Source organism: Pseudonocardia sp. Ae150A_Ps1 (assembly GCF_001932315.1).
Taxonomy (GTDB): Bacteria; Actinomycetota; Actinomycetes; order Mycobacteriales; family Pseudonocardiaceae; genus Pseudonocardia.
Genome location: NZ_MCIJ01000001.1, coordinates 4,085,670 through 4,142,932, shown reverse-complemented (window position 1 = coordinate 4,142,932; position 57,263 = coordinate 4,085,670). Strand labels below are relative to the sequence as shown.

Genomic DNA, 57,263 nt, shown 5'->3' with positions numbered 1-57,263 from the left:
CCGGGGTCGACGACGGCACGATCTGCAGCAGCAGCTCCGCGCACCAGCCGAGCAGCTCGACGTCGCGCACCGGCGATCCACCGATCCGCCCGCCCTGCACCGGCTTCGGCACGGTGACGATCTGCGCGGCCGCCTTGTACTGCGCCTTCGGGTACAGCCGCCGGAGCCTGAGCTGCGCGGAGTCCGGCAGCTGCAGCGGGCCGATCCGCAGCTGGGTGCCGGCCGAGGCGACCTCGCGGACGCCCAGGCGACGGCAGAGCTGCCGGAACCGGGCCACCTCCAGCAGGTTCCGCACCGGGGTGGGCGGCTCGCCGTAGCGGTCGGTCAGCTCCTCGACGATCGCGGACAGCGCCGCGTCGTCGGGCGCCTCGGCGATCTTGCGGTAGACCTCCAGGCGCAGGCGCTCGCCGTCGACGTAGTCGTGCGGGACGTGCGCGTCGACCGGCAGGTCCACCCGCACCTCGACGAGCTGCTCGTCCTCGACCGACGCCCCGGTCTCCCCGCCCGCCTGCTTGCGGAACGCCGCGACGGCCTCCCCGACCAGCCGGATGTAGAGGTCGAACCCGACGCCCGCGATGTGCCCGGACTGCTCGGCACCCAGGATGTTGCCCGCGCCGCGGATCTCCAGGTCCTTCATGGCGACGGCGGCACCGGAGCCCAGCTCGGAGTGCTGGGCGATGGTGGCGAGCCGGTCGTGCGCGGTCTCGGTGAGCGGGTGCTCGGGCGGGAACAGGAAGTAGGCGTAGCCCCGCTCCCGGCCCCGGCCGACCCGGCCGCGCAGCTGGTGCAGCTGGGAGAGCCCGAGCGTGTCGGAGCGCTCGACGATCAGCGTGTTGGCGTTGGAGATGTCCAGGCCGTTCTCGACGATCGTCGTGCACACCAGCACGTCGAACTCGCGGTGCCAGAACGCGTTGACCGTGCGCTCCAGCAGCTCCTCGTTCATCTGGCCGTGCGCGACCGCGACCCGGGCCTCCGGGACGAGGTCCTGGATGTTCTTGGCCGCCTTGTCGATCGAGCTGACCCGGTTGTGCACGTAGAACACCTGGCCGTCGCGCAGCAACTCGCGGCGGACGGCGGCGGCGACCTGCTTGTCGTCGTAGGCGCCGACGTAGGTCAGGGTCGGGTGCCGGTCCTCGGGCGGGGTCGTGATCGCCGACATCTCCCGGATGCCGGCGAGGCTCATCTCCAGGGTCCGCGGGATCGGCGTCGCGGACAGCGTGAGGACGTCCACGTGCGCCCGCAGCGCGGTGATGTGCTCCTTGTGCTCGACGCCGAACCGCTGCTCCTCGTCGACGACCACGAGGCCGAGGTCCTTCCAGCGGACCGCGCCCTGCAGCAGCCGGTGGGTCCCGACGACGACGTCGACGGTGCCCTCGGCCAGCTTGTCGATCGTCTCCTTCGCCTCGGCGGCGTCGGTGAAGCGGGACAGCCCGCGGACCGTCACCGGGAACTGGCGCATCCGCTCGGCGAAGGTGTTGAGGTGCTGGGTCGCCAGCAGCGTCGTGGGCACCAGGACGGCGACCTGCTTGCCGTCCTGGACCGCCTTGAACGCGGCCCGGACGGCGATCTCGGTCTTGCCGAAACCGACGTCGCCGGAGATCACCCGGTCCATCGGGACTGGCCGCTCCATGTCCTTCTTGACCTCGTCGATCGCCGAGAGCTGGTCGGGGGTCTCGGTGTAGGGGAAGGCGTCCTCGAGCTCGCGCTGCCACGGGGTGTCGGCGCCGAAGGCGTGCCCCGGGGACGCCTGCCGCGCCGCGTAGAGCTGGACCAGCCCGGCCGCGATGTCCTTGACCGCCTTGCGGGCGCGACCCTTGGTCTTCGCCCAGTCCGCGCCGCCGAGCTTGTTGACCGAGGGCTGCTCGCCGCCGACGTAGCGGCTGATCTCGTCGAGCGCGTCGGTCGGGACGAACAGCCGGTCGGCGGGCTGCCCGCGCTTGGAGCTGGCGTACTCCAGCACCAGGTACTCGCGGGTGGCGCCCTGGACGGTGCGCTCCTTCATCTCGACGAAGCGCCCGATGCCGTGCTGGTTGTGGACGACGTAGTCGCCGGGCTGCAGCACCGCCAGGTCGACGGCGTTGCGGCGGCGCGGGGTGGTCTTGCGCGGGGCGGCATCGAGCCCGGCCCTGCTGCCGGTGAGGTCGGCCTCGGAGATCAGGACGAGCCCGACCTCGGTGGCGGTGAAGCCGTTGAGCACCCGGCCGCAGGTGACGGTGACGACGCCCTTCTCCGGGGCGTCCGGCAGGGTGTCCACCTTGGACGCCGGGACCTCGGCGTCGCGCAGCTGCTCCAGGGAGCGGTCCGCGGTGCCCTGCCCGGCCAGCACCAGCACGGCCGCGCCACCGGTGGCGACGTGCGCGCGCAGGTCGGTGATCGCGCGGTCGGTGTCGCCGCGGTAGGGCTCGATCTCGTGCACGGCCGGGACGACGACGTCGTCGGCACCGGACAGCAGCGGGGACAGCGAGACCACCGGGCGTCCGGTCGCGGTGGACTGCGCGAGGGTCGTGGTGGGGTCGCGGTAGGCCGATCCGGAGACGTCGATCGGGGCCTCGCCGCCCGACCCGGTCGCCAGCCAGGACGCCTCCAGGAACTCCTGCCCGGTCCGGACCAGGTCCGCGCAGCGGGTGCGGATCCGCTCCGGGTCGGCGAGCAGCACGCGGGACCCGGCGGGCAGCAGGTCGGACAGCAGCTGCATCTCGCCGCCCACGAGGGCCGGGATCAGCGACTCCATGCCCTCGCCGGGGATGCCCTCGGACAGCTTCTCCAGCAGCTCGCGCAGCGGGTTGCGGTTCAGGCCCGCGGTCTCGGGCTGCTCGGCGGCCAGCTCGGCGGCGCGCTGCCGGACCGGCCCGGTCAGCAGCAGCTCCCGGCACGGCGGCACCTCGACCCGCCCGACCTCGCCGACCGAACGCTGGTCGGCGACCGAGAACGCGCGCATCTCCGACACCTCGTCGCCCCAGAACTCGACGCGCACCGGGTGCTCGGCGGTCGGCGGGAAGACGTCGAGGATGCCGCCGCGCACCGCGAACTCACCGCGGGTCGTCACCATCTCGGCGCGGATGTAGGCGAGCTCGACCAGGCGCTCCAGCAGCTGCTCGAACTCGTGCTCCTCGCCGACCGCGAGGGAGACCGGCGCCAGCGCGCCCAGCCCGGGCGCGACCGGCTGGATCAGGCTCCGGGCCGCCGTGACGACGACCCGCGGTGCGGTCGCCGGCGAGGCGAGCCGGTGGAAGATCGTCAGCCGGCGGGCGACGGTGTCCGGGCGGGGCGACAGCTTCTCGTGCGGCAGCGTCTCCCAGGACGGCAGCACGACGACGGGCGCGCCGGCGCTGTCGTGCACGGTGTCGGCGGCCGCGTCCAGCGCCTCGCCGTGCCCGAGCAGGTCGGACACGGCGGCCGCCAGGTCCTCGGCCTCCCGGTCGGTGGCGGTCACGGCCAGGACGCAGCCGTCCTCGGCGAGGCCGGAGACGAGCAGCGGGCGGAGCGCGGCCGGACCCTCGACGCTCACCGCCGGGGTCTCGGCGGTACGGGTGTCCGCGGCACGGGCGGCGTCGACCGCGGCCCGCAGGCCGGTGTCGGACAGTGCTGAGGTGAGCAGACCGGACAGGATGGCCACGGCGGCGCTGGCTCCTCGGGGTGGGGCTGGTGGTGCGCGGGACGCGGGACAGACCCCTGCCCGGGACGCGGGCCTCACGGTGGGCCCGGGCCTGGGTGCCGGAGGACGACGATACGCCTGGCCCCGTGACCGCGGGCCGGGCCGGGTGGTGACGGCTGCCGCACCGCGAACAGGACGATTCCGACACCCCGTCGCAGAAACCGACTACTACGCTCCTTCGTAGAAGACCACCCGATCGTGTGCGCTAACGTCCGCCCTCGTCAGCCGGGGTGTACCCGGACTCCCGCACGGAGGAGCATGCGTTGATCACGGTCTACCTGAACCGCCGGATCGGCGACGACGAGCGCCGCGAGTCCCTGTTCCAGGGCAACTTCTTCCTCTACTCCGGCATCGGCGGTGCGAACGCCCTGGCCGACCACGCCAAGGACCTGATCGCCCGTGCCTTCGGCGAGCTGGACCCCGAGCGTGCGCAGTACGAGATGGACGTCGACGAGTTCATCCGCCGGGTCGAGCCGCTCAAGGGCGAGTTCACCAACGGGCAGCGCACCAAGGAGCTGTGCCAGCAGTTCGCGATCGACCTCGGTGTCGACCCGGAACGCACCTACTTCGACATCCCCCGGCTGCGCGTGATCCCCGCCGACCAGTTCCTGACCGCGGGCGTCTCCTACAACTACAAGGCCCACCGCGACATGTGGTACGGCCACCCCCAGCAGCTCGTGAACTACTGGACGCCGGTCTTCGACGTCGTCGGCGAGAACGTCATGAGCATGTACACCGACTACTTCGACAAGCCGGTGAAGAACGGCTCGAACCAGTACGACTACGACGAGTGGGTCGCGAAGCACCGCACCGCCGCCGCGGACAACAAGACCGCCGACACCCGCCCGCACCCGCTCCCGCTGGAGGACTTCGACTCCCGCGGCGAGATCCGGATCGCGGGCCAGTCCGGCGACGTCTTCATGTTCTCGTCGAACCACCTGCACGCGTCGGCACCGAACACCTCCGACGTCACGCGGTTCTCCTACGACCTGCGCACCATCAACCTGGACGACGTCCGGGCCGGCCGCGGGCCGAAGAACGTCGACTCGGGTGCGACCGGCACGACCCTCGGCGACTTCCTGCGGGTCTCCGACCTCGCCCCGCTCAAGGCGGACGAGTTCGAGTCCGCGCTCGCGGACGCCTGACGTCCTGCCTCCCGCACGCACGGCCCGGCACCGCCTCCGCGGGTGCCGGGCCGTCGTCGTCCGGCGGCCGACACGCCGGTGACTCGCGGGGGACACGCGGGCGACGGCCCGGTGACCTGCACACGACCCTCGACGGACGGCACCGGGATGATTAGCGTCAGGGTGATGTCGGGAGAGCTGCGGCCGGTCGACGCCCGGGTACGGGCGCTCGAGTCGATCCTCGTCAAGAAGGGGTACGTCGACCCGGACGCGCTCGACGAGATCATCGAGACCTACCAGCACCGGGTCGGGCCGCGGAACGGCGCACACGTCGTCGCCCGGGCGTGGACCGACCCCGGCTACGCCGGGAGGCTCGCGGAGGACGCGACGTCGGCCGTCGCCGAGCTCGGCTACGGCGGCCGCGGCGGCGAGCACCTCGCGGCGGTCTTCAACTCCCACGACGAGCACCACCTCGTCGTCTGCACGCTGTGCTCCTGCTATCCCTGGCCGGTCCTGGGACTGCCCCCGGTCTGGTACAAGTCCCCGGCCTACCGGTCGCGGGCGGTGCTCGACCCGCGCGGGGTGCTCGCCGACTTCGGCACCGTCCTCGGCGACGACGTCGCGATCCGGGTGCACGACTCCACCTCGGAGCTGCGCTACCTCGTCGTCCCGCAGCGCCCGCCCGGCACCGACGGCTGGTCCGCCGACGACCTCGCCGCGATCGTCTCCCGCGACTCCATGATCGGCACCCGCGTGGCGACGGCGTGAACGGCGCGCATGACCTCGGCGGGGCGATGGGGTTCGGCCCGGTCGAGCCCGAGCCCGAGGACGTCCGGTTCCACGCGGACTGGGAGCCGCTCGTGCTGGCGCTGACCCTGGCCGCGGCCCGGCCCGGCGGCTGGTCGATCGACGAGTCCCGGCACGCCCGCGAGTCGCTCCCGCCGCCGCTCTACCTGAACCTGACCTACTACGAGATCTGGCTGGCGGCGACCGAGAAGCTCCTCGTCGCGCACGGCCTCGTCGGCGACGACGAGCTCGCCTCGGGCCGGTCGCTGCGCCCGGGCGTCGCCACCCCGGCCCCGCTCGGCGCGGCCGAGACCGCCGAGGTGCTGGCCACCGGCGCACCGACCCTGCGCGACGAGCCCGCCGGCCCGCGGTTCGCCCCCGGCGACCGGGTCCGGGCCCGGGTGGTGCACCCGCGCGGGCACACCCGGCTCCCCCGCTACGTCCGCGGCCGCTGCGGGGTCGTCGAGACACGGCGCGGGGCGCACGTGCTGCCCGACTCACGCGCACACGGCCACGGCGAGGCCCCCGAGCAGCTCTACACCGTCGTCTTCACCGGACCGGAGCTGTGGGGGCCCGACGCCGACCCGACGTCGTCGGTCTCGGTCGACGCCTGGGAGAGCTACCTTGAGCCCGCCTGACGGCCCGGTGTTCGACGAGCCCTGGCAGGCCCAGGTGTTCGCGCTGGCGGTGTCGCTGCAGGACCGCGGCGTCCTCGACCGGCAGGACTTCGCCGAGACCCTCGGCGCCGAGCTCGAGGACGGCCGGGACTACTGGGACGCCTGGCTCGCCGCGCTGGAGGAGCTGCTCACCGAGCACGGCCTCACCGATCCCGGCTCGGTCGACGAGCGCACCGATGCCTGGCTGCGCGCCGCTGCCGCGACCCCGCACGGGGCCCCGATCAGCCTCGACGCCGACCCGCGGCACTGACGGCTCACACGACCAGCCACACCAGACCGGCGGCGGCGAACCCGACGACGGACAGGATCGTCTCGAGCACCGTCCACGTCAGCAGGGTCTGCTTCACCGACATGTTGAAGTACTTCGCGACGATCCAGAACCCGCCGTCGTTGACGTGGCTGGCGACGATCGACCCGGCCGACACCGCGACGACGATCAGCGCGATCTGCGGCTGCGAGTAGCCACCGGCGGCGACGGTCGGGCCGATGATCCCCGCCGTCGTCACGATGGCGACGGTGGCCGAGCCCTGCGCGATCCGCAGCGCCGCGCTGATCAGGTAGGCAGACACGATCAGCGGGAGCCCGATCGCCGTCATCGACCCGGCGAGCGCGTCGCCGACCCCGGTCTCCTGCAGCACCTTGCCGAAGAACGCGCCGGCGCCGACGACGAGCAGGATCATCCCGACCGGGCGCAGCGACTCGCCGGAGATCCGGCTCAGCTCGGCCATCGACGTCCCGCGGCGCACGCCGAGCAGGTACATCGCGAGGAGCACGCTGATCGTCAGCGCGATCGCCGGGGTGCCCAGGAAGACGAGGACGTCGTGCAGGACGGTGCCCTCCGGCAGCGCGACCGATCCGACCGTGGCCCCGAGGATCAGCAGCATCGGCACCGCGATGATCAGTGCGATGAGGGCGACCGACGGCGGCCGCGGCGTCGTCGCCACCTCCGCCCGCTCGGCGGTGCGGGTGGCACCGCCGGCACCGTCCGGGGAGGACTCCGTGCCCCCGGCCGTGCCCGCGGCCGGACCGGCGGCGCCCGGGGCGTCCTCGGGGACGTCGACGAGCACCCGCTTCCCGATGAACGCACCCCACCAGACGCCGCTGACCAGCCAGGCCGGGATCCCGCAGAGCAGGCCCATCGCGATGATCCAGCCCATCCCGACGCCGAGCAGGCCGCCCGCCGTGACGGGGCCGGGGTGCGGCGGCAGGAACGCGTGCGTCATCGACAGCCCGGCGAGCATCGGCATCGCGTAGAGCACCAGCGAGCGGCCGCCGCGCCGGGCGGCGACGTAGACCAGCGGGGCGAGCACGAAGATCCCGATGTCGAAGAAGACCGGGATCCCGAGCACGACGCCGGTGACGCCCATCGCCAGCGGCGCGCCCCGCGGCCCGAACAGCCGCAGCAGCCGCTCGGTGAGCGCGTCCGCTCCCCCGGACCGCTCCATGATCGCCCCGAGCACGGTGCCCAGGCCGATGATCGGCGCGATGTGACCGAGGATCCCGGCGAAGCCGGTCTCCAGCAGCGAGTCCGACGCCGAGATCGGTGTCCCGACGAGGTCGGTGATCGGCACGCCGGCGACCAGCGCCACCAGCACACCGGTCACGATCAGCGCGACGAACGGCTCCAGCCGCCACCGCATGATCATCAGCAGGAGCAGCACGACGCTCGCCGCGGCCAGGGTGAGCAGGCCGGACGTGTCGTTCTGCAGCCAGTCGAGGAAGGCCGTCATCGGGGTTCTCCTGCCGGGGCGGCGGTGCTCGGGCGGGGGGGGTGGTGCGTGGCGGTGTGCAGAGCAAGGGGGCGCAGGTCACGACGTGCTCCCGTCCGCACGGCGGCGCAGGGCGCGCCCCGCGAGCGCGGGTGTCCGCTCGCCCTCCTCGATCGCGAAGGTCCCGTTCACCAGCACGTACGGGATCCCGGCGGCCTGCTGCGCCGGGTCGGCGAAGGTCGCGGTGTCGGCGACCGCGTCCGGGTCGAACACGACGAGATCGGCCGCGAGGCCCGCGCGGACGTACCCGCGGTCGGCCAGCCGCAGCCGGTCCGCGGCCCGGCCGGTCAGGTGCGCGACGCACTCCTCGAGGGGGAACAGTCCGAGCTCGCGGCAGTAGTGCCCGAGGTAGCGCGGGAAGGTCCCCCAGGCCCGCGGGTGCGGCTTCGCCCCGGCGAGCAGCCCGTCGCTGCCGCCGGTGTGCCGGGGATGGCGCATGATCGCGCGGACGTTCTCCTCGTGCCCGACGTGCTGCAGGATCCCGGTGCCGAGATCGTCGCGCAGCAGGAGATCGACGCAGACGTCGAACGGGTCGTCCGGCCCGGCGATCTCCGCGACGGTGCGTCCTACGTACCCGGCCAGCCCCGGGTCCGTGACGCCGCTGATCTCGATGGTGTCCCACTCGGCGACGACGCCGTGGCAGCCGTCCGAGCCGTGCACCTCCAGGTCCTCCCGGATCCGGGCGAGCGCGGCCGGGTCGCGCAGCCGCCCGAGGGTCGCCTCGTGCCCGCCGGACTGGGCCCAGCTCGGCAGGATCGCCGACAGCGTCGTCGCGCCGGGCAGGTAAGGGTAGGTGTCCAGGGTGACGTCGGTGCCGCCGGCGATCGCCGCGTCCAGCATCGCGATCAGCTCACCGGCCCGGCCGCGGTTCGGCCCGAAGTTGAGCGTCGCGTGCGACAGATGCAGCGCGCAGCCGGACCGGTCGGCGACGTCGATCATCTCGGCGTACGCCTCCAGGGCGCCGGCCCCGTAGCTGCGGTGGTGCGGGGCGAAGAACCCGCCCAGCTCGCCGACCGCGCGGCACAGCTCGACGAGCTCGCCGCCGTCGGCGTACATCCCGGGGGTGTAGGTCAGTCCCGCCGAGAGCCCGACCGCGCCCTCGGTCATGCCGGTGCGGACGACGTCGGCCATCCGCGCGACCTCGTCCGGGCGGGCGGGCCGGTCGTCCCAGCCGCAGACCAGGGCACGCACCGTGCCGTGCGGGACGAGGTAGGCGGCGTTCCCGGCGACGCCCTCGTCGAGCCGGTCGAGGTACCCGGCGACGCTGCGCCAGGTGAAGGCGTCCGGGCCGGGGTCGCCGTTCCAGCCGGCGATCTTGCGGCGGAGCGTGGCGAGGACGTCGTCGTCGACCGGGGCGTAGGACAGCCCGTCCTGGCCGAGCAGCTCGGTCGTCACGCCCTGGGAGATCTTCGCGAGGTGCGCGGGCTCGGTGAGGAGCCGCAGGTCGGAGTGGGCGTGCATGTCGACGAACCCGGGTGCGACGACCATGCCGGTCACGTCGACGACCCGGTCCGGCCGGGCGCCCGCGCCGTCACCGACCGCGGCGATCCGGTCGCCGTCGACGAGGACGTCGGCGGTGTGGCGCGGCCCCCCGGTCCCGTCGACGACGGTCCCGCCGCGCAGCAACGTGCGCATCAGAAGAACGTCCGGACCAGGCCGGCGACCCGGGGGGGGGGGGGCGGGGTCGTCGGCGCCGGTCAGGAGCGGGATCCAGCGCCACTTGTCGAAGGCGGTGCACGGGTGGGACAGCCCGAGCCGCACCACCTGCCCGACCGTCACCGGCTCGTCGGTCCGCAGGAACGCGTGCTGGTCGTTGACCGCGGTGACCGTCCCGGCGAGCGGGCGGGCCGGGCGCCCGAGGTCGTCGGCGAGCCGCTGCGGCTCGGGCAGTCCCTCGTCGAACGGCACGTCCCGCTTGCCGGCGTCGAGCAGCGCGAGACCCGGCTCCGGTGTGGACACCACCCGGGCCCAGACGTGCATCGCCGAGCGGAACGGCCGGTCGCCCTCCCGGGCCAGAGGGGAGATGCCGCGGTAGAAGCCGTCGTCGTGCACCAGGTAGGCACCCGAGCGCAGGACGACGCGGGTGCGGTCGTCCGCGAGCCCGGCCAGGGCCTCGACGACCTGGTCGAAGTACGCGCTGCCGCCCGCGGTCACGACGATCTCGCCGGTCTCGTAGGAGGGCAGCAGCCGTCGGTGCAGCTCGGCCAGGTCGTCGAGGTAGAGGCGGACGGTGCCGAGCGACTCGGGTGACGGGTCGTGGGCGAGCGCGCCCTCGTAGCCGCCGACCCCGCCGAGCCGCAGCACCGGGCTGGCGACGACGGCCGCGGCGACCCGCTCGGCCTCGGCGACCGCCCGCGCCCCGGTCCGGCCGCCCGGCGCCCCGAGCTCGACGACGACGGTGAGCGGCCGCTCCGGGCTCCCGGCCCCGGCCTCCATCGCGACGACCGTGTCGACCGAGTCGACCCAGCTGACGGCCTCGAGCGACGGGGCGGCGTCGCGGGCGGCGGCCACCGCGCGGAGCCCGCGGGGGTCGACCAGCGAGTTCGCCAGCATGACCCACCGGACCCCGAACTCGATCGCCACCAGCGCCTGCCACGGGGTCGCCAGGGTGATGCCGCGCGACCCGGTGCGGAGCTGCAGGTCCCACAGGGCGGGCGCCATCGTCGTCTTGCCGTGCGGGGCGAGCTCGACGCCGTGCCCGGTGCACCACTCCGCCATCCGGCGGGCGTTCGCGTGCAGCGCGGCGTCGTCGAGCGTCAGCACCGGGGTGGCGAGCGCGGACAGCGGGGGCGCCCCGGACAGCCAGTCGGCGACCGTGCCGTCGAGCGGCGGGAGCGACTTGGCGAACGGTCCGGGCCGCTCGGCCCCGAGCGATCCGAGCCGGAGTCCGGTCTCCGTCGACGTCGTCATCCGCTGATCCCCCGCCTGAACTGGTGCGTTGCGTATTTTGCAGCGCTGGTTGCGTATTTCGGTTCGGCCGTTCTAGCATCGCCCCGACGGCCGGGTCAACGGCGACGAAGGAGTTCGAGCAGTGGAGAGCGCAGGTCGGCGGCCCGCGACGGGCGGTGTGGTGTGCTTCGGCGAGGCACTGGCGCTGGTGTCCCGGCCCGGCGGGATCGACGATCCGGCCGCCCCCGCGAGCGCCGCGGGCGCCGAGGTGAACGTGGCGTTCGATCTCGCCGCGGCCGGGGTGCCCGTCGCCTGGGTCGGCCGTCTCGGCGACGACCCGCACGGCGCCCTCGTCTCCCGCGCGCTCGCCGCCGCGGGCGTGGACACGGGTGGGATCGAGACCGACCCCGCACGGCCGACCGGCCGCTACGCGAAGTCCACCGAGCCCGGCCCCGACGGCCCGCGGACCCGGATGTACTACCGGCGGGCGGGGTCCGCGGCCTCCGCAGCCGGCCCGGACCTGCGGGAACGGCCGGGCATCCGGGACCGGCTGGCGTCGGCGTCCTGGCTGCACGTCGGCGGGATCACCTCGGCAGTCTCCCCCGTCGCGCTGGCGGCGCTGCTGGAACGACCCCGGGCGTACCGGGTCTCGTTCGACGTGAACTGGCGCGAGCAGATGTGGCCCGGCGGCGACCCGGCGACGGTCGTCGCGCACGCAGGCCGGGCGGACATCGTCCTGACCGGCGGCGACGAGGCGCTCCGGGTGTTCGGCACGGCCGACCCGGCCGGGCTGCGGGCGCTGCTGCCGGGTCCGGAGCTGCTGGTGCTGAAGGACGGCGCCGACCGTGCCGTCGCCGTGCACCGCGACGGCACGGTGACCGCGCGCGCGGCGCTGCAGGTCGACGTCGTCGAGCCGGTCGGTGCGGGCGACGCGTTCGCCGCAGGCCTGCTCACCGGGCTCGTCCGCGGCGAGGACGTCGGGCGCTGCCTGCGCCGCGGGCACCTCGGTGCCGCGGCCGTGCTCGTCGTCGCCGGCGACTCGGCCGCCCCGCTGCCCGACCGCCTGCTCGACCTCCGGGACGACGCGTGGGCGGGCCTGCGCGTCGGCCCGGACGGCGTCGTCGAGGGGGTCCGCACGTGAGCACCAGCCTGGGCAAGGCGCTGCGGATCCTGGTCGTCCTCGGCGAGGGACCGGCGTCGCTGGACGAGCTGGCGACCCGGCTGGACGTGCACAAGACGACCGTCCTGCGGCTGCTGCGCACGCTCGGCGACGAGCACTTCGTGCACCGCGACGGGCAGCACCGCTACCACCTGGGGTCCCGGCTCTTCGAGCTGTCCTCCCGCGGGCTGGACCAGCGCGAGGTCCGCTCGATCGCCGCCCCGCACCTGCTCGCGTTCAACCGCGCGCACGGCCACACCACGCACCTGTCCGAGCTGGTCGGCAGCGAGATCGTCTACATCGACAAGCTGGAGTCGCACGACCACGTGCGCATGGCGTCCCGGGTCGGGCTCCGCGGCCCGGTGCACTCGACGGCGGCCGGGAAGGTCCTGCTGGCCGACCTCACCCCGGCCGCGGTGGACCGGGTGCTCGACGGCGCGGACCTCACCGCCCGCACCCCCGCCACGATCACCGACCGCGGCGCCTACCGGGCCGAGCTCGCCCGTGTCCGCGAGCAGGGCTGGGCACAGGACCGCGAGGAGAACGAGCCCTCGATCAACTGCATCGGGGCGCCGGTCCGCGGACCGGCCGGAACCGTGGTGGCGGCCGTCTCGGTGTCCGTGCCGAGCATCGTCGCCACCTACGACCAGCTGATCGAGCTGGTCCCGTCACTGCTAGCCGTGACCGGGACGATCTCCCGGGAGCACGGCTGGCGCCCGACCCGAGAGGAACCCTCCCCATGAGCACGACCGTCGTCTCCACCCCGGACGCGCCGGCCCCGGCGCACACCTTCAGCCAGGCGATCCGCAAGGGCGGTCTGCTGCAGGTCTCCGGCCAGGGACCGATGGACCCGGCCACCGCCACCTACATCGCCCCGGGTGACGTCCAGGCGCAGACGCTGCGGACGCTGGAGAACGTCCGGGCGATCCTGGAGGCCGGCGGGTCCTCGGTGGCCGACGTCCTGATGTTCCGGGTCTACCTGACCGACCGAGCGCACTTCGCGGACATGAACACCGCCTACGGCGAGTTCGTGTCCCGGCACGTGCCGGACGGGAACCTGCCCGCCCGCACGACGGTGATCGCCGGCCTGCCCCGCGAGGAGATGCTCGTCGAGATCGACGCCCTGGCGGTCCCCGCGGAGTAGGGCCCACGGTTCGGCGGACCCGCCCACCCGGCGTGACGTTCCGGTGGCCGGGACCACCCGGACGTCACGCCCGGCGGGCGCGGGGGCCGGTCAGCGGGCGTAGCGGACCTCGGCGCGGGCCCGGGCCTTGGCCGCCTCCACCTCGCGGTCCTTCGGCGGGGCGGTCGTGGTCAGGCCGTCCAGGAGTTCGCGGGTCGCCGCCGCGACCACCGACACCGCCTTCTCGAACGCCTCGGCGTTGGCCTGCGACGGCTTCGCCGAACCGGAGATCTTGCGGACGTACTGGAGCGCGGCCGCGTCCACCTCGTCGACGGTCGCCGGTGGCTCGAAGTTGTGCAACGTCCGGATGTTGCGGCACATGGCGCCTCCGGCGCTCGTGAGTGGTTATCGCGGTCAGGGCCACGATAACCACTCACGGGCGGCGTCAGCCGCCAATAACGTGCATCCCCCCGTCGAGCTCCCCCGCAGCCTGCCGCGCGTTGAGCACCGCGAGCCGGGTGAAGGAGTTGTCGAAGGCGTCCTGGGTGAGGCCCCGGGCCTTGTACTCGGTCGCGAGCTGCTCGGCACCGGCCGGGATGGTCCAGCCGGCCTCGAAACCGAGCTCCTTGCGGGCGCGGGCGAAGTCGACCCGGTACGACCGCGGGTCGTTGCCCGCCTCGCCGGTGATGTTCAGCGTCGAGCCGGGGACGGCGTCGATGACCGCCTGGGCGATCTCGGCGACGGTCCGGTTGTTCTTCTCGGTGCCCACGTTGTAGGCCCGGGCGCGGACGACGTCGGCGGGGGCGTCCAGCGCGGCGACGACCGCACCGGCGATGTCCTCGGCGTGCGCGAGCGGGCGCCACGGGGTGCCGTCGGACAGGACGGTGACCTCGTTCGTGAGGATCGCCCGGCCGACCAGGTTGTTCAGCACGATGTCGGCGCGCAGCCGCGGCGAGAAGCCGAACGCGGTCGCGTTGCGCATCGAGACCGGCACGAAGTCGGCGTCGGCCAGCTCGGCCAGGTCGTCCTCGACGCGGACCTTGGAGATCGCGTACGGGGTGACCGGCTTCAGCGGGGCGTCCTCGTCGACGAGGTCGTCGCCGGACTGGGCGCCGTAGACCGAGCAGGTGGAGGCGTAGACGAACCGCCCGACACCGGCCTCCTTCGACAGCCGCGCCAGCCGGGTGGAGGCGTGGTGGTTGATGTCGTAGGTGATCTCCGGGGCCAGCGAGCCGAGCGGGTCGTTCGACAGCGCCGCCATGTGGACGACGGCGTCGAAGCCCCGGAGCTGCTCGACGGTGACGTCGCGGAGGTCGGTCGGGAAGCCCTCGACGTCGGGGGTGTCCAGGCTGCCCAGGACGCACGAGGCGAACAGCCCGGAGTCGAGCCCGGTGACGTCGTGGCCGGCCGAGGCGAGGAGCGGCGCCATCACCGTCCCCAGGTAGCCCTGATGTCCGGTGAGCAGTACCCGCATGGTGGTCCCTTCAGTAGGTCGGTGGGGTGTCACGGCCCGGTGCCGAAGCCGGGCGCCGGCTCCGATCCGGCGATCGGGGCGACGGACAGCGTCAGCTTCTGGACGTGGAACGCCTCGGCGTACCGGGCGTGGCACTGCACGCCGCGGACCCGGGCGATCCCGCGGAACGTCTCGTCGTCGAACCAGGTGCGGTCCCGCTGGGAACCGTAGTGCTCGTTCAGCTTCGCGATCTTCTCGCCGAGCACCGGCTCGGACAGCGGGAGGTAGACCGACGGCTGGGCGAGGTCGCCCTCCCACTTGAGGATCTCGTAGCCGAGCGTCAGGTGGTCCCGGTAGGCCGTCGGGATCATCTGCGCGAGCGTCCGGTGGTCCTGGTGCGCGTCGTGCGGCGACGGCCCGATGACGAGGTCGGGCTCGCCCCGGGTGCGCAGGTCCTCCAGCGCCATCTTGGCCCGCTCCCAGTGCTGCGGTACGCGGCCGTCGGGCAGGTCCATGACGACGACCTCGAGGTTCGCGCCGGGGGTGAAGGCGGCGAGCGCGGCCCGCTCCTCCTCCTCGCGCAGCGACCCGGCCCCGGTGAGGACGAGTGCGGTCACGTTCACCCCCGGGTAGGCGCGGCACAGCTCCAGGAGCGTGCCGCCCGCCCCGATCGGGATGTCGTCGCAGTGCGCGCCGAGCAGCAGGATGCGGTCCAGCCGCTCGGGCAGCAGGTTCAGCACGGTTTCTCGTCCCCCCGGACTCGCGCGTGGGTGTCCATGGTCGCTGCGCGGGCGTCGCTCAGTCGCGCTGGTGGCTGCTGCGGTGCATCTCGGCGATCGCGGCCTGCAGCGGGTCGCGGTCGGTGCCGTGTGCCTCCCACAGCATCCACGGCCGGGTGCCGCCCTGGTAGGCGGCCTCGAGCGCGTTGCGCTCCTTGACCGTGTCGGCCGGCTGCCAGAACCCGCGGTGCCGGTACGCTGACATGCGGCCCTTGCGGGCCAGCGGGGCGCAGACGTCGCCGATCAGGTCGCAGTCCTTCTCGAGGAAGTCGAACACCTCGGGCCGGAACATGAGGTAGCCGCCGTTCTCCCAGAGCGGCATCTCCTGGAGCGTGGTGATCGAGTCGAGCGTGCCGTCGTCGGACACGTCGACGCAGTGGAAGGCCGACTGCGGCGGCACGGCCATCAGCTGGCCGACGGCGTCGGAGCGGGTGAACTGCTCGACCATCGTGTCCAGCGGGGCGTCGGTGAGGACGTCGGCGTAGTTCGCGTGGAACATCTCGTCGTCCTGGACGAGGGCCTTGACCCGGCGCAGCCGCTCACCGATCGGCGAGTCCAGGCCGGTGTGGACGAACGTGATGTTCCAGTCCTGGATGTCGCTGCCCATGAGCTCGACCTCGCCCTGGTGCAGGACGAAGTCGTTGGACTCGGTCTCGTCGTAGTTGAGGAAGTAGTTCTTGATGTGGTGCGCGCCGTAGCCCAGGCACAGGACGAAGTCCGTGTGCCCGAAGTGGGCGTAGTAGCGCATCACGTGCCAGATCAGCGGGCGCGGGCCCACCGGGTGCATCGGCTTCGGGAGATCGGACGCGCCGTCGCGCATCCGCATGCCGTAACCACCACAGAACAGGACGACCTTCACGGCGTCACACCACCTCGAGCGACGGGATCGGGAAGACCAGCGTGCCGCCCCACTCGTGCACGTAGGACAGCTGCTCGGTCAGCTCGGTGCGCAGGTTCCAGGGCAGGACGAGCACGTGGTCGGGGCGGTCCTGCGCGATCCGCTCCGGGGCGTGGATCGGGATCCGGGTGCCCGGCGTCAGCCGGCCGTGCTTGTACGGGTTCCGGTCCACCGTGTACTCGAGCAGGTCCGGCCGGATCCCGCAGTAGTTCAGCAGGGTGTTCCCCTTGCCCGGCGCGCCGTAGGCGACGACCCGCTTGCCCCGGCGGCGGGCGTCGACGAGGAAGGACACCAGGTCGTCGCGGATGGTGGAGACGGCCTCCGAGAACCCGTCGTGGCCCTCCGGGGTGTGCAGGCCGGCGGCCTCCTCGGCCGCGAGCACCTCGCGCACTCGCTCCGACGGCTCGCCCGCGACGTCGGCGGGACGCGCCCACATGCGGATCGAGCCGCCGTGGGTGTCGAGCAGCTCGACGTCGACCAGGGTCAGACCGCCCGCGGCGAGCGCCCGCTGCCCGGTGAGCAGCGTGTAGTACTGGAAGTGCTCGTGGTAGATCGTGTCGAACTGCTTGCGCTCGACCAGCGTGAGCAGGTGCTGGACCTCGATCGAGACCCAGCCGTCGTCGGCGACCATGGCGCGGAGGCCCTGCGCGAAGCCGACGACGTCGGGGATGTGGGCGAACACGTTGTTCCCGCACACCAGGTCCGCCGGGCCGTGCTCGGCGCGGACCCGGGCGCCGGTCTCCGGGGTGAGGAACGCGGTGAGCGTCGGGACACCCTTGTCGCAGGCCGCCTCGCCGACGTTGACGCTCGGCTCCACACCGAGGCAGCGGATGTCGCGGGCGACGACGTGCTGCAGCAGGTAGCCGTCGTTCGAGGCGACCTCGACGACGAACGAGCCGGTGCCGAGTCCCGCGCGGACGACGGCGGAGTCCACGAAACGACGGGCGTGCTCCACCCAGGACGAGCTGAACGACGAGAAGTACGCGTACTCCTCGAACGTCTCCTCCGGAGAGATCTCCGGCGGCAGCTGGGCCAGCAGGCAGGAGTTGCAGACCCGCACGTGCAGCGGGTACGTCGTCTCCGGACGCTCGGCCGTCTCGGCGGTCAGGAACAGCTCGCACGGCGGTGTCGCGCCGAGGTCGCAGAAGCTGCGCAGGTCCGTCGAACCGCACAGACGGCACGTGACGGTGGTGCCGGACAGTTGCGACGTCACCGGCTCGCCCACCTCACTGGAAGCATCCGTGTTCAGCACGGACGGAAGTCTGTCAACTCGACGCGCGGGCACCGCGCCCGGGGTCACATCGCCCGATAGTGGGTGTTTGTCCGTGAGATGGAGCATCGCAAAGCAACCGTCGGGCGAGGTGCGCCGCGGGGGCCCGGAAGCGGCCGTGCCACGATGAACCGCACGATCCACCGTGGTGTAACGGCAGCACCTCGGATTTTGGTTCCGATGGTCCAGGTTCGAATCCTGGCGGTGGAGCACGCACGACGACGCGGGCGCGGGAGCCCGGCGTGGCCGTCCGGGTGGTGCGGCTCCGGCGTCCGGCCGAGCCGCGGTCGCCCTCCCGGGTACGGCGCCCCGACCTGCGGGATCTCCGGGTCCCCCCGAGCGCCCGCCGCCGCACGGACGTTGCCCGACAGCGCCGATCGCGACACCATGGCTGCGGAGCCGTCAGGTGGGACGTCGCCGGCAGGAGGCCGGTCCGGACGGTTCGGCCCTGGCAGGCCCGCGGGCTGCCACCTTCATGACCGGACCGGAGCCCGGCCGGATCGCCACGGACGTCGTCGCCCGCCGGCTGCGGCTGTCGCGGACGGATCGCGGTAGCCCGATCTCACCGAGATCGACCCGACCGAGCACGGCATCGAGGGGAACATGTGATGACTCCGTCACCGCCCGTGCCGGCGCCGCCGGAACGGGAACGGCCGCTGATCGAGGCGTTCGTCCGGCTCGCCGACACCCTGGTCGACGACTACGACGTGATCGAGCTCTTCGAACGGTTGTGCTCGGACTGCGTCACCCTGCTCCGGGCCGACGCCGCGGGCCTGGTCCTGACGGACCAGCGGGGTGCGCTGCAGGCCGTCTCCGCGTCCACCGAGGTCGCCGCGCTGCTCGAGCGGTTCCAGATCGACACCGACCAGGGCCCGTGCCTGGAGTCCTTCCGCAGCAGCGCCCTGGTGCGCGCCCCGGACCTCGGCGGCGACCCCCGGTGGCCGGCCTTCGGCGGTCGCGCGGTGGCCTCCGGGTTCCGGGCCGTCCACGCGCTCCCGATGCGCTGGCGCGGCAGCACGATCGGCGCCCTCAACCTGTTCCACCACGCCCCGACGGCCATGCCCGCGGGCGACCTGGCCGTCGGGCAGGCGCTGGCCGACGTCGCCACGATCGGCATCCTGTCCGACCGGGCGTCCCGGGAGCGGGACCTGCTGACCGAGCAGCTGCAGGCCGCCCTGACCAGCCGGGTGGTCATCGAGCAGGCCAAGGGTGTGCTGGCCGAGCGCGGCGGTATCGGCATGGACGAGGCGTTCGGCCGGTTGCGGGCGTACGCCCGTTCCACCAGCACCCGGCTCTCGGACGTGGCGCGCGGCGTCGTCGAGGGCACCCTCGACACCGCGACGATGACGCCGTCCGAGGGGACCGCCTGACGCTCTGCCGCAGGGCCGCCGCCCCCGCCGTTCAGGGCGTGAACCCACGAAAGGGGGTACCGGGCGCCGCCTCCGCGGAGCAGTATTTTCCGACCCGCCCCGGACCCCGGCGGCTGTAGGACACAGTCGACGAGCGCGCCCGGAACCGGACCGGTACCCCGTGCGCGGACACGGAGGGACCCGTGCGGCGGACACCCGTGCAGATCCTCGCGGCGGAGCCACACCCCGCGCCGGTACCCCCTGCCGGGAAGGACCGGACACCGCTCCCCGCCGGCACCGGACCGCCCCGCCTCCCGAGCCGCTCGTAGCGGACCGGCGACGACGACCGCCCAGGAGCGGCGTCGCCGCCACCGCGGTCACCGGAGACGACCAGGGAGAACGCATGCACGGGTCGCACCCACCACTCGACCCCGCCACGGACCACCTCCAGCGCCGCAGGCTCCGCAGGCTCCCCCGGCCGCGGGACGCGGCGGCGCACGTCCTGCGCCGCATCCCCGTACCGGGGCGCAGACCCCCCGGACACGACGACGATCCCGGCCCGGAGCCGGACGCCCGGCGGTCCGCGGAGCCCGGCCCGGCGACCTACCTGCTGGTCCACGACCGGATGGCGGACTCCGGTCACGTGCACGAACGCGGCTGGGAGCTGCAGGCGTGGAACGGCCGGGTGCGGAGCTGGTCGATCACGCTGGCCGCGCGCGGCGCCGGGCACGGGGCACCGGCCCGGGTCGCGCAGGCCGTGGCCGTCCGGGTGCTGGGCGAGCGCGACGTCGTCGTGCGGGCCTGGCACCCCTGCGGCGCCGACCACGTGCCGGTCTTCCTCGCCGGGGTCGGGCCCGCAGGGCGGCGGGCGGTCCCCGGCCCGGGGGCCCGGCGGTGACCGGCACGGCGTCCCGGCCCTCGCCGACGGGCGACACCCTCGCCCGGCCCGTCCTCGTGGTCGACACCCACGAGCTCGTGGGCACCGCGCTCGCGATGGAGCTGCAGTCGGCGGGCGAGCGGGCCGCGTTCTACCCGCCCCGGTCCCTCGAGACCGTGCGGCGGCTGACCCGGCACGGCGAGGGGATCGTCGTGCTCGAGCTCGACCTGGGGCACGCCGAGTTCGGGAACCGGATCGACGTCGCGACGCTGATCCCCGACCTGACGGCGGCGGGCTGGCGGGTCATCGTGCTGACCGGCAGCTCGGACGCCGTGCGGATCGGGGCGGCGCTCGACGCGGGCGGCTACCTCTGGGTGTCCAAGCGCGAGCCGCTGAAGGCGCTGCTGGAGGCCGTCCAGCAGGCCCGGAACGGCCGGAGCCCGCTGTCGTCGGCCCGCCGGGAGGACCTCGTCCGGCACTTCCTGACCCACCGGAACCGGGCCCTCCAGGACGACGCCCGCCTCGCCACGCTGACCCCCCGCGAGCACCAGGTCCTCGCCATGCTCGCGGCGGGCCACCGGGCCCGGACGATCGCGGACACCCTGGTCGTCTCGCTCGCCACGGTCCGCACGCAGATCGGCTCGATCCGGACGAAGCTGCAGGTCACCTCGCAGCTCGAGGCGGTGGCGGTGTACTCCCGCGCCCGCAAACGCAGCCGCGAGTGGTCCGGCACGTGACCGGACCCGCCGAGATGCGGCTCAGCGTCGTCCGGTGATCGACGAATCGCGCTGAGCCGCATCTCGGCGAGGGTGTGCTCCGGGCTCAGCCCTCGAGTGCGGCGTCCAGGTCGATCCGGACGCCGGTCAGCGCCTTCGAGACCGGGCAGCCGTCCTTGGCGGCGCGGGCCGCCTGCTGGAACCCGTCGTCGTCGAGGCCGGTGACCTCGCCGCGGACCTTCAGCGTGATGCCGGTGAGCATGAAGCCACCGTTGTCCTTGTCCGGCCCGAGCGAGACGTCCGCGGACACCTCGAGCGACTCGGGCGTCCCGCCGGCCTCGGCCACGTTCGCCGACAGCTGCATCGCGAAGCAGGCCGAGTGCGCCGCGGCGATCAGCTCCTCGGGCGAGGTGTTGCCGTTCGCCTCCTCGGCGGAGCGCTTCGGGAAGCTGACCTCGTAGGTGCCGATCTTCGAGCTGCTCAGCTCGACCTGACCGGAACCCTCCTCGAGCGTGCCGTTCCAGGCGGTGCGAGCGCTGCGGGTGGGCATCGTGCCTCCAGGCGGATCGGAATCAGTTGTGCACAACCGGATGGCCCGGCCGCGCTTCCGTCCACTCCGTTCCCGGTGGCCGTCGCGCCGAAACGCGCCGGGCCACCGGGCGGCAGGTCACTCCCGGATCTCGACCCGGTCGCCCACCTGGAGCGCCCCGAACCAGCGCTCGGCGTTCGCCCGGTCCAGGCGCACGCAGCCCGCCGACGGCGAGTCCACGTTGCCCTCGTGGAAGGCGATCCCGCCCGGTGCGAAAAACACCGCGAACGGCATCGGCGCGTTGTCGAACTCCGCGCTGCGGTGGTCCCGGTTCTTCCACTCGACCTGGAAGGTGCCGAGCGGGGTCGACTGCCCCTGCCCGCCCGGCGCCGCGGGCACCGGGCCGACCTCGATCCGCCCGTCCTTGATCAGCCAGGCCTTCCGGCCGGCGCGGTCGACGCACGCGCGCGCCTCGGTGCTGCACGGGGTGCCCTCGGTGCGACCCTCGGCCCGGGCGTCCGAGCCGCCGTCACCGCCACCCTCGCCGCCGCCGTCCTGCGACGACCCGCGCCCGCGGTCACCGTGATCGTCCGGGCCCTCCGGCGGCGCGGCCGACGCCGTCCCGACCAGCCCGGCGAGCAGCACGCCGAGCGCCAGGGCCACCACTGTGGCCAGGACCGTCACCACGCGGGAACGCCGGCGACGTCCCCCGACCTCGCGCGTCATCGCACTCCTGTCGTCACTCCGGTCACGGCCCGGACTCCGGCCGCGTGCCCGGTTGAACGACACCTCGCGGCGGCGGTTACCACCCGAAGGTTTGATCTTCGACGAGGCCACCCGAACGGGGTGTGCCGGTCACCGTGGGTAGGACGCGGCGCCCCTCCCGTGAGGGGCCGGGGACGTCCCGGCCGGGCCCCGTACGATTCCCTTCCGTCACGGCGGGCCGGTCCACGCCGACCCCCTGTCGTGTGGCTGAGCGCACGGGCCGCCCGGACGGGCGGCGGTGGACCCCAGCAGGAGGAACCGAACATGCCCGACCCCCATCAGGGCGACGACGGGGGACCGACCGACCCCGCCCGCGCCGCGGTCGCCGCGGGGGTGGTCCTCGCCGCAGGCGCCGGCTCCCGGATGCGCTCGGCGACCCCCAAGGTCCTGCACCCCCTCGGCGGCAGGCCCATGCTCGGGCACGCGCTGCACGCCGTGGCGGGTGTCCGGCCGGAGCACCTGGTGGTCGTCGTGGGGCACCAGCGCGAGCGGGTCGCCGGTGCCGTCACCGGGTTCTCCGGGGAACTCGGCCGCGAGGTCGCGACCGCCGTGCAGGAGCGGATGCTCGGCACCGGCGACGCGGTGCGCTGCAGCCTGACCGCGCTGCCGGCGGACCTGACCGGCACCGTGCTGGTGACCTACGGCGACGTCCCGCTGCTCGACTCCGCGACGCTGTCGTCGCTGGTGACCGAGCACGAGCGGCACGCGGCGGCCGTGACCCTGCTGACCGCCGAGCCCGCCGATCCCACCGGGTACGGGCGGATCGTGCGCGACGGCCCGGCCGGTGCGGTGACGGCGATCGTCGAGCACTCGGACGCCGGGCCGGAGCAGCGGGCCATCGGCGAGGTCAACTCCGGGGTCTACGCCTTCGACGCGCAGTTCCTGCGCGCGGGCGTCACGGGGCTCGCCGCGCACAACGAGCAGCAGGAGCTGTACCTGACCGACCTGGTCGAGAGCGCCGTCGCCGGCGGGCGGACGGTGCACGCCGTCCGCTGCGACGACGAGTGGCTGCTGCGCGGCGTCAACGACCGGGTGCAGCTGGCAGAGCTGCGGGCCGAGCTGAACCGCCGGGTGCTGCGCGGCTGGATGCTCGCCGGCGTCACCGTCGTCGACCCGGCCACGACGTGGGTGGACGTCCAGGTAGAGCTGGGGACCGACGTCGTCCTGCACCCGGGGACGCAGCTGCACGGCGCGTGCACCGTCGGCGAGGGAGCCGAGATCGGCCCGGACACCACGCTGACCGCCTGCGCGGTCGGGGCCGGCGCGACGGTCGTCCGGACCCACGGCTCGGACTCCGAGATCGGCGAGGGCGCCTCGGTCGGCCCGTTCGCGTACCTGCGCCCGCACGCCCGGCTCGGCGCGCGGGGCAAGATCGGCACCTTCGTCGAGGTCAAGAACGCCGACATCGGCGCGGGCAGCAAGGTGCCGCACCTGACCTACGTCGGGGACGCGTCGATCGGCGAGATGAGCAACATCGGCGCCTCGTCGGTGTTCGTGAACTACGACGGCGTCCGCAAGCAGCGGACGACGATCGGTTCGCACGTCCGGACCGGCTCCGACACCATGTTCATCGCCCCGGTCACGGTCGGGGACGGCGCCTACACCGGAGCCGGGACGGTGCTCCGGTCGAACGTCCCGCCGGGGGCGCTCGCGGTGTCGGGTGGGACACAGCGCACCATCGAGGGGTGGGTGACCCGCAAGCGCCCGGGCACCCCGGCCGCCGAGGCGGCCGAACGGGCGGGCTCCGGCCCGGCCGGCGACGGCACATCCGGCGGCGTCGACCACGACGCCGGGAACAACAGCGACAACAGAGACCTCAGCCGAGGAGGCACCGCACGGTGAGCGCGATCGCAGGCACGCCGAAGAAGAACATGATGCTCTTCTCGGGGAGGGCGCACCCGGAGCTGGCCGACCACGTGGCCAAGGAGCTCGACGTCACGGTCACTCCGCAGTCGGCGTACTCCTTCGCCAACGGAGAGATCTTCTGCCGCTTCGAGGAGTCGGTCCGCGGCAGCGACGCGTTCGTGATCCAGGCGCACTCCGCCCCGATCAACGACGCGATCATGGAGCAGCTGATCATGGTCGACGCGCTCAAGCGCGGTTCGGCCAAGCGGATCACCGCCGTCATGCCGTTCTGGGGCTACGCCCGCCAGGACAAGAAGCACCGCGGCCGCGAGCCCATCTCGGCCCGGCTCGTCGCGGACATGTTCAAGACCGCCGGTGCCGACCGGATCCTGACCGTGGACCTGCACACCTCGCAGATCCAGGGCTTCTTCGACGGCCCGGTGGACCACCTGTTCGCGCTGCCCGTGCTGGCGCAGCACATCAAGGACACCCGGCCCGACGAGAACTTCGCGGTCGTCTCGCCCGACTCGGGTCGCGTGCGGCTCGCCGAGCGCTGGGCCGACACCCTCGGCGGGACCCCGCTGGCGTTCATCCACAAGACCCGCGACCCGCTGAAGCCGAACGAGGCGGTCGCGAACCGGGTCGTCGGCGAGATCGAGGGCCGCTGCTGCGTGGTCATCGACGACATGATCGACACCGGTGGCACGGTGGCGAAGGCGGTCGAGGTGCTGCTGAAGGAGGGCGCGACCAAGGTCGTCGTCGCGGCGACGCACGGCGTGCTCTCCGGCCCGGCCACCGAGCGCCTCGCCAACTGCGGCGCCGACGAGGTGATCTTCACCGACTCGCTGCCGATCCCGGCCGAGAAGCGCTTCGACAAGATGACCGTCCTGCCGATCGCGCCGCTGCTGGCCGAGGCGATCCACCAGGTCTTCGAGGACGGCTCGGTGACCAGCCTGTTCGACGGCAACGCCTGACCGACGCCTGATCCCGGCGGTCCCCGGACGGCGCTCCACCTTCGTGGTGGGGCGCCGTTCGCCGTTGCGGGCGGGGGCCCGGACGTGTAGTGGAGGGCGTCGCGTAGACTTCCGCCATCTCCGCGGCGAGGGCGGGTGCACCTTGACCCGCCGTGATCGACGTGAACCGATCCCGGTCGGCTCCTCGCCGCGCGCCTCCATCCGCAGCAGATCTACGAGGAGCACGGACCCGTGGCCCAGACCCGCATCCCCGCCGAGAACCGCACCGAGTTCGGCAAGGGCGCAGCCCGCCGCACCCGCCGTGCCGGCAAGATCCCCGCCGTCCTCTACGGGCACGGCACCGACCCGGTGCACCTGTCGCTGCCGTCGCTGGAGTTCGCGGCCGTCGTCCGTGACCAGGGCCGCAACGCCGTGCTCGAGCTGGACGTCGACGGCAGCAAGCCGCAGCTCGCGCTGACCAAGACCGTGGTCGTGCACCCGCTGCGCCCCTACATCGAGCACGTCGACCTCCTCGTCATCAAGCGGGGCGAGAAGGTCGAGGTCGAGCTGGACGTCGTCGTCACCGGCGACGCCGCCCCGGGCTCGCTGGTCACCCAGGACCTGAACACCGTCCTGGTCGAGGCCGACGCGCTGAACATCCCGGAGAACATCGAGGTCTCCGTGGAGGAGGCCGAGATCGGCACCCAGTACTACGCGAAGGACCTGCGCCTGCCGAACGGCGTCGAGCTGCGCACCGACGAGGAGTACCTCGTCGTGCAGGTCGTCCCGGCCCCGACCGAGGAGGACCTGGAGGCCGAGATCGACACCGAGGGTGCCGGTGTCGTCGAGGACCCGTCCGACGACGAGGAGGCCGCCGGCGAGTCGGCCGAGGCGTCCGAGTCCTCCGAGGGCTCGGACGAGTCCTCCGAGGGCGACTCCGACAAGTGAGTGCGGTGCCGGGTCCCGCGCTCGTCGTCGGGCTCGGGAACCCGGGCCCGGAGTACGAGGGGACCCGGCACAACGTCGGTACCCGCGTCGCCGCCCTGCTGGCGGCGCGGGCCGGCGCCGGCCGGTTCTCGGTCCACAAGCGGTCGAACTCCGACGTGGCCCAGGGCCGGCTGGCCGGCCGTCCGGTGACCGTGGCCGTCCCCCGGACGTACATGAACCTCTCGGGCGGTCCGGTCACCGGGCTCGTGAAGTACTTCTCGGTCCCGCCGACCGAGGTGATCGTGATCCACGACGAGCTGGACCTCGACTTCGGCGTCGTCCGGCTCAAGCGGGGCGACGGCGAGGGCGGGCACAACGGCCTGCGCTCGATCAGCCGCTCGCTGGGGACGAAGGACTACCTGCGGGTCCGGTTCGGCATCGGCAGGCCGCCGGGTCGTCAGGACCCGGCGGACTACGTGCTCAAGCGGTTCTCGGGCGCCGAGAACAAGGAGCTCGACCTGGGGCTGGACCTGGCCGCCGACGCCGCCGAGGCGCTGCTGTCCGACGGCCTGGAGCGGGCCCAGAACCGCTTCCACCCGCTCTCGGGCTGACCCCCTGACCCCGCGGGGTCAGCGCGGGGCGGTCAGCAGGTCGGCGGTGGCGGCGCGGCGGAGCTTGCCCGACGGCGTCTTCGGCAGGCTCCCCGGCGCCAGCACCGCGACCTCGGCGGGCCGGACCCCGACCGCGGACACCACCCGGCGGACGACGTCCGCGCGGATCGCCTTCACGGCGTCGTCGGTGTCGGCGCCCTTCGCCTCCACCGCGACGGCGAACGACTCGCGGTGCCGGCCCTCGGCCGCCGCGATCCGCACCGCGACGACGTTGCCCGCGCGGACCCCGTCGGCCTCCCCCGCCGCACGCTCGATGTCGGTCGGGTAGATGTTGCGGCCGCCCATGATGATCACGTCCTTGGTGCGGCCGCAGACCACGACGGCGCCGCCGTCGGTCAGGTAGCCCTCGTCGCCGGTGTCGAACCACCCGTCGGCGTCCTGTGTGGACAGCGGGCCGTCGACGGTGAGGTAGCCGGGCGTCACGGCGGCACCGCGCAGGTGCAGCACGCCGACCTCGCGCGGCCCCAGGTCCGCTCCCCCGGAGCCGACGACCTTCACCTCGATGCCGGGCAGCGGCGGTCCGAGCTCCGGGAACCCCCGGGCCGGGGCGGTACCGGCCGGCGTCGCGCGGCGGTGCGCCTCGAGCTCCTCCGCGTCGACCCGGTCCACCGCGAGACCGGTGTGGACCGGTGCGAACGCCACCCCGAGGGCGGTCTCCGCCATCCCGTAGGCGCACAGCACCGACTCGGGACGCAGCCCGAACCGGGCACCGGCCGCGGTGAACGCCTCGACCGCCGCGGGATCGACGGGCTCGGCACCGTTGAGCGCGATCCGCAGCGAGGACAGATCGAGCTCGCCGTCGTCGACCCGGGCGAGCTGGCGGGCCAGCACCGCGTAGGCGAAGTTCGGGGCGGCGGTGACCGTGCCGCCGTAGCGCGAGATCAGCTCGGCCCACAGCCGTGGCCTGCCGAGGAAGTCGGCCGGGGTCACGGTGACGAGATCCAGGCCGACCGTCATCGGGACGGTCAGGAACCCGACCATCCCCATGTCGTGGAACAGCGGCAGCCACGACACCATCCGGTCGGTCGCCACGTCGAGCTGCGACGCGGTCACCATCGAGCCGATGTTCGCGTGCAGGTTCCCGTGGGTGATCCGCACGGCCTTCGGCGCGGCCGTCGACCCGCTGGTCAGCTGCAGCAGCGCGGTGTCGCCCTCGTCGGCGACGTCCGCGGCGGCGGTGAAGGCGTCCGGGTCGCCGTCGAGCGAGTCGAGTGTCCGGAACGCGACCCCCTGCTCGGTCAGCACCGGCGCCAGCGCGTCGAACGGCGGCCCCAGCAGGACCATGGCCGCGTCGACCATCTTGAGCGTGGTGACGGTGTCCTCGGCCCAGACCGCCAGGTCGGTGCGGGGGGTCGGCTGGTGCAGCATCGTCACGCTGCCCCCGCACAGCCAGACCGCCTGCGCCGCGGGGGCGATCTCCGCGGGCTCGCCCGCCAGCACCCCGACCGCACCGCCGAACGGCAGTGCGGGCTCGCCCGACGCGCCGGGCCGCCGCAGCGCGTCCGCGGACGCCAGGGCCGCCCGGTGCACCTCGGCCCAGCTCCGGCGGACCGGCTCGCGCGGCTCACCCGTCGTCATCCCGCGGGCGTCCCGATCGGGACCGGTCGCGGACTCCAGCATCATCGCCAGGAAGCGGGACATGGGCCCGACACTAGCGACGAATCACCCGTCCCCGCCGCGAAGATCGGTGACCGGCGGACCCGGACGGCCGCGGGCGTAGCATCCGGCGCCATGGGCGAGCAGCAGATCGGCACCCCTCCCACGGAGCTCTCCTCGGCGGTCGACGCGGTCCTGCCGGGAGCGCGCACCGACCTGGAGGCGCTGGTCCGCATCCCGAGCATCTGGGCCGACCCGGCGCACGCCGAGGACACCCGGCGCTCCGCCGACGCGGTCGCCGCACTCGCCCGCGACGCCGGCGCCTCGGAGGTGCGGGTCCTCGCCGCCGACGGCGGGGCACCGGCCGTCGTCGCGCACTGGCCCGCGCCCGAGGGCATGCCGACGGTGATGCTCTACGCCCACCACGACGTCCAGCCGACCGGCGGCGACGACAACTGGACCAGCCCGCCGTTCGAGCCGACCGAGCGGGACGGCCGGCTCTACGGCCGCGGCGCCGCCGACGACAAGGCCGGCGTCATGACCCACCTGGCGGTGCTTCGCGCCTACGACGGCCGGCCACCGGTCGGCGTGACGCTGTTCGTCGAGGGCGAGGAGGAGTCCGGCTCGCCGACGCTGTCCGCGCTGCTGGCCGAGCACCACGCCGCGCTCGCCGCCGACGTCATCGTGATCGCCGACGCCGCGAACCCGGCCGTCGACGTCCCGGCGCTGACCACCAGCCTGCGCGGTCTCGTCGACGTCGTCGTCGAGGTGTCGGTGCTGGAGCGGCCGGTCCACTCCGGCGTCTACGGCGGTCCGATCGGGGACGCGCTCACCGTGCTCTGCCGGACGCTCGCCACGCTGCACGACGACAAGGGCGAGGTCGCCGTCCCCGGCCTGGTGCGCAGCAGCTCGGACGCCCCCGACCCGGACGAGGCCACCTACCGCGCCGACGCCGGCCTGCTCGACGGCGTCGAGCTGCTGGGGACCGGCAGCATCCCGGACCGGGTCAACCTCTCCCCCGCCGTCGCGGTGCTCGGCATCGACGCGCCGAAGGTCGCCGAGGCGTCCAACGTGCTCCTCCCCCGTGCCCGGGCGATGGTCAGCATGCGGCTCGCACCCGGGCAGGACGCGGCCGAGGCCCAGCGGGCGCTCGCGGAGCACCTGGAGCAGAACGTGCCGTGGGGCGCGCAGGTGGCCGTGACGCCCGGGGCCGGGGTCGCCGAGCCGTTCAGCCTGTCCTCCACCGGTGCCGTGTACGACCACGCCCGGGCGGCGTTCTCCGCGGCGTTCGGGAACGCCGCGGTCGAGGCCGGCATCGGCGGCTCGATCCCCTTCATCGCCGAGTTCGCGCGGACCTTCCCCGGAGCGGCCGTGCTGGTCACCGGCGTCGGCGACCCGGCGAGCCGCTGGCACGGGATCGACGAGAGCCTGCACCTGGGCATGTTCGGCCGCGGGGTGCTGGCCGAGGCGTTGCTGCTGCGGCGGCTCTCCGGGACGGGCTGACCGCAGCCGGCGGAATGCGGCGGGCCCGGACCGGGTACCACTGCACCATGAAGTTCGGCATCGCGACGTTCGTGACCGACGAGGGCATCCGCCCCGGCCCCCTGGGCGCGGCCCTCGAGGAGCGCGGGTTCGACTCGGTGTGGCTCGCCGAGCACTCGCACATCCCGACCAGCCGGGAGTCCCCGTACCCGGGCGGCGGGGACCTGCCCCGGGTCTACTACCGCACGCTCGACCCGTTCGTCACGCTCGCCGCGATGGCGGAGACCACGACGGACCTGTTGCTGGGCACCGGCATCGCGCTCATGCCGCAGCGCGACGTGATCCACACGGCGAAGCAGTCGGCGAGCGTGGACCTGGTCTCCGGCGGGCGGCTGCTGTTCGGCGTCGGGGCCGGATGGAACCGCGAGGAGATGCGCAACCACGGCGTCGACCCGACGAGGCGCGGCAAGCTGATGACCGAGCAGCTGCACGCCCTGAAGGCGCTGTGGACCGAGGACGAGGCCGAGTTCCACGGCGACCACGTCGACATCGAGCGGTCGTACTGCTGGCCGAAGCCGGTCCGTTCCCCGCACCCGCCGATCTACCTGGGTGGGGAGAGCGATGCGGCGCTGACCCGGCTCGCCGAGGTCGGCGACGGCTGGCTGCCGCGGGGCCACGCGTCCTTCGACGAGATCAAGCAGGTGCGGGCGGATCTCGCCGGACGCGGCAAGCCGGACATCCCGACCACGGTGTTCGGGGCGCCCGCCGACCCGGACGTGGTCGCGGGCTACGCCGACGCGGGGGTCGAGCGGGTGACGTTCATGCTCCCGACGCGGCCCGAGAAGGAGACCCTGACGACGCTCGACGAGCTCGCGGAGGTGGCGGCGAAGGCCCGCTGATCCCCGTCCGGCGGACGGGGCCGGTCACCGTCGGCGGAGACGAGAAAACCGGCCCCGCCGTCGTCCCCCGACGGACGGCGGCGGGACCGGCTCGTCCCCCTCGTCACGACGACGCTCCCCAGCCCGTCGTGGCGTGGTCACGACGCTAGCCGGTCACCGGGGGCCCCCGGATCAGCCGAACTACGGATTTCCAACCGGATTCCCTCCTACTTCGGTAGGAGAGGTCCGGTAGGAGAGCGGCCTCAGCCCTCGGCCCGCTCGGCGGCCTCGAGCCACTCGATCTCGACGGACTCCCGCTCGGCGACGACGTCCCGGAGCTCCCGGTCGAGCTCCTGCAGACGCGCCGGATCGGTCGCCGCCTCGGCCAGCTGGGCGTGCAGCTTCTCCTCGCGCTTCGTGAGCTGGTCCATGCGGCGTTCGAGGCGCTGGGCGTCCTTGCGGGCGGTGCGCTGGGCCGCCGCGTCGACCTTCGGCGCCGCGGGCCGGGCCGCCGTCGCACCCGGGGTCGCCGCGGTGGCCGCCGGACCCGCCGTGATCCGGTCCGCCGACGCGCGCCGGGCGAGGTACTCGCCGATGCCGCCGGGCAGGTGGGTCAGCGTGCCGTCGCCGAACAGCGCGACCACCTGGTCGCAGACCCGCTCGGTCAGGTACCGGTCGTGGCTGACGACGACGAGCGTCCCCGGCCAGCCGTCGAGCAGGTCCTCCAGCCCGGCGAGCGTGTCGACGTCCAGGTCGTTCGTGGGCTCGTCGAGCAGCAGCACGTTCGGCTCGTCCATCAGCAGCCTCGTGAGCTGCAGCCGTCGGCGCTCGCCGCCGGACAGGCGTCCGACGGGGGTCCACTGCCGCGATGCGGGGAACCCGAGCCGCTCCAGGACCTGCGACGCCGTCATCTCCTGCTTCCCGAGCCGCACGTACTTGGCGACGGCCTCGGTCGCCTCCAGCACGCGCATCTCCGGCGGCAGGTCGACGAGCTCCTGGGTCAGCTGCGCCATCTTCACGGTGCTGCCCTGCACCCGCCGTCCGGCGTCGAGCTCACGGTCCCCGGACAGGGCCCGCAGCAGCGTCGTCTTGCCGGAGCCGTTGACGCCGACGATGCCGACCCGGTCGCCCGGACCGAGCCGCCAGGTGACCCGGTCGAGCAGGGTGCGGCCGGCGATCGCGACGGTCGCGTCCTCCAGCTCCAGCACGGTGCGCCCGAGCCGGTTGGTCGCGAACTGCATCAGCTCGACGGTGTCGCGGGGCGCCGGGACGTCGGCGATCAGCGCCTCGGCCGACTCGATCCGGTACCGCGGCTTCGACGTCCGCGCGGGCGGCCCGCGACGGAGCCAGGCCAGCTCCTTGCGGGCGAGGTTGCGGCGGCGCTGCTCGGCCGCGTCGGCCTGCCGGGAGCGCTCGGCCCGCGCGTAGATCCAGTCGGCGTAGCCGCCGGTGTAGGACTCGACCCGGCCGTTCGCGACCTCCCAGGTGCGGGTGCAGACGGTGTCGAGGAACCAGCGGTCGTGCGTGACGACGACGAGCGCGATCCGCCGCTCGGTCAGGTGCCGGGCGAGCCAGCCGATGCCCTCGACGTCGAGGTGGTTGGTCGGTTCGTCGAGCACGACGAGATCGAGGTCGCCGACCAGTGCCGCGGCCAGCGCGATCCGCCGCTTCTCCCCGCCGGAGAGGCCCTCGGTGGGCCGGTCGAGCGCGTCGGCGCCGGCGCCCTTCGGGGTGATACCGAGACCGTCGAGCACGTCACGCACCCGGGGGTCGGCCGCCCACTCGTGGTCGGCGCCGTAGCCGGCGAGCACGATGTCGCGCACCGTGGAGCCGGCCGGGAAGCGGTCGTGCTGCACCAGGTGCGCCATCCGCAGCCCACCGACGCGGCTGACGCGCCCGCCCTCGACCGGTCGCTCGTCGGTGATGACGTCGAGCAGCGTGGACTTGCCGCCACCGTTGAGGCCGACGACGCCGATCCGGTCGCCGCGCTCGACGCCCAGCGACACGCCGTCGAGCAGCACGCGCGACGCGTCACCGGGCACGTGCGCGGTGACGTTCTCCAGGTTGAGCAGGTTCTCGGGCATTCAGCTCTCTTGGTCCGTCATGCGCGTGCCGGGGGCCAGGCGCCCGAGGACGCCGGTCCGCCGCGCTCGGGCGGGGGTTCGTTCTCGTCGACGACGCGGGCGCCGCCGACCGGTCCGTGGGCGACCCGGACGGTGCGGCACACGCCCATCCCGGCCAGCTCCGTGGCGACCTCGACGGCCGCGTCGGCGTCGGCGCAGAGGAACGCGCACGTCGGCCCGGACCCGGACACCAGCCCGGCCAGCGCGCCCGCGTTGACCCCGGCGCGCAACGTGCGGCGCAGGTCGGGCGCCATGGAGACCGCGGCGGCCTGCAGGTCGTTGCCCAGGTTCAGCGCGAGCCGGTTGGGGTCCCCCGAGGAGAGCGCCTCGAGCACCGGCTCGACCGGACGCTCGGTGATCTCGCCGTCGCCGCGCAGCCGGTCGAGCTCGCCGAACACCGCCGGTGTGGACAGCCCACCCCGCGCCAGCGCGATCACCCAGTGCAGGCGGTGCCGGGCCAGCACCGGGATGATCAGCTCACCGCGCCCGGTACCGAGCGCGGTGCCGCCGTGCAGCCCGAACGTGACGTCCGATCCCAGCTCGGCGGCCAGCGTGGACAGCTCGTCGCGGCCCAGCTCCATCCGCCACAGCGCGGCGAGCGCGACGAGCGCCCCGGCCGCGTCGGCGGAGCCGCCCGCCATCCCGCCGGCGACGGGGATGCCCTTGCGCAGGGTCACCCGCACGTCCGGGTCACGGTCGGCCTTCTGTGCCAGCAGCTCGACGGCCCGCCAGGCCAGGTTGGTGGCGTCCAACGGGACCTCGGCGACGCCGTCGCCGTGCACCTCCAGTGCCGGCTCGTCGGCGGGCTGCACCGACACCTCGTCGAAGAGGCTCACCGCGTGGAAGACGGTCACGAGGTCGTGGAAGCCGTCCGGCCGCACCCCGCCGACGGCGAGGTGCAGGTTGATCTTCGCGGGGACCCGGACGGTGACCGGTCGCGGAACGGCGGACAGCACCGTTCAACCCTACGGCCCGGGGCCGGGACCCGTCGTCGCCCGTCCCGATGCGTGGGCGGGCTCACCAGCGCTCCGGGCGCCGCGCCGTGGGCGCCCGGCTCGGCCCGCCCCGCCCCGGCCCGGCCCGGCTCGGCTCGGCTCGGCGCGGCTCGGCTCGGCTCGGCTCGGCTCGGCTCGGCTCGGCTCGGCTCGGCTCGGCGCGGCGCGGCGCGGAGGCATAACGGGGCGGCACCACCGCCGCGGCGACGTCGGCTGTCCGTCCGGCCGGGGAGGGGTTCCGGAAAGTCGCTGCGTGAGGAAGCGATTCGGCAGAAGAGGAAGGTCACCGCGACGGCCGCACCGTGTCCTCGCGTCCTCGCGTCCTCGCGTCCTCGCGTCCTCGCGTCCCGGCGGCCCGGCGGCCCGGCGGCCCGACGTCCGCGTCCCGGCGGTCCGGTGTCCGGTGCCGGAGTCCCGACGCCGCGTCGGCTCCGTCTGCCCGCCGGGTCGGAGTGGGGTTCCGGAAAATCGCTGCCTTGGGAAGCGATCCGGCAGAAGGCACGGTGGCCGCGACGGCCGCACCGGTCTTCGCGTCCCGGCATCCGGACGTCCGCATCCCGGTGCCCCGGTGCCCCGGTGTCCCGGTGTCCCGGTGTCCCGGTGTCCCGGTGTCCCGGTGTCCCGGTGTCCCGGTGTCCCGGTGTCCCGGTGTCCCGGTGTCCCGGTGTCCCGGTGTCCCGGCCGGATCATCCGCCCGGCGACTCCCTCGGTGCGGACGACGCAGCGGCCGCGGGCTCGCCGGCGCCGGGGCGCTGCGCGAGCAGGTGGCGGGGCGTCGCGAAGCAGGCGACGGCGACCAGCCCGACCACGAGGACGCCTGCGGGCAGCAGCACCGACTGCGCCATCGCCACGGCGAACGGCTCCCGCACCGCCTCGGGGAGCGGACCACCGGCGACGGCCGTCTCCGGCGAGCCCCCGGACCCGCCGTCGGCCCCGGGGACCAGGGCGGCGATGCGGGCCTCCATCAGCACCGCGATCCCGGCGCTGCCCAGCACCGCGCCGACCTGCCGGGTGGCGTTGTAGATCCCCGATCCCGACCCGGCCTGGTCCATCGGCAGGTTCCGGGTGGCGCTCGTCGAGATCGGTGCCCACACGCACGAGTTGGAGATGCCGAGCAGCGCGATCGGCAGCACCAGCTGCCAGACCGGGGTGTCCGGGCCCATCGCCAGCGCGAGCCACAGCAGCCCGGCGACGAACGTCGCCATCCCGAACCCGCCGATCAACCGCGGATGGATCCGGTCGGTGAGCCGCCCGGTCCACGGCGCGAGCCCGCCGGACAGGATCGCCAGCGGCGCCAGCAGCAGCGCCGCCTCGGTGGGGGTGAACCCGCGCACGCTCTGCGCGTAGATCATCAGCGGGAAGCCCTGCGCGGTGATCGCGAAGCCGACGGTGCAGATCGCGATGTTGGCCAGCGAGAAGTTGCGGTCCCGGAACAGCTGGAGCGCGACGAGCGGCTCGGACCGCGTCCGGGACTGCCACCGCACGAACACGACGAGGATCCCGGCGCCGACGAGGATGGACGTCCACACCAGCGGGCTCCAGTCGTACTTCTGGCCCTCCTGGATCCCGAACACCAGCAGGAACATCCCGGCCGCCGACAGCACGACGCCGACCAGGTCGAACCGTCGCCGGGAGGTCGGCAGCGACGGCACCAGCCGCCACACGGCGACGAACGCGACGACGCCGAACGGCACGTTGACGAAGAAGATCCACTCCCAGCCGAGACCGCCGACCAGCAGCCCGCCGAGGATCGGCCCGGCCAGCGTCGCGACCCCGGCGACGGCACCCCACAGGCTCATCGCCCGGCCACGCTGGGCCGCCGGGAACGTGCGGGTGATCACCGACATCGTCTGCGGGGTCATCAGCGAGGCGCCGAGGCCCTGCGCGACCCGCGCGACGATCAGGCCGCCGACGGTCGTCGTGAGCCCGCACCACAGCGACGCGAGCGTGAACACGGCGAGCCCGGCCAGGTACACGTGCTTCGGGCCGAACCGGTCCCCGAGCCGGCCGGTGATCAGGAGCGGGACGGCGTAGGCCAGCAGGTAGGCGCTGGTCACCCAGATCACGGAGTTGACGTCCGCGCCGAACGCGGCCAGCAGCGCCGGCGTCGCGACGGTCACGATCGTCGCGTCGACCAGGATCATGAAGAACCCGATGACCAGGGCCCACAACGCCGGCCACGGGCTCGTCCCGTCCGTGCCGACCACTCGCCCGCTCGCCCGTGTCACCCCGACATGATGCGGCCCGCCGCGTCCGTCGCTCCGGTCACCCCCACGTACCGGTGCGGGTCAGCGGTGCGCGGCGACGGCGGCGAAGTCGGTCACCGACAGGCGCTCGGCGCGCGTGGTCGGGTCGATCCCGGCCGCCCGCAACGCGGTCTCGGCCGCCGCCGGGGATCCCGCCCAGCCGGCGAGTGCCCCGCGCAGGGCCTTGCGGCGCTGGGCGAACGCAGCCTCGATCACCGCGAAGGTCGCGGCCCGGTCCGCACCGGACGGCGGGTCGTGCCGGGTGAAGGCGAGCAGTCCGGAGTCGACACCGGGAACCGGCCAGAACACCGCCCGCGGGACGGGACCGGCGCGGCGGGCGTCGGCGTACCAGGCGAGCTTGGCGCTGGGGGCGCCGTACTGCCGGGAGCCGGGGCCGGCGGCGAGCCGGTCGGCGACCTCGGCCTGCACCATGACCAGCCCGCGCTCGAGGCTCGGCAGCTCGGCGAGCAGGTGCAGGATCACCGGGACCGCGACGTTGTACGGCAGGTTCGCCACGATCGCAGTGGGATCCGCAGGCCGGGCCCCGCCCGCGTCGGCGGCGAGCTCGGCGGCGGAGACCCGCATCGCGTCGGCGCCGGTGACGGTGAGCCGGTCGGCGAGACCGGGTGCCCGCTCGGCGACCGTCTCCGGGAGCAGCTCCGCGAGCACCGGGTCGATCTCGATCACGTGCACGCGGGCGGCCACCGGGAGCAGTGCCAGGGTCAGCGACCCGAGCCCGGGCCCGACCTCCAGCACGACGTCGTCGGCGCCGACACCGGCCGACTTCACGATCCGGCGGACGGTGTTCGCGTCGTGCACGAAGTTCTGGCCGAGCTTCTTGGTGGGTCGCAGCCCGAGCCGGTCGGCCAGCACCCGGACGTCGGCGGGGCCCAGCAGCCGGGCGGTCCCGTTCTCGCTCACGCGCCCATTCTCGCCGGGACGGCGGACGGGCGGCCCGCCGGGATCAGCTCAGGCCGAGCTTGGACGAGCAGGACGGCCAGGCGCTGTAGCCGCCACGGTCGTCCTTCACCTTCTCGGCGACCGAGATCTGCTCCTCGCGGCTGGCCTGGTCCGCGGTCGGGGCGTACTGGTCGCCGCCGTAGGACTGCCAGGTCTGCTTGTCGAACTGCAGGCCGCCCTGGTAGCCGTTGCCGGTGTCGGTCGACCAGTCGCCGCCGGACTCGCACTTCGCGAGCTTGTCCCAGGTGGCGCCGTTCGAGACGGCGGGCGCGGCGGACTTCGCCTTCTCGACGATCTCCTCGGCCTTCTTCTTGGTGCCGACCTTCACGACCCGCGGCGTGGCCGGGGTGTCCTGGCCGGCACCGATCCGGTCGCGGGCGACCTCGCGGCCCTTGTCGTAGGTGACCCGCCAGATCACGCTGCGCTCGCCCTCACGGCCCGGGTCGACGACGGTGCGCGTGCCCTCCTCCAGGGACGGGTCCTGCACCTCCTGCTCGGGGACCGGGAGCTTCTGCGACTCGACGATCTGGGCGTCGACGATGTCCGCCCCGGACGTCGGCGCCGCGACCGGCGCGAACGACGTCGACGGGGAGGCCTGACGCTCCAGCGACATCGACGCGGTGCCGAGGTCGGTCGCGTTCGACGCGAGGTCGGCGCGCAGCGACTGTGTCGCGTCGCCCGGCTCCGGCGCCATCACGGCGACGGCCAGGCCGGCGGTCGGCACCGAGAACAGCGCGGCCGCGGCGACGGTGCGGACGCCCGTCTTCGACGGGCCGCCGCGGTGCCTGCCCTCGTAGCTGATGTACCCGGCCTCGTCGCCGGAGAGCCCGGCGGGCGCGGCGGCACCACCGGACAGGGGAAGGGGACGCGTGACGTCGTCGTCGGGGGTCGGAACAACGCTGCACTCGAACATGACTTCCCGTGGGCTCGGCTGTCCGGGACAAGGCCATGACCTGCGGAGACGACGACCGGCGCGGTACCGGGGAGCGGAACCTCTGCTGGGGAGCGGACCGGTCGTCGTCCCGCGGGTCGGGGGAGCGACCCCGTCCCGGCGGGTACGGCCGACGACGTTAGCGGACCGTGACCGGACCGAGGCCATCGGACACGGGACCGGCGACGAGCGGCCCGTGATCGACGCCGAGTGACGAGGACCCCGACCTCCGCTGCGTTGGGCGGTGTTATTCGGTTGCGTCCAGCCGAAAGATCCGTTCGGCGTTGCGTCGTGCCGACTCGGCGACCCGGGCTTCCGTCTCCCCGCGGGTCGCCGCGATCCCGCGGACGGTCCAGGGCAGGACGTACGGCTCGTTCGCCCGCCCGCGGTGCGGGTGCGGGGTGAGGAACGGGGCGTCGGTCTCCACCAGGTAGCGGTCGTCGGGCACGAGCGCCGCCGCGGCGCGCAGCTCGTCGTTGCGCTTGAAGGTGACGGGCCCCGCGAACGACAGGACGTACCCGGCGTCGACGCACTCGCGGGCCATCGCCGCGTCGCCGGAGAAGCAGTGGAAGACGACGTCGTCGGGGGCACCCTCCTCGCGGAGGATCCGCAGGACGTCGTCGTGCGCGTCCCGGTCGTGGATCATCAGCGGCTTGCCGGTGCGCTTGGCGAGGCCGATGTGCCAGCGGAAGGCGTCCTGCTGGGCCGACGGCGGCGCGTGGTCCCAGTAGTAGTCCAGGCCGGTCTCGCCGATGGCGACCACCCGGTCGTCGGCGGCGAGCCGCTCGATCTCGGCGAGATCGGCGCCGGACACCGACGCCGTACGGGTGGGGTGCAGCGCCACCGCCGCCCACACCCGGTCGTCGGCGTGCGCCGCCCCGACCGCCCAGCGGGCCGCGACGAGGTCGTCGGCGATCGTCACCACCCCGGCGACACCGGTCGCCGCCGCCCGGTCCAGGGCGGCGACGACGTCGGCGTCGGTCTCGCAGCCGCACGCGTCGAGGTGCGTGTGCGAGTCGATCGTCGGTGCCGCGAGCGGCTCCGGCGGATCCGGGCGGGGACGGCGGCCGTGCGGGCCCTGGGTCTCCGACGGCGCGCTCACTGCTGGATCGGTGCCCACTCCGGACCGGTCTCCCCCAGCTCCGGCGGGAGCTTGGCGAAGATCGGCGTCGGCTTGGCCAGCGGACGGCCGACCTCGACCGGGGTGGACCCCCAGTGCGCCTGCTCGGCCGCGTAGTCCCCGGTCAGGATCGGGTACGACGGCCCGTCGCCGAGGTCGTCGACCTCCTGGCGCTCCGGCTGCGCGGCCCACACCCCGGCACCACCCAGCGCCTCGTGCACCTTCTGGGCCGAGTGCGGCAGGAACGGGGTGAGCAGGGTGTTGGCGTCCTGCACGACCTGCAGCGCCGTGTGCAGGATCGTGTCCCGGCGCTCCGGGTCGTCCTTGCGCTTCCACGGCTCCTGGTCGGACAGGTACCGGTTCGCCGCGGTGACGACCCGCATCGCCTCGCCGGCGGCCTGCTTGAACCGGTTCCGGGCGAGCAGCCCGCCGACCGTGTCGAACCCGGCCCGCGAGACCGCGAGCAGCTCGGCGTCGGCCTGCTGCGGGGCCGTCGGCGCCGGGATCGCACCGACGTTCTTGTGCGCCATCGAGACCGACCGGTTGACGAGGTTGCCCCACTCGTTGGCCAGCTCGAAGTTCACCCGGCGGACGAACTCGTCCCAGGTGAAGTCGACGTCCTGGTTCTCCGGACCGGCGACGGCGATGTGGTACCGCAGCGCGTCCGGCCCGAACTCGCGGAGGAAGTCACCGACGTAGATCACGGTGCCGCGCGAGGTGGAGAACTTGGAGCCGAGCATCGTCAGGTACTCCGAGGACACGACCTCGCTGGGCAGGTCGAGCTTCCCGTAGCGCCCCGGGTCGCCCCCGCGGTCGCCCTGCCCGTTGTGCCCGAGCAGGATCGCCGGCCACATCACCGAGTGGAAGGTGATGTTGTCCTTGCCCATGAAGTAGAAGGCCTGGGCCTCGGGGTCGGTCCACCACTGCTTCCAGGCGTCCGGGTCGGGACCGCGGCGGGCCCACTCGACCGACGCGGACAGGTAGCCGATGACAGCGTCGAACCAGACGTAGATCTTCTTCATCGGGTTGTCCGACCAGCCGTCCAGCGGCACCGGGACGCCCCACTCCAGGTCCCGCGTGATCGCGCGCGGCTTCAGGTTCTCGGCCAGGTTCGCCGAGAACTTCAGCACGTTCGGCCGCCAGTCGGTGCGGGTCGACAGCCACGACCCGAGCGCCTCGGAGAACGCGGGCAGGTCGAGGAAGAAGTGCTCCGTCTCGACGAACGACGGGGTCTCCCCGTTGATCTTCGAGCGGGGGTTCTTGAGGTCGGCCGGGTCGAGCTGGTTGCCGCAGTTGTCGCACTGGTCGCCGCGGGCGCCGTCGTAGCCGCAGATCGGGCAGGTGCCCTCGATGTAGCGGTCCGGCAGGGTGCGCCCGGTCGACGGGCTGATCGCGGCGAGCTGGGTCCGCGGCACGATGTACCCGTTCTTGTACAGCGCCGTGAACATGTGCTGCACGACCTCGTAGTGGTTCGAGGTCGTGGTGCGGGTGAACAGGTCGTAGCTCAGGCCGAGGCCCTGCAGGTCCCGGGTGATCACGTCATTGTACTTGTCGGCCAGCTGCCGCGGGGTGAGCCCCTCGGCGTCGGCCTGCACCTGGATCGGTGTGCCGTGCTCGTCGGTGCCGGAGACCATCAGCACCCGGTCCCCCGCCATCCGCCGGTACCGGGCGAAGACGTCGGAGGGCACACCGAACCCGGACACGTGGCCGATGTGCCGGGGGCCGTTGGCGTAGGGCCACGCCACGGCGGTCAGCACGGCTTTGCTCATGCCCTCCAGCGTATTCACCGGGGCCACCGCCTTCCGCGGCGGCACGGCCCGGCGGTGTGTCCGACCGTGTGTGTCCGCTGTGGAAACGGCCCCGCACCGGACCCGCGGTGCCATGATGACGGTCATGGACCGTGCCGAACAGGACCGCGAGGGGCTCCTCGACGCGGCCCTCCAGCAGTGGGTGGACGGCGGCTGGCCCGCCGTCGACCCGGTCGCCGCGGCCGCGCGGGCGGGGCTGCCCGGGACGGCCGCCGCGGAGTTCCCGACCGGCGCCGACCTGGTGTGCGCGGTGTTCGACGCGATCGTGGACGAGCGCGCCGCGGCCATGCTGCAGGCGGCGGCGTCCGCCCCGACCCCCGTCCACCGGTTCCGGGCCGTGATGGCGGCGATGCTCGACGACGTCGCCCGCGACCCGCGACGGGTCGTCGTGCTGGCCGACGCGTTCGGGTGCCCGCCGCTGGTCGCCCGGCGGCGCAGCGCGAACCGCGGGTTCGGCGAGCTGATGGCCGCGCAGCCGATCGACACCCGGGTCGGGCCCGACGACCTCCGCCTGGCCGGGCACTTCGTGATGGGCGGGATCGCCGAGATCGTCCTCGCCTGGCTCGACCCGGCCAGCCCGGTGGACCGGGAGCGGGCCGTCGACCACGGGGCGCGGCTGATGGAGGCGTGCGCCACCGCGCACTGAGCGCTCCCGCCCTTCCGGCCGTCAGCCCAGCGCGCGGTCGAGGTTGATCGCGGAGCTGATCAGCGACAGGTGGGTGAAGGCCTGCGGGAAGTTGCCCAGCTGCTCCCCGGTCAGTCCGATCTCCTCGGCGTAGAGCCCCAGGTGGTTGCCGTAGGAGAACATCTTCTCCAGCGCGATCCGGGCGTGCTCGAGCCGTCCGGCGCGGGTCATCGCCTCGACGTTCCAGAACGAGCACATCGAGAACGTGCCCTCCTCCCCCTCGAGACCGTCCGGGGAGTCCTCGACGTCGTAGCGGAACACCAGGGTGTCGACGACGAGGGTGTCGTTGATCGCGTCCAGGGTCGCGGCGAACCTCGGCTCGGTCGGGGCGCAGAACTTGACCATCGGCATGAGCAGCACCGAGGCGTCCAGCGTGGTGGCGCCGTAGCGCTGGACGAACGAGCCGCGCGGGCCGACGTCCGGGTCCCAGCCGCGGTCCATGATCTGGTGGTAGATCTCGTCCCGGGTCGTGGTCCACGCCCCGACGTCGCCGGGCAGCCCGCGCCGCCGCGCCATCCGGATCATCCGCTCGACCGCGACCCAGCACATGAGCCGGGAGAACACGTGGTCCTGGCGGCCGGCACGGGTCTCCCAGATGCCCTCGTCGGGGGCGTCCCAGTGCCCGCGCAGCCACTCGAGGATCGCGCAGAGGTTCGTCCAGTCCTCGTGCCCGACACCCCGGCCGTGCTTGTCGTAGAGGTAGACCGAGTCGATGATCTCGCCGTAGATGTCGAGCTGGAGCTGCCCGGCGGCGCCGTTGCCGCACAGCACCGGGCGGGACCCGCGGTAGCCCTCCAGGTGGTCGAGCTCGATCTCGGCCGGGACGTCGTCGCTGTCGATCGTGTACATCACGCGGAGCGGTCCCTGGGCGCCGTCCTCGGGCTCCACGAACCGGTCGGTGAGCCAGTCGATGAACGCCCCCGCCTCCTCGGTGAACCCGAGCCTCAGCAGGGCGTAGAGGGTGAAGGCCGCGTCGCGCATCCAGACGTAGCGGTAGTCCCAGTTCCGCTCCCCGCCGAGCTGCTCGGGCAACGCCATCGTCGGTGACGCGATCACGGCGCCGGTCGGTTCGTGGGTGAGCATCTTGAGGGTGAGCGCGGAGCGGTGCACCCGCTCCCGCCACCGCCCCGTGTACGACGACCGCTTCAGCCAGTCCTTCCAGAACGCGACGGTGCCCTCGAACAGGTCGTCGGCGCCGTCGTCGCAGGGGTCGGGTCCGTCGCCGTCGACCTCCAGGACGAAGACCTCGGTACGACCCTCCCGGGTGTCGAACTCGGCCCGTGCGGCGTGGTCGACGACCGACAGCTCGACCGTCGAGGTCAGGTCCAGCACGATCCGGCTGCCGGTGAACCGGATCCCGGCGCCGCCCGTCACCACCTCCGGCACCTCGCGGGCGTAGTCCGGGCGCGGGACGACGTCGACGACCATCGGCACCGATCCCCGCACCCCGGTCACCCGGCGGACGAGGCGCTGCCGGTGGCCTGCGTCGTGCGGGGCCAGCAGCACCAGGAAGTCCTGCACCTCGACGATGCCGTCCGCGGTGAGGAAGCGGGTGATCAGGATGTTCGAGTCGGGGTAGTAGAACTGCTGCTGGGTGGTCAGCTCGGTGTCGTCGGTCCGCGGCGCGAGGCCCCAGTGCCCGCCGGAGCCGGCGTCGAGCAGCGAGGCGAACACGCTCGGCTCGTCGAACCGGCCGGGACAGAACCAGTCGACGGTGCCGTCCGTGCCGACCAGTGCCGCGGTGCGCAGGTCGCCGATGATCCCGTGCTCGGCGATCGGCAGGTAGCCGGTGCCGCCCGGGCCGCCCGCGCCGCTCACCCGGACACCCGCCATCCGCGCGGGCCCGGGAGGTCCAGCGCGTCCTGCGGGCCCCAGGAGCCGCGCGGGTACTCCTGCACCGGAGGCGGGTCGGCGAGCACCGGGTCACAGAGCTCCCACAACCGCTCCACCTCCTCGGTGGTGGTGAACAGCGTGCGGTCGCCCTTCATGACGTCGAGCAGCAGCCGTTCGTAGGCCTCCAGCGAGACATCGTCCGGGAAGGAGCCGGCGAGGTCCAGGCACATCCGGCCCCGCCCGACCCGCAGCTCGGGGCCGGGGACCTTCGCGCGGACGTCGAGCTCGACGCTCGGCTCGTCGGCCAGCTCCAGGACGAGCTCGGTCGGCGGGCCGTCCGACGCGTCGCCCGTGAAGGAGCCGCCCGGGAACATCGTCAGGGCGGGCTCGTCGAAGCCGATCGTCACGGTGCGGCGGGTCGCGCCCATCGCCTTGCCGGTGCGCAGCAGGAACGGGACGCCGAACCAGCGCCAGTCGTCGACGTGCACCTCCAGCGCGACGAACGTCTCGACCCGCGAATCCCCGGCGACGCCGTCCTCGTCGCGGTAGCCGGCGTACTGGCCGAACACCACGCGGGACGGGTCCAGCGGCCGGATCGAGCGGAAGACCTTCGCCTTCTCGTCGTGCAGGGCGTCCGGTGAGATCTCGTACGGCGGTTCCAGCGCGACGAAGCCGAGGATCTGGAACAGGTGCGTGGAGATCATGTCCCGGAACGTGCCGGTGGACTCCATGAACGACGCCCGGCCCTCGATCCCGATCTCCTCCGGGACGTCGATCTGCACGTAGCGGATGTTCTGCCGGTTCCAGACCGGTTCGAACAGGCCGTTGGCGAAGCGGAGGGCGAGGATGTTCTGCACCGACTCCTTGCCGAGGAAGTGGTCGATCCGGAACACGTCGCGCTCGTCGTAGACCTGCTCCAGGCCGGCGTGCAGCTCGCGGGCCGAGGCCAGGTCGGTGCCGAAGGGCTTCTCCAGCACCAGCCGGGACCGCTCGGCGATCCCGGTCCGGCCGAGCATCGCGACCATCGGGGTCATCGCCGCGGGCGGGACCGACAGGTAGACCAGCCGCCGGACGTCGGCGTCCCCCGGCCCGCGCAGGTCGTCCTCGGCCCGGCGGACGGCGTCGGCCAGGTCGGAGCCATCGTCGGCGTCGGAGACGACGAAGCTCAGCCGGGGTGCGAGGTCCTCCCAGCCGGTGGTGTCGCCGAGTGCGTCCCGGATCCGGTCGCGGAACTCGTCGTCGGTGCCGGGTGAGTGCCGCCCGGAGCCGATCACGCGGAAGTCCTCGGGGAGCAGGCCCGCGTTCTGCAGGTGCAGCAGCCCCGGGAAGAGCTTGCGCCGCGCGAGGTCGCCGGTGGCGCCGAAGAGCACGATGACGTGCGGGGGCAGAGCCATGACGGGTCGTACCCCCGTGAACGGGGGTCGAACCGGCCCGCTTCGCCACACCGTGTCCGCGGCGTACCGTTGCACGGGTGAACGTCGATGTCACTCCGCTGCCCGGGATCGGGGTACGCAAGGAGATCGAGCTGCGCAACGGGCGCAGGGTCGGGGTCATCACGCACCGCGACGGGAAGATCGACCTGATCCTCTCCCGCGCGGACGACCCGGACGCCTGCGTCGCCGAGCTGCCGCTGACCACCGAGGAGGCCGGTGCGCTGGCGAACCTGCTCGGCGCACCGCAGCTGGTCAACCAGCTCAACGACGAGCACGCGGACCTGCCGGGCATCACCACCCGCAAGCTGCCGATCAAGCACAACAGCCCGTACGACGCGCGCCCGCTGGGTGACACCGCGCTGCGCACCCGCACCCAGGTGTCGGTGGTCGCGGTGATGCGCGCCGGACAGGTCCTCCCCTCCCCGACCCCGGACTTCGTGCTCGCCGCCGGCGACATCGTGATCGCGATCGGGACCACGGAGAAGCTCGAACAGGCCGCCGACGTCCTCGCGCGCGGCTGAGCCGCCTTGGACCACACCGCACTCGAACTCCTCGAGCTCGGCGCCGTCTTCTTCGGCCTCGGCCTGCTCGGCAGGCTCGCGCAGAAGATCGGTCTGTCGCCCATCCCGCTGTACCTGGTCGGCGGGCTCGCCTTCGGTTCCGGCGGGATCTTCCCGCTGGGGGACATCGGTGACTTCACCTCGCTGGCCGGTGAGGTCGGCGTCGTCCTGCTGCTGTTGCTGCTCGGGCTGGAGTACTCCGCCGCCGAGCTCGTCACGGGACTGAAGCGGTCCTGGACGGCGGGACTCGTCGACATCGTGCTCAACGCCGCGCCGGGCGTCGCGGTGGCGCTGATCCTCGGCTGGGGGCCGGTCGGCGCGATGGTGCTCGGCGGCGTCACGTACATCTCGTCGTCCGGGATCGTCGCGAAGGTGCTGTCCGACCTGGGACGGCTGGGCAACCGGGAGACCCCGGTGATCCTCTCGGTGCTGGTGTTCGAGGACCTGGTGATGGCCCTCTACCTGCCGATCCTGACGGCGCTGCTGCTCGGGGTGACGCTGTGGGGCGGGATCAGCGCGGTCACGATCTCGCTGGTCGTCATCGCCGTCGTCCTGGTCGTCGCGCTGCGCTACGGCCGCTACGTCTCGGCGATCGTCGACTCCGACGACCGCGAGGTCTTCCTCCTCAAGGTCCTCGGCGCGGCGTTGCTCGTGGCCGGGTTCGCCCAGGCCATGCAGGTCTCGGCGGCCGTCGGGGCGTTCCTTCTCGGGATCGCGATCTCCGGGTCGACCGCGGAGAACGCGACGAAGCTCCTGGAACCGCTGCGCGACCTGTTCGCCGCCGTGTTCTTCGTGGTGTTCGGCCTGACGACGGACCCGCGGGCGATCCCTCCGGTGCTGGGCTGGGCTCTGGTGCTGGCCGTGTCGACCACCGCCACCAAGTACGCGACGGGCTGGTGGGCCGCCCGCCGGGCCCGGATCGGCCGGATGGGCCGCGCCCGCGCCGGGGCCGCGCTGGTCGCGCGCGGCGAGTTCTCGATCGTCATCGCCGGCCTGGCCGTCGGCTACGCCGCGGTCCCCGCCGAGCTCTCGGCCCTGGCGACGGCCTACGTGCTGATCATGGCCGTGCTGGGGCCGATCGCGGCGCGCTACGTCGAGCCGGTCGTGCGCGCGATCCCGGTCCGGGCCCGCGCGACGGAGAAGGCGAACGCCTGAGCGGACGTGGCCGCAGGTTCCGAGCCTCGGATTCCGAGCAGCACGTTCCGGCGCCGCGGATTCCGGCGCCCCTGCTCCGGGGCCGCTGGTGGATCCGCTGCGAGGGCCCGGGCACCCCTTCTGCGATATCGCTGCGTCAGGCAGCGGTATCGCAGGAGGTGCACGGCCGTGGCGCACGACGCCGCTGCAGCCTCGCCAGGACCAGTCGGCACACATGCATCTCTGCGACATCGCTGCCTGAGGCAGCGATTCGGCAGAAGTAGGTGCCTGGTCGGCTGCACCGGAAGAGTCGGGGCACCACAGGCGGGCCGGCGCGCCGGGCGGGGAGCGCCGGCGGGGAGCGCCGAGCGGGGAGCGGCTCAGCCGCGCGCCGCGAGCGTCGCGTTGTACAGCTCCCGCTTCGGCACCCCGGCGGCCTCGGCGACCGCGGCGACGGCGTCCTTCAGCCGCTCGCCGTCGTCGGTGCGCTCCTGGACCGCGTCGACCAGCGACTCGACCGGCGGGGCCTCGCGGGCCTCCGCGCCGGCCAGGACGATCGTCACCTCACCCAGGACGTCGCCCTCCGCCGCCCACGCGGCGAGCGAGGCGAGCGTCCCGCGCTTCACCTGCTCGTAGGTCTTGGTCAGCTCCCGGCACACCGCGGCGCGGCGGTCGGGCCCCAGCACGGCGACGGCGTCGGCGAGGGTGTCGGCGGTCCGGCGCGGCGACTCGAAGAAGACCGCGGCGCGGCGCTCGTCGCGCAGGGTCTCCAGCCAGCGCCTCCGGTCGCCGGAGCGCCGCGGGGGGAAGCCGTCGAAGCAGAACCGCTCGCAGGGCAGCCCGGACAGGACCAGCGCCGTCGTCACCGCCGACGGGCCGGGGACGCAGGTGACGGGAAGGTCCTCGGCGGCGGCCGCGGCGACGAGCCGGTAGCCGGGGTCGGACACGGCGGGCATCCCGGCGTCGGACACCACCAGGACGGTCGCGCCGTCCCGGACCGCGGCCAGCAGCCCGGGGAGCCGCTCCGTCTCGACGGCGTCGTAGTGGCTGACGATCCGGCCGACGTAGGTGACCTCCAGTGACGCGGCGAGCGTCCGGAAGCGGCGGGTGTCCTCGGCGGCGATGACGTCCGCGGTGCCGATCAGCTCACGCAGCCGCGGCGAGGCGTCCCGCGGGTCGCCGAGCGGGGTCGCGGCCAGGACGAGGCGTCCGGGCGTCGTCGCTGGGGAGGCGACGGACGCCCCGGGACCGGAGGCAGCGGCGGGCGACACGGGGACCAGCCTACGATCGACGGCGATGCCCACCTCGACCGCCGACCCCGGGAGCAGGGTCGCCGGAGCGGGTCCGGAGCCCGGTCTGACGCCGCACGGCACTCCCCCGCCGCTGCGGCGGGCCGATCCCGGTCCGGGAGCCCGCCTCGGTGTCCCGCCCCCGGCCGATCGGCTGTACGGGTGGCTGGTGACGGCGGGCGTCGTGCTGATCGCGGCACTGCTCCGGTTCTACGACCTGGGCGAGCCGACCGACCGTGGCACACCGGTCTTCGACGAGAAGCACTACGTCCCGCAGGCCTGGGAGATGGTCCGGAACGGCGGCGTCGAGAACAACCCGGGCTACGAGAAGATCGTCCACCCGCCGCTGGCCAAGCAGCTGATCGCGCTCGGACAGCTGGTCTTCGGCTACGACGGCGTCGGCTGGCGGGTCTCGGCCGCGCTGGCCGGGGTGCTGACCGTCCTGCTGGTCGTCCGGATCGGGCGGCGGCTGACCCGGTCGACGGCGCTCGGCGGCCTCGCCGGCCTGCTGCTCGTCGCCGACGGCCTGTCCCACGTGCAGTCCCGGATGGGGATGCTCGACGCGTTCTCCGCGGTCTTCGTGGTCGCCGCGTTCGCGGCGCTGCTCTGCGACCGGGACGACGTCCGTGCCCGGATGGCCCGGGTGATCGCCGCGGGACGTGTCGGTGACCATCCGTTCGGCCCGCGCTGGGGGGTGCGCTGGTGGCGGCTCGTCGCCGGCGTCTGTCTGGGGCTCGCCTGCGCGGTGAAGTGGAACGGCTCGTACTACGTGGCCGCGTTCGGCGTGCTGTGCGTGCTCTGGGACGTCTCGCTGCGGAGGCGGGCCGGGGTGGCGCGCCCGTGGGCCGGTACGGCGGCCCGCGACCTCGCGCCGGCGCTCTGGGCCCTCGCGCTGGTCCCGATCCTCACCTACGTCGGTTCCTGGTGGGCCTGGTTCGGCAGCGAGACCGGGATCGACCGGCACCAGGTCGGCCGCGAGATCGGCACCGGCGGCATGTGGTCCTGGATGCCGGACGCGGTGCGGTCGCTCTGGTACTACCACGGTCAGGCGCTCGCGTTCCACGAGAACCTGACGACCAGCTCCGCCGGACGGCACCCGTGGGAGTCGAAGCCGTGGACGTGGCCGATGGGGCTGCGCCCGATGCTCTACCGCTACTCCGACTCGGCGACCGGCTGCGGGGAGTCCGAGTGCGTGTCGGCGGTGATGCTGATCGGGACACCCGCCCTGTGGTGGCCGGCGATCCCCGTGCTGCTGTGGGGCCTGTGGCGGGCCGTGACGCGGGCCGACTGGCGCTGGATCGCGGTGCTCGTCGGCTACGGCGCCGGGTTCCTGCCCTGGTTCCTGAACCTCGACCGGCAGATGTACTTCTTCTACATGATGCCGGTGGTGCCGTTCCTGGTGCTGGGGGTCGTGCTGGTGATGGGCCGGATGCTGGGGCACGCCGGCGAGTCCGAACGACGACGGCGGACCGGCCGGCTCGTCGTCGCCGGGTGGCTCGCGCTGATCCTGGTGAACTTCGTGTGGCTGTGGCCGATCCTGGTCGGCGACCCGATCACCCAGGCGCACTGGCAGGCCGAGCTCTGGCTGCCGTCGTGGCGCTAGACGCGGTCGTCGTCGGGTCGGGGCCGAACGGTCTCGCCGCCGCGATCACGCTGGCCAGGGCCGGACGCGCGGTGCGGGTGTACGAGGCGGCCGACGAGCCGGGCGGGGGGCTGCGCAGCACCCACCGCGACGGGTGGACGCACGACGTCTGCTCCACGGTGCAGGCGCTCGCGATGGTCTCGCCGTTCTTCCGGACCCTCGACCTGGACGGGCTCGGGGTGCGGATGCGGTACCCGGAGATCGCGTTCGCGCATCCGCTCGACGGCGGTCGCGCTGCGCTGGCCCACCGCTCCGTCGCGTCGACCGCCGCCGGGCTGGGCGAGGACGGCCCCGCGTGGGAACGGCTGCTCGGTCCCCTCGTACGCGACCACGAGCAACTGTGGCCGGAGATGCTCGGGTCCCTGCGCCGGGTGCCGCGCCACCCGGTGACGCTGGCCCGGTTCGGGCTGCCCGGCCTGCTCGGGGTGCGTGACCTGGGCCGTGCCGCGTTCCGCACCGACGAGGCCCGCGCCCTCCTCGCGGGGGCGGGCGCGCACACGATCCGCCGCCTCGACGCCCCGCTGACCTCGGCGTTCGCGCTGGCGCTCGTCGTCGCCGCGCACGCGGCCGACTGGCCCGTCGTCGAGGGCGGGTCCGGGGTGCTCGCCGACGCGATGGTCCGGGAGCTGCGGCGGCTCGGCGGCGAGATCGAGACCGGGCACCGGATCGGCTCGCTCGCCGAGCTGCCGGCCCGGGACCTGACGCTGCTCGACGTCACCCCGTTCCAGTTCCTGGCGATGGCGGACCTCCCGGCCGGGTACGCCCGCTCGCTGCGCCGGCACCGGTACGGACCGGGCGTCTGCAAGGTCGACTTCGAGCTGTCCGGACCGGTGCCGTGGACGAACCCGGACTGCCGCCGCGCCGGGACGCTGCACCTCGGCGGCACTCTCGACGAGATCGCCCGCTCGGAGGCCGACGCCGAGGCCGGCCGGCACTCGGACGCGCCCTACGTGCTCGCGGTGCAGGCCTGCGTCGCCGACCCCACCCGGGCGCCGGCCGGGAAGCACACGCTGTGGAGCTACTGCCACGTCCCGAACGGCTCGGACCGGGACATGACCGCGGCGATCGAGCGGCAGGTCGAGCGGTTCGCCCCCGGTTTCCGGGACCTGGTCGAACGCCGCACCGTGCGCACGGCCACCGATCTGCACCACGACGACGAGAACTACGTCGGCGGCGCGATCAACGGCGCCATGGCGGGCCTGTTCTCGGCCGTGCTCGGCCCGGTCCCGCGCTGGTCGCGGTACGCGACGCCGCTGGACGGGGTGTACCTCTGCTCCGCGTCGACGCCACCGGGCGGCGGGGTCCACGGCATGTCCGGCCACCTCGCCGCGACCGAGGCGCTCGCCCGCGCGGGACGCTGAGGCCGCTCCGACGAATCACGGCACGACGGGAACCGGACCGGCGTCCACGACGACCCCTTCTGGGTGCGCCCCCTACTCCCCACCCTCCGGCGCGCCGCGGTCGTGCTGCCCGCCGTGCTGCTCGCCGTCGTCCTCGGCGCCGCACCGGCCTGGGCGCACACCGAGCTCGAGTCCAGCACCCCGGCCGCCGACGCGCAGGTGGCCGACGCCCCGACGACGGTGACGCTGACGTTCTCCGAGGAGATCCCCGCCCACGAGGCGACGGTGACGGTCCGCGGCCCGGACGGCGCCGCGTACGCCGCCGGCCCCGCCACCGGCGACGGCGCCACCCTCACGGTGCCGCTGCGCCCGCTCGGACCGGCCGGCGCCTACACCGTCGACTACCGGGTCGTCTCCGACGACGGCCACCCGGTCGCCGGGACCGTTCCCTTCACCCTGACCCGGCCGGGCCCCGGCGCCGCGGCCACCACCCCCGCCCCGGCCGCCGCGCCGGGCGCGGAGGCACCGGGCTCCCCTGCCCCGGAGGCGTCGGCGGCACCCGCCGCGGCGGAGTCGGGAGACGGGGCGCCGGTCTGGCCGTGGATCCTCGCCGCCGTCGTCGTGATCGGTGGCGGCGCGGTCGTCGCGCTGCGCCGGGCGAAGAGCTGACCTCCGCCGACGTCCCCGCCCCCGGGAAGGCCGGGCCCGCCCGGGAGCCCCGTGCCGGGCCCGCCGCCTGGTGCGCGGTCGCTGCGGGCGCCGCGGTCCTCACGGCCGGCGTCACCGGCGGGATCGGACCGGACGGCGTCCCGCTCGACGTCGCCCGCACCCTGGTACGGACGGCGGCCGACCTCGCCGCGCTGACCGTCGCCGGGGCGGCACTCGCCGCGCTCCTCGCCCCCGGCCGCGCACCCGGCGCCGACCGGGTGCTCGCGGCCGCCGTGCCGGCCTGGCTCGCCGTGCTGCTGGTCGAGGCGGTGGTGCGCGGGGCGATCCTCGCGGGACGCCCGCTCGGGTCGGTGCGGATCGGCGACGTCGTCGCGTTCCTCACCGGTCCCCGGGCCGGGGCGGGGCTGCTCGCCGCCGCGGTCGCGGTGGTGCTGCTGGCCGGGGCCGTCGCGGCCCGGCCCGCCCGGCCCGGTCAGGGCGCCGGACCGCCGGCGCTGGTGCTCGTCGTCGCCGTGGCCGGTGCGGCCGCGTCACCGCCCGCCGCGCTCGCCGTGCCCGGTGTCGTGCTGCACGTGGCGGCGGCGCTGCTGTGGGTGGGAGGGCTCGGGGCGGTCCTCGTCCTGGCCCGGGATCCCGCCGTGCTGCGGGTCGCGCTGCCCCGGTTCTCCCGGCTCGCCGCGGTCTGTGTCGCGGTGCTGACGCTGTCCGGGGTGGCCGCCGCGACCGCGCGGCTGTCGTCGCCGGCCGACCTGGTCACGACGACGTACGGCGCGGTCGTCCTGACGAAGGTGGCGCTGCTCGCCGGGGCGGTCGCGCTCGGCGCCCGCACCCGTCGTCGGCTGCGGGACGGCCGTACACCCGTCCTCACCTGGGCCGCGGTCGAGATCCTGGTGCTGGTCGCCGCGACCGGCGTCGCGGCGACCCTCACCCACAAGGCCTGACCCCGGGGGCTCGCCATCCGGGTGTTCAGCGCGCCGGCGCAGGCCCCACCAGCCGCGCGGCACCGGAGCCGAAGCCCAGCCAGGTGTGCCGGTTGTTCCACCAGCACCAGCCGACCTTCGGGGCGTCGCGGCGGTCCCGGCCGTCCCGCCCGGTGCCGTTCGAGATCCAGACGGCGGGGGTGCGGGCGTCGAACCGGCCGGTCGCCTTCCGCAGCCGGGAGCCGGTCGTCATGAAGCAGTGGTTGCGTTCCAGCACGTCGGGGGCCTGCAGCACCCACTGGACGCCCTCGGTGAGGAGCATCGGGAGCCGGTCGCGGGCGGCGAACTCCACCTCCGCCTCGGCCGGCGACGCGTTCTGCAGGTCGTCGCCGCGACCGGGATCGGTGAGCAGCCAGACCGGGGCGTCCGGGACCTCCGCGGTGGGGGCGAAGTCGTCGGCGTCGGTCATGTCCTCGACGACGAAGCCGGCCCGCCCGGCGCGGCGCAGCAGTGGCGCGAGCGCCGACGGCCGCAGCCCGGCGACGACGAGCAGGCCCGGACCGCCGGGCAGCGCGGCCGCCTCCTTCCGCAGCACGTCCGGGGCGAGGGGGCCGGTGGCTCCCAGCTCGATCAGCTTCTCGGCCTGGTCGGCGACGGACGGGAGGGTGGGGACGGGCACGCGGGACCTCCGGGTCGGGCGGGTCGGGCCGCCCGTCAACGCCCCTGGACACCGGCGTGTTCCCGAGAGTCCCCGAACAACGGCATCAGGCAGGCAGCTACCAGCGCACTACCAATCGAGAGTGCTGGCGACGAATCCCCGCGACGTCGCAGACCGGGTTGCTATGAGCGGTCACCATCGGCTGAGTCGGTCGTCTTCTTGCCCATTCGTCGAGCGCGCTCCGCAGCCGTTCGATCAGACCGGCAGACTCAGGGCCGTGCGCGACGATCCCTAGTTCGTCGCTCCGTTCATCATGCGGGCGGACCACGACATAGGCCAGGCTTCCGTTCAGGTACAGCGACGCTCCCGCCCAACGGAGGGCCGGGTCGGCCGCCCCGGCCCCACGTGCGTCCGGGCCGACGCGCAGGCGCCCAAAGCCGAGATCGGACGTAGTGGTGGCCAACCAAAGGTCGAGGTGCTCGGCCTCGTCGTCGTGACCGACTACCACACCGGTCCAGGCGGAACTGGGTTCGTAGGTGAGTACGTTGGCGAGCGCCTGGGCGTCGGGACCGTCGGCGCGGTCGACGGCAAGCAGGACGTCGCGTGCCAGACGCACGACGTCGTCCGGGTGGTCGTCGATTCCGCGCATCGGGACAAAACCGCAGACCAGCGCCTCGCGCGCGGTCATGGTGGCGGCATCGCGATCACGATCGAACGGCAGGACCCGGGTCAATCCACTCCCGTGCAGACGAACCGGGACCACGAGTCGCCCGCCCGGGACGAGCTGCTGCCACCAGGCCGGCGGCACGTCCCAAGCTCCGGCGGTGACGATGATCCGGTCGAATGGCGCCGACTCCGGATGCCCCAGAGCACCGTCGCCACAGTGCACGACGACACGCCCGTACCCGGCACTGACGAGCGCACGTTGGGCCCGCTCGGTGAGGTCGGCGTCGATCTCGACAGTACTCACAGCGCCGGTTTCGCCGACGACCTCGGCCAACAGCGCGGCGTTGATACCAGTCGCCGCGCCGATCTCGAGGACCCGTTGTCCGGGCCGGACGTCCAGTAGCTCCAGCATGGCCGCGACCAGGTTGGGGCTGGACGCCGAGGACACCGCGGCGCCGTCGGCGTCGCGCTTGGTGACGACGGGTCGTGGAGCGTAGGCGGTGGCTGCGTCGACCTCGGGCAAGAAGAGGTGTCGGGGCACGGACCGGAATGCCTGTTCGACGGCTGCGGTGCGAAAGGTGCCGCGGGCGCGGATGTGATCAGCCAGCGCGGCGCGCAACCGGTCGGCGTCGTGGTCCTCGGAACCGGTAACGGGGGCGCTGGACATGTGGTGGTCCTCTCGGAAGACACTGTGTGCGGCGGCGGCGAGGTGGTGCTGCTCGGTGCCGGGAATGCCGATGCGGTTGAACAGGAACAGCAGGTGATGGGCCAGTACAGCTCGGAGTCCCCGTTGCAGGTCTCCTGAGTGGGCGAGTCTTGCGAGTCGGCGCCCGGTGTGCGCGAAAGCGGACCGCCAGGCGGGGCGGGTGTGCAGCGGGCTCCCGGGCGCGTCGTCGGCAGCCGTGATCAGCGCGCCTACGGCTCGGCTCAGTCCGGGCAGGGTCGGCGTGTCGGATGTCGAGCGGTGTGCGGCGACTCGGTGCCAGACATCGCCCTGCTCGTACCAGTCGAGTCCGGCTCCCCGCAGCAAGCGGGTGGCCAGCAGGATTCCCAACTCCCGACGGGTGGATACGGGCCGGGTCTCCTCCAGCGCGGTGGAAGTGGGCCAGCAAGTGAGCGCTGTCCACGGCGAACAGCTCGTGAGCGAGGACCATCGCGACCCGACCGCCGAAGGCTGCCGACTCCGGTTCGTACACCGTGACGTCGGTCTGCAGTATCCGCTCTGGATGCTCCAGAGCGGAGCAGACGACAGTAACTGCGTCGTCAGCGCCGTCGCGCGGATGGAGGCGGATCCGCCACGTCCCGGCTTTGCGGACGAACCACCAAGCATCGATACCGCTGGAAACGGCTTCGAGAGCCGGGCGGAGATGGTCGATTGCGGCCTGTTCGGCGACGTCTCTGTCAGCGCAGCGCATAGTGATTTGCTGCCAGCCGTGACAGTCAGTTCTGCTCAGCTCAGCAGAAGACATCGGCCCCACCCCTTCGCTTCACCGGTCGCGATCGTGTGCAGCGTGAGGGCGACGCCGGCAACGCCGTCGACCAGACCGATCGGTCCGCCCAACGACTCGTCGGCGCGGGCGCACAGAGTCTCGGTGAGCGGGCCGAGCGCGTTGGACAGCCCGGAGGAGTTCAAGTCCTGGGCAGCGTGCCAGACCGTAGCCACGGTGCTCGCCCAGCCATGACAGACGGACGTGTCGACGTGTGAGTCGAGCTGGACCGGATCGATGACGGAGCGGAGCAGTGCGTCCTCGGCCCCACGGCAGCGTGCGGGGTCGCCCAGGGCGATCCCGGCAAGTTGCAGGGCGCGGGCGATACCGGGAGTGCCATAGCACCAGGACGGACGTCCGGGCCCGGCCAGCAGGACCAGCTGGCCCTCCTCCACGTCAGCTCGGGTCACTCGCTGGGGCCACCAGTGGCCGGCGCGTGTTTCCTGGCGCCAACAGTCCATCCAGGAACAAATTCGGTGGATCGCTTCAACCTGGCCGGCCACTTCTACACCGCTCCGAAGGGCGAGACTCAGTAACGAGAGTGGCCCTGTGATCCCATGTGCAGCACCGAGATCGCTGTGTCCGCCGGCGTAGCGCTCCGTCGCCGAGCCGGACGGTGTGTCATGGGTCCACCACCCCGGGACCGCGTTGCCACCCACATGTGCGATGGGCTCGGTGAGCCGTACGAGATGGGCGAGCACCAACCGGAGAAGGGCGTCATCTTTCGCCTTCATGCCGATCGAGCTGGGAAGCAGGAGCGCACCGAGTCCGGCGAGACCTCGCACGACGTCGAACTCCGAACGACTCGGGCAGGCACCGAGCCTGACCCGGGCGTCGGCAGCGGCAAGACGGCGTCTCACCAAGGATGTGACGGCATCGTGTAATCGCGTGGCGGCGGACGAGTACCTGTTACCACCGACCGAGCCGACGGCGAAGGCCACGGCCGGTGCGCCGAACCAGAGCCCACACCCCTGAGCGATGCTGACGTCCTCGCAGACCGCACGGGTCAACCAACGATGCGCTCGGTCTGGACGGCCAAGAACAGCATGTAGGACTGCGACACCGGCTGCCCCCTTCGACAGCGACTGGTCCCACCAGCGAAGGCTGCGTGTGCCAAGGCCTTCCTCCATCGTCCGCGGCCAAGGAGTCGCGAGGGACTCGGTCAGCTCCCGCGCGTAGTAGGCCGCCTTAGCGGCGTTCGACGATCTACTGGTCACGGATGCACCGTCCCCGCAGGTGTGCGTGCAAGCATCGCCAGCGCGGCAGTCCGCGCCAACTTGAACAACCTCGCCTCTCGCTCTGTATCCGGTCCGATGGCGCGGACGTGATGCAGATGCAGCAGCGAGACCACGATCGTGTCGCGTGGTGCCACCGGAGGGGCAGTCGTATGAGTCCGCTCGTCGAGAGCACGCCTGTACCGGACTGCTGTCCGGGAACGACCGCGCCAGGCCCGGCCTACGCTCTCAGGAAGTGCCGCGCCACCGGACGATCCGCAAAGCTCCGCGACAGCGGCGGTATGCGAGCGATCACGCAGCGGGTCTGCTGAGGCGAGGTCGTCCCGGCGGAGGAGCCAGCGCGCCGCAGCGATCGGTCCGCCGGTCAGTGCGCTGAGTAGGTCGAACATCCCTGCGGCGGTGAGGACTTCACTCTCCGCTGGTGCGGAGGCGGCGAGAATCTGGGCACGGGCAGCGGCGGAGTCGGCGACAAACACCGCCTCTGCCGCCGCCATCGTCGATTCATCCCCGTGCTCGGTGTAGCGAGCCACCTCGGGTCGGTAGGTGTCGAGGAGCAGATCTCCGACCAGGCCCCGACGACGCAGTTCCGAAACCCACAACCCGAGCCGCTCTGCCCCATGCCCGAAGCGCTCGTCGACCAGCCGTAGCCGTAACTGTGGGCGAGGGGAGCTCACCCGGACGAACCACCATCTCCGGTGTGCGTCGAGGTCGTCGAGCAGGACCGGGAGGTGCTCGGCAATAACTGCGTCGATCGCCTCGGGGGCACACGCGATTCGAGCCGAAACCACACGAGAGCCGGGGAGCAGACCGCCGTTACGTCCGACCCGCACTCCTCGCCCAGCTCTCAACGAAGTGGCCGTCGGTCCGGTAGCGGACACGAGGGGCACGACAAGTTCATGCGCACGCCCATTGCACCACCCAAGATCGAAGGCGGAGGGAGCCTCCACGAGGGTCACCGACCGGCCGGCACGAATGAGAGGATCACGCAACAGATCGCGATCCATCCGCGCACGCAGATCGAGGCGCAGGCGTCGATCCCGGGTTCCGACCTCGATCACCTCCGGAAACCCGAGACGGTGCTGTTCCCGCTGCAAGGAATCGCGCCAATGCTCGTGGGAAGCGACCCCCTCAGGAAGCACCCCCGGGTGCAGACGCCAGCGGGCAGCCGAGATGCGACACCGGCCTCTGAGCAGACGGGGGAGGAACGGCAGTCCTTCGGCCGCACCCCAGTCGAACTGCCGTGCCACTGTCGCCGACGTCCGCCACACCTCAGCTAGGAATCGAACAAGCGGTGGCATCACCCGGCCCGTGAGCGCATTGGCGACCACCGGCTCGACTATCTCGTCGCGGGAACCATCG

The 57,263-nt window shown here is 73.5% G+C and carries 48 protein-coding genes, 1 tRNA gene and 2 pseudogenes (2 of these 51 cut by a window edge); 24 read left to right on the top strand and 27 right to left on the bottom strand.

All coding sequences use genetic code 11. The features are described 5' to 3' along the window. A protein-coding gene (gene mfd / locus Ae150APs1_RS19425; protein WP_075302297.1) for a transcription-repair coupling factor crosses the window boundary here: on the bottom strand, window positions 1-3,607 show its 5' portion. Its footprint begins 20 nt before the window's first position; only the first 3,607 of its 3,627 coding nucleotides appear in the window; it begins with the start codon at window positions 3,605-3,607; its stop codon lies off the left edge, out of view. Window positions 3,608-3,918: 311 nt separating this feature from the next. Here mfd and Ae150APs1_RS19420 point away from each other — a divergent pair, with 311 nt between their 5' ends. From Ae150APs1_RS19420 to Ae150APs1_RS19405, 4 genes are all read left to right on the top strand, one after another. After that, window positions 3,919-4,800 carry a hypothetical protein gene (locus Ae150APs1_RS19420; RefSeq protein WP_033198676.1) on the top strand — a complete coding sequence of 294 codons (882 nt, stop codon included), beginning with the start codon at window positions 3,919-3,921 and terminating at the stop codon, window positions 4,798-4,800. A 165-nt stretch (window positions 4,801-4,965) separates the two neighbouring features. Further along, on the top strand, window positions 4,966-5,547 hold the full coding sequence (gene nthA, locus Ae150APs1_RS19415; protein ID WP_249266396.1) for a nitrile hydratase subunit alpha: 582 nt from the start codon (window positions 4,966-4,968) through the stop codon (window positions 5,545-5,547). Then, window positions 5,544-6,203: a nitrile hydratase subunit beta gene (gene nthB / locus Ae150APs1_RS19410; RefSeq protein WP_010224496.1), complete on the top strand. Its 660-nt coding sequence runs from the start codon at window positions 5,544-5,546 to the stop codon at window positions 6,201-6,203. Before nthA ends, nthB begins: the two co-directional genes overlap by 4 nt. After that, window positions 6,190-6,492 (top strand): nitrile hydratase accessory protein, encoded by a 303-nt coding sequence (locus Ae150APs1_RS19405; RefSeq protein WP_029239168.1) that lies wholly within the window; start codon window positions 6,190-6,192, stop codon window positions 6,490-6,492. The genes nthB and Ae150APs1_RS19405 overlap by 14 nt, the downstream gene beginning before the upstream one ends. Before the next feature lie 4 nt (window positions 6,493-6,496). On the opposite strand, the gene Ae150APs1_RS19400 is transcribed toward Ae150APs1_RS19405, so the two are convergent. From Ae150APs1_RS19400 to Ae150APs1_RS34680, 3 genes and pseudogenes are all read right to left on the bottom strand, one after another. Further along, window positions 6,497-7,972: a gluconate:H+ symporter gene (locus Ae150APs1_RS19400; protein WP_060573996.1), complete on the bottom strand. Its 1,476-nt coding sequence runs from the start codon at window positions 7,970-7,972 to the stop codon at window positions 6,497-6,499. Window positions 7,973-8,050: 78 nt separating this feature from the next. Then, entirely contained in the window at window positions 8,051-9,646 is a 1,596-nt protein-coding gene (locus Ae150APs1_RS32175; protein WP_075302295.1) for a D-aminoacylase, read from the bottom strand. 126 nt (window positions 9,647-9,772) lie between these two features. Then, window positions 9,773-9,991 (bottom strand): annotated as a pseudogene (locus Ae150APs1_RS34680) (amino acid deaminase); the annotation flags it as partial. 1,051 nt (window positions 9,992-11,042) lie between these two features. On the opposite strand from Ae150APs1_RS34680, the gene Ae150APs1_RS19380 reads away from it, so the two are divergent. From Ae150APs1_RS19380 to Ae150APs1_RS19370, 3 genes are read left to right on the top strand one after another with little or no spacing between them, the layout of a single operon-like run. Further along, a complete protein-coding gene (locus Ae150APs1_RS19380) occupies window positions 11,043-12,041 on the top strand; it encodes a sugar kinase (protein WP_075299444.1) in 999 nt (332 codons plus the stop codon). After that, the gene (locus tag Ae150APs1_RS19375; RefSeq protein ID WP_010224490.1) at window positions 12,038-12,802 is read left to right on the top strand and encodes an IclR family transcriptional regulator; all 765 of its coding nucleotides are present in this window, start codon (window positions 12,038-12,040) and stop codon (window positions 12,800-12,802) included. The genes Ae150APs1_RS19380 and Ae150APs1_RS19375 overlap by 4 nt, the downstream gene beginning before the upstream one ends. After that, the gene (locus Ae150APs1_RS19370) at window positions 12,799-13,203 is read left to right on the top strand and encodes a RidA family protein (protein WP_010224489.1); all 405 of its coding nucleotides are present in this window, start codon (window positions 12,799-12,801) and stop codon (window positions 13,201-13,203) included. Before Ae150APs1_RS19375 ends, Ae150APs1_RS19370 begins: the two co-directional genes overlap by 4 nt. A 90-nt stretch (window positions 13,204-13,293) precedes the next feature. On the opposite strand, the gene Ae150APs1_RS19365 is transcribed toward Ae150APs1_RS19370, so the two are convergent. From Ae150APs1_RS19365 to Ae150APs1_RS19345, 5 genes are all read right to left on the bottom strand, one after another. Beyond that, window positions 13,294-13,563, bottom strand: coding sequence for a DUF2277 domain-containing protein (locus tag Ae150APs1_RS19365; RefSeq protein WP_010224488.1), 270 nt, complete (start codon window positions 13,561-13,563; stop codon window positions 13,294-13,296). 64 nt (window positions 13,564-13,627) lie between these two features. Next, window positions 13,628-14,656 (bottom strand): SDR family oxidoreductase, encoded by a 1,029-nt coding sequence (locus Ae150APs1_RS19360; RefSeq protein WP_010224487.1) that lies wholly within the window; start codon window positions 14,654-14,656, stop codon window positions 13,628-13,630. A gap of 29 nt (window positions 14,657-14,685) precedes the next feature. Continuing rightward, window positions 14,686-15,375 (bottom strand): PIG-L family deacetylase, encoded by a 690-nt coding sequence (locus Ae150APs1_RS19355; protein WP_010224486.1) that lies wholly within the window; start codon window positions 15,373-15,375, stop codon window positions 14,686-14,688. A 58-nt stretch (window positions 15,376-15,433) separates the two neighbouring features. Further along, window positions 15,434-16,273, bottom strand: coding sequence for a sugar phosphate nucleotidyltransferase (locus tag Ae150APs1_RS19350; protein ID WP_075299442.1), 840 nt, complete (start codon window positions 16,271-16,273; stop codon window positions 15,434-15,436). 4 nt (window positions 16,274-16,277) lie between these two features. Beyond that, window positions 16,278-17,513, bottom strand: coding sequence for a class I SAM-dependent methyltransferase (locus tag Ae150APs1_RS19345; RefSeq protein ID WP_075302293.1), 1,236 nt, complete (start codon window positions 17,511-17,513; stop codon window positions 16,278-16,280). Window positions 17,514-17,721: 208 nt separating this feature from the next. On the opposite strand from Ae150APs1_RS19345, the gene Ae150APs1_RS19340 reads away from it, so the two are divergent. The 4 genes from Ae150APs1_RS19340 (at window position 17,722) to Ae150APs1_RS19325 (ending at window position 20,545) form a co-directional block, all read left to right on the top strand. Further along, window positions 17,722-17,792, top strand: a tRNA-Gln gene (locus Ae150APs1_RS19340). A gap of 398 nt (window positions 17,793-18,190) precedes the next feature. Then, complete coding sequence (locus tag Ae150APs1_RS19335; RefSeq protein WP_060574001.1) at window positions 18,191-18,952, top strand: GAF and ANTAR domain-containing protein; 762 nt, start codon at window positions 18,191-18,193, stop codon at window positions 18,950-18,952. A gap of 382 nt (window positions 18,953-19,334) precedes the next feature. Beyond that, window positions 19,335-19,829 (top strand): hypothetical protein, encoded by a 495-nt coding sequence (locus Ae150APs1_RS19330; protein WP_075299440.1) that lies wholly within the window; start codon window positions 19,335-19,337, stop codon window positions 19,827-19,829. Continuing rightward, window positions 19,826-20,545, top strand: coding sequence for a response regulator transcription factor (locus Ae150APs1_RS19325; protein ID WP_075299438.1), 720 nt, complete (start codon window positions 19,826-19,828; stop codon window positions 20,543-20,545). Before Ae150APs1_RS19330 ends, Ae150APs1_RS19325 begins: the two co-directional genes overlap by 4 nt. Window positions 20,546-20,630: 85 nt before the next feature. Here the strand turns inward: Ae150APs1_RS19325 and Ae150APs1_RS19320 are convergent, their stop codons facing one another. Together Ae150APs1_RS19320 and Ae150APs1_RS19315 are read right to left on the bottom strand one after the other, a co-directional pair. Continuing rightward, window positions 20,631-21,074: an OsmC family peroxiredoxin gene (locus Ae150APs1_RS19320; protein WP_075299436.1), complete on the bottom strand. Its 444-nt coding sequence runs from the start codon at window positions 21,072-21,074 to the stop codon at window positions 20,631-20,633. A 117-nt stretch (window positions 21,075-21,191) separates the two neighbouring features. Continuing rightward, window positions 21,192-21,779, bottom strand: a complete 588-nt coding sequence (locus Ae150APs1_RS19315; RefSeq protein ID WP_060633598.1) for a L,D-transpeptidase — start codon at window positions 21,777-21,779, stop codon at window positions 21,192-21,194. A 303-nt stretch (window positions 21,780-22,082) separates the two neighbouring features. On the opposite strand from Ae150APs1_RS19315, the gene glmU reads away from it, so the two are divergent. The 4 genes from glmU (at window position 22,083) to pth (ending at window position 26,154) form a co-directional block, all read left to right on the top strand. Beyond that, complete coding sequence (gene glmU / locus Ae150APs1_RS19310) at window positions 22,083-23,660, top strand: bifunctional UDP-N-acetylglucosamine diphosphorylase/glucosamine-1-phosphate N-acetyltransferase GlmU (RefSeq protein ID WP_256385596.1); 1,578 nt, start codon at window positions 22,083-22,085, stop codon at window positions 23,658-23,660. Continuing rightward, window positions 23,657-24,637, top strand: a complete 981-nt coding sequence (locus Ae150APs1_RS19305) for a ribose-phosphate diphosphokinase (protein WP_010232607.1) — start codon at window positions 23,657-23,659, stop codon at window positions 24,635-24,637. The genes glmU and Ae150APs1_RS19305 overlap by 4 nt, the downstream gene beginning before the upstream one ends. Before the next feature lie 231 nt (window positions 24,638-24,868). After that, the gene (locus tag Ae150APs1_RS19300; protein WP_010232609.1) at window positions 24,869-25,564 is read left to right on the top strand and encodes a 50S ribosomal protein L25/general stress protein Ctc; all 696 of its coding nucleotides are present in this window, start codon (window positions 24,869-24,871) and stop codon (window positions 25,562-25,564) included. Then, window positions 25,561-26,154 (top strand): aminoacyl-tRNA hydrolase, encoded by a 594-nt coding sequence (gene pth / locus Ae150APs1_RS19295; RefSeq protein ID WP_075299432.1) that lies wholly within the window; start codon window positions 25,561-25,563, stop codon window positions 26,152-26,154. The genes Ae150APs1_RS19300 and pth overlap by 4 nt, the downstream gene beginning before the upstream one ends. Before the next feature lie 18 nt (window positions 26,155-26,172). Here pth and Ae150APs1_RS19290 read toward each other — a convergent pair whose 3' ends face one another. Next, entirely contained in the window at window positions 26,173-27,855 is a 1,683-nt protein-coding gene (locus tag Ae150APs1_RS19290; protein WP_075299430.1) for a fatty acyl-AMP ligase, read from the bottom strand. 90 nt (window positions 27,856-27,945) lie between these two features. On the opposite strand from Ae150APs1_RS19290, the gene Ae150APs1_RS19285 reads away from it, so the two are divergent. Together Ae150APs1_RS19285 and Ae150APs1_RS19280 are read left to right on the top strand one after the other, a co-directional pair. Next, complete coding sequence (locus Ae150APs1_RS19285) at window positions 27,946-29,313, top strand: M20/M25/M40 family metallo-hydrolase (protein WP_060574009.1); 1,368 nt, start codon at window positions 27,946-27,948, stop codon at window positions 29,311-29,313. A 47-nt stretch (window positions 29,314-29,360) separates the two neighbouring features. Continuing rightward, window positions 29,361-30,191, top strand: a complete 831-nt coding sequence (locus tag Ae150APs1_RS19280) for an LLM class F420-dependent oxidoreductase (RefSeq protein WP_075302292.1) — start codon at window positions 29,361-29,363, stop codon at window positions 30,189-30,191. A 242-nt stretch (window positions 30,192-30,433) separates the two neighbouring features. Here the strand turns inward: Ae150APs1_RS19280 and Ae150APs1_RS19275 are convergent, their stop codons facing one another. The 7 genes from Ae150APs1_RS19275 to metG all read right to left on the bottom strand — a co-directional run bounded on the left by Ae150APs1_RS19275 (window position 30,434) and on the right by metG (window position 40,314). Then, a complete protein-coding gene (locus tag Ae150APs1_RS19275; protein ID WP_010225904.1) occupies window positions 30,434-32,254 on the bottom strand; it encodes an ABC-F family ATP-binding cassette domain-containing protein in 1,821 nt (606 codons plus the stop codon). Between the two features lie 17 nt (window positions 32,255-32,271). Next, the gene (locus Ae150APs1_RS19270) at window positions 32,272-33,249 is read right to left on the bottom strand and encodes a 4-(cytidine 5'-diphospho)-2-C-methyl-D-erythritol kinase (protein WP_075299428.1); all 978 of its coding nucleotides are present in this window, start codon (window positions 33,247-33,249) and stop codon (window positions 32,272-32,274) included. 725 nt (window positions 33,250-33,974) lie between these two features. After that, the gene (locus Ae150APs1_RS19260; RefSeq protein ID WP_256385595.1) at window positions 33,975-35,516 is read right to left on the bottom strand and encodes a DHA2 family efflux MFS transporter permease subunit; all 1,542 of its coding nucleotides are present in this window, start codon (window positions 35,514-35,516) and stop codon (window positions 33,975-33,977) included. A 60-nt stretch (window positions 35,517-35,576) separates the two neighbouring features. Then, on the bottom strand, window positions 35,577-36,455 hold the full coding sequence (rsmA, locus tag Ae150APs1_RS19255; protein ID WP_075299422.1) for a 16S rRNA (adenine(1518)-N(6)/adenine(1519)-N(6))-dimethyltransferase RsmA: 879 nt from the start codon (window positions 36,453-36,455) through the stop codon (window positions 35,577-35,579). Between the two features lie 43 nt (window positions 36,456-36,498). Continuing rightward, window positions 36,499-37,407 carry a transglycosylase family protein gene (locus tag Ae150APs1_RS34365; RefSeq protein ID WP_075299419.1) on the bottom strand — a complete coding sequence of 303 codons (909 nt, stop codon included), beginning with the start codon at window positions 37,405-37,407 and terminating at the stop codon, window positions 36,499-36,501. Window positions 37,408-37,672: 265 nt separating this feature from the next. Then, a complete protein-coding gene (locus tag Ae150APs1_RS19245; RefSeq protein ID WP_060574015.1) occupies window positions 37,673-38,527 on the bottom strand; it encodes a TatD family hydrolase in 855 nt (284 codons plus the stop codon). Next, window positions 38,524-40,314: a methionine--tRNA ligase gene (metG, locus tag Ae150APs1_RS19240; protein ID WP_075299417.1), complete on the bottom strand. Its 1,791-nt coding sequence runs from the start codon at window positions 40,312-40,314 to the stop codon at window positions 38,524-38,526. Before metG ends, Ae150APs1_RS19245 begins: the two co-directional genes overlap by 4 nt. 124 nt (window positions 40,315-40,438) lie before the next feature. On the opposite strand from metG, the gene Ae150APs1_RS19235 reads away from it, so the two are divergent. Further along, window positions 40,439-40,999 carry a hypothetical protein gene (locus Ae150APs1_RS19235; RefSeq protein WP_139316984.1) on the top strand — a complete coding sequence of 187 codons (561 nt, stop codon included), beginning with the start codon at window positions 40,439-40,441 and terminating at the stop codon, window positions 40,997-40,999. A 21-nt stretch (window positions 41,000-41,020) separates the two neighbouring features. On the opposite strand, the gene Ae150APs1_RS19230 is transcribed toward Ae150APs1_RS19235, so the two are convergent. Further along, window positions 41,021-42,871 (bottom strand): glycoside hydrolase family 15 protein, encoded by a 1,851-nt coding sequence (locus Ae150APs1_RS19230; RefSeq protein ID WP_075299413.1) that lies wholly within the window; start codon window positions 42,869-42,871, stop codon window positions 41,021-41,023. Beyond that, a complete protein-coding gene (zwf, locus tag Ae150APs1_RS19225; protein WP_075299411.1) occupies window positions 42,853-44,265 on the bottom strand; it encodes a glucose-6-phosphate dehydrogenase in 1,413 nt (470 codons plus the stop codon). The genes Ae150APs1_RS19230 and zwf overlap by 19 nt, the downstream gene beginning before the upstream one ends. Before the next feature lie 77 nt (window positions 44,266-44,342). Between zwf and Ae150APs1_RS19220 the strand changes: the two genes are divergently transcribed. Further along, entirely contained in the window at window positions 44,343-44,825 is a 483-nt protein-coding gene (locus Ae150APs1_RS19220; RefSeq protein WP_075299409.1) for a TrkA C-terminal domain-containing protein, read from the top strand. Window positions 44,826-44,831: 6 nt separating this feature from the next. Next, window positions 44,832-46,019 carry a cation:proton antiporter gene (locus Ae150APs1_RS19215; RefSeq protein ID WP_010225883.1) on the top strand — a complete coding sequence of 396 codons (1,188 nt, stop codon included), beginning with the start codon at window positions 44,832-44,834 and terminating at the stop codon, window positions 46,017-46,019. A gap of 359 nt (window positions 46,020-46,378) precedes the next feature. Here the strand turns inward: Ae150APs1_RS19215 and rsmI are convergent, their stop codons facing one another. Then, a complete protein-coding gene (rsmI, locus tag Ae150APs1_RS19210; RefSeq protein WP_050802236.1) occupies window positions 46,379-47,269 on the bottom strand; it encodes a 16S rRNA (cytidine(1402)-2'-O)-methyltransferase in 891 nt (296 codons plus the stop codon). A 25-nt stretch (window positions 47,270-47,294) separates the two neighbouring features. Between rsmI and Ae150APs1_RS19205 the strand changes: the two genes are divergently transcribed. The 4 genes from Ae150APs1_RS19205 to Ae150APs1_RS19190 all read left to right on the top strand — a co-directional run bounded on the left by Ae150APs1_RS19205 (window position 47,295) and on the right by Ae150APs1_RS19190 (window position 51,879). Beyond that, entirely contained in the window at window positions 47,295-48,890 is a 1,596-nt protein-coding gene (locus tag Ae150APs1_RS19205) for a phospholipid carrier-dependent glycosyltransferase (protein WP_075299407.1), read from the top strand. Then, window positions 48,881-50,290, top strand: a complete 1,410-nt coding sequence (locus Ae150APs1_RS19200) for an NAD(P)/FAD-dependent oxidoreductase (RefSeq protein WP_075299405.1) — start codon at window positions 48,881-48,883, stop codon at window positions 50,288-50,290. Before Ae150APs1_RS19205 ends, Ae150APs1_RS19200 begins: the two co-directional genes overlap by 10 nt. 63 nt (window positions 50,291-50,353) lie before the next feature. After that, window positions 50,354-50,938 (top strand): copper resistance CopC family protein, encoded by a 585-nt coding sequence (locus Ae150APs1_RS19195; RefSeq protein ID WP_075299403.1) that lies wholly within the window; start codon window positions 50,354-50,356, stop codon window positions 50,936-50,938. Beyond that, window positions 50,869-51,879, top strand: coding sequence for a CopD family protein (locus Ae150APs1_RS19190; protein WP_075299401.1), 1,011 nt, complete (start codon window positions 50,869-50,871; stop codon window positions 51,877-51,879). Before Ae150APs1_RS19195 ends, Ae150APs1_RS19190 begins: the two co-directional genes overlap by 70 nt. A 25-nt stretch (window positions 51,880-51,904) precedes the next feature. On the opposite strand, the gene Ae150APs1_RS19185 is transcribed toward Ae150APs1_RS19190, so the two are convergent. The 5 genes and pseudogenes from Ae150APs1_RS19185 to Ae150APs1_RS33750 all read right to left on the bottom strand — a co-directional run. After that, a complete protein-coding gene (locus tag Ae150APs1_RS19185) occupies window positions 51,905-52,537 on the bottom strand; it encodes a DUF5701 family protein (protein ID WP_075299399.1) in 633 nt (210 codons plus the stop codon). Window positions 52,538-52,634: 97 nt separating this feature from the next. Beyond that, window positions 52,635-54,236: a methyltransferase, FxLD system gene (fxlM, locus tag Ae150APs1_RS19180; protein ID WP_254849434.1), complete on the bottom strand. Its 1,602-nt coding sequence runs from the start codon at window positions 54,234-54,236 to the stop codon at window positions 52,635-52,637. Window positions 54,237-54,632: 396 nt separating this feature from the next. Beyond that, entirely contained in the window at window positions 54,633-55,799 is a 1,167-nt protein-coding gene (locus tag Ae150APs1_RS19165; RefSeq protein WP_083680449.1) for a lanthionine synthetase C family protein, read from the bottom strand. An 83-nt stretch (window positions 55,800-55,882) separates the two neighbouring features. Then, on the bottom strand, window positions 55,883-56,908 hold the full coding sequence (locus Ae150APs1_RS33755; protein ID WP_249266574.1) for a thiopeptide-type bacteriocin biosynthesis protein: 1,026 nt from the start codon (window positions 56,906-56,908) through the stop codon (window positions 55,883-55,885). Then, window positions 56,903-57,263 (bottom strand): annotated as a pseudogene (locus Ae150APs1_RS33750) (lantibiotic dehydratase family protein) (its annotated part continues 1,508 nt past the right edge of the window); the annotation flags it as partial. The gene Ae150APs1_RS33755 and the pseudogene Ae150APs1_RS33750, both read right to left, overlap by 6 nt.

What these genes read in the sequence shown, in the direction of transcription:
- nthA (WP_249266396.1), top strand. Translation starts at nt 4,966, where the DNA reads ATGTCGGGAGAGCTGCGGCCGGTCGACGCCCGGGTACGGGCGCTCGAG.
- Ae150APs1_RS19400 (WP_060573996.1), bottom strand. Translation starts at nt 7,972, where the DNA reads ATGACGGCCTTCCTCGACTGGCTGCAGAACGACACGTCCGGCCTGCTC.
- Ae150APs1_RS32175 (WP_075302295.1), bottom strand. Translation starts at nt 9,646, where the DNA reads ATGCGCACGTTGCTGCGCGGCGGGACCGTCGTCGACGGGACCGGGGGG.
- Ae150APs1_RS19370 (WP_010224489.1), top strand. Translation starts at nt 12,799, where the DNA reads ATGAGCACGACCGTCGTCTCCACCCCGGACGCGCCGGCCCCGGCGCAC.
- Ae150APs1_RS19365 (WP_010224488.1), bottom strand. Translation starts at nt 13,563, where the DNA reads ATGTGCCGCAACATCCGGACGTTGCACAACTTCGAGCCACCGGCGACC.
- Ae150APs1_RS19360 (WP_010224487.1), bottom strand. Translation starts at nt 14,656, where the DNA reads ATGCGGGTACTGCTCACCGGACATCAGGGCTACCTGGGGACGGTGATG.
- Ae150APs1_RS19335 (WP_060574001.1), top strand. Translation starts at nt 18,191, where the DNA reads ATGACTCCGTCACCGCCCGTGCCGGCGCCGCCGGAACGGGAACGGCCG.
- Ae150APs1_RS19330 (WP_075299440.1), top strand. Translation starts at nt 19,335, where the DNA reads ATGCACGGGTCGCACCCACCACTCGACCCCGCCACGGACCACCTCCAG.
- Ae150APs1_RS19320 (WP_075299436.1), bottom strand. Translation starts at nt 21,074, where the DNA reads ATGCCCACCCGCAGCGCTCGCACCGCCTGGAACGGCACGCTCGAGGAG.
- Ae150APs1_RS19315 (WP_060633598.1), bottom strand. Translation starts at nt 21,779, where the DNA reads ATGACGCGCGAGGTCGGGGGACGTCGCCGGCGTTCCCGCGTGGTGACG.
- glmU (WP_256385596.1), top strand. Translation starts at nt 22,083, where the DNA reads ATGCCCGACCCCCATCAGGGCGACGACGGGGGACCGACCGACCCCGCC.
- Ae150APs1_RS19290 (WP_075299430.1), bottom strand. Translation starts at nt 27,855, where the DNA reads ATGTCCCGCTTCCTGGCGATGATGCTGGAGTCCGCGACCGGTCCCGAT.
- Ae150APs1_RS19285 (WP_060574009.1), top strand. Translation starts at nt 27,946, where the DNA reads ATGGGCGAGCAGCAGATCGGCACCCCTCCCACGGAGCTCTCCTCGGCG.
- Ae150APs1_RS19280 (WP_075302292.1), top strand. Translation starts at nt 29,361, where the DNA reads ATGAAGTTCGGCATCGCGACGTTCGTGACCGACGAGGGCATCCGCCCC.
- Ae150APs1_RS19275 (WP_010225904.1), bottom strand. Translation starts at nt 32,254, where the DNA reads ATGCCCGAGAACCTGCTCAACCTGGAGAACGTCACCGCGCACGTGCCC.
- Ae150APs1_RS34365 (WP_075299419.1), bottom strand. Translation starts at nt 37,407, where the DNA reads ATGTTCGAGTGCAGCGTTGTTCCGACCCCCGACGACGACGTCACGCGT.
- metG (WP_075299417.1), bottom strand. Translation starts at nt 40,314, where the DNA reads ATGAGCAAAGCCGTGCTGACCGCCGTGGCGTGGCCCTACGCCAACGGC.
- Ae150APs1_RS19235 (WP_139316984.1), top strand. Translation starts at nt 40,439, where the DNA reads ATGGACCGTGCCGAACAGGACCGCGAGGGGCTCCTCGACGCGGCCCTC.
- Ae150APs1_RS19230 (WP_075299413.1), bottom strand. Translation starts at nt 42,871, where the DNA reads ATGGCGGGTGTCCGGGTGAGCGGCGCGGGCGGCCCGGGCGGCACCGGC.
- zwf (WP_075299411.1), bottom strand. Translation starts at nt 44,265, where the DNA reads ATGGCTCTGCCCCCGCACGTCATCGTGCTCTTCGGCGCCACCGGCGAC.
- Ae150APs1_RS19205 (WP_075299407.1), top strand. Translation starts at nt 47,295, where the DNA reads ATGCCCACCTCGACCGCCGACCCCGGGAGCAGGGTCGCCGGAGCGGGT.
- Ae150APs1_RS19165 (WP_083680449.1), bottom strand. Translation starts at nt 55,799, where the DNA reads ATGGAGGAAGGCCTTGGCACACGCAGCCTTCGCTGGTGGGACCAGTCG.
- Ae150APs1_RS33755 (WP_249266574.1), bottom strand. Translation starts at nt 56,908, where the DNA reads ATGGATCGCGATCTGTTGCGTGATCCTCTCATTCGTGCCGGCCGGTCG.